Below are 45,201 nucleotides of genomic sequence, written 5' to 3'. Positions count from 1 at the left end.
CGGCGCCAAGATGCTCACTCTCGATCAGATCATCGACCGCTACGGCCAGGACGTGCGCTACTACATCGAGACCAAGTCACCCAAGGACTATCCCGAGCTTCAAGACGCCCTGGTCAGCAAGCTCGAGGCTGAAGGCCTGGTGCAATCCGGCTCCGTGGTCATCCAATCCTTCAGCCAAGCCAGCCTGCAGGAGGTCCACGGCCTTAATCCCAATATTCCGCTTATCCAACTGCTCTGGTACTCCCCCAGCGAAGACGGCGACACCCTCGAAGAGTGGACCAGCGTTACCCCCAGCCCGGCCAACATCAGCGATGCCGACTTCCAAGTCATCGCCGACTACGCTGACGGCGTCGGCCCCAACTACCTCTACGAAGGTGAACCAGTCATCGACGCCAGCTTCATCGAGCAGGCCCACGCCAACGACCTGCTGGTACACAGCTACACCATCAACGACAAAGACCAGATGCACCAACTGCTCGACTGGGGCGCCGACGGCCTCTTCACCAACTTTCCCGATCGGTTGAAGGCAGTGCTGGCAGAAGAAAAGTAATGATTCAGGCGACCGTCTCGTTCATCAGGCTCCCGTAAGGAATCTTGAGCCCATCGTGAAGCCGCCGAATCATGCGTAGACTGAGCTTACGCTTGCGATTCAACACTTCGCACACGCGACCGTCCGGGCCGATATACTATTGCTTGAGCCAAACGGGTGCATACTCACGCCCTTGTCAGTGGTAATCCTCGTAGTTCACCACCTCGAGTTTGTATAGCATATATATACGCTATACAAACCACGAACATCGCTTGCTTGATCGTAAGCTTTCTAAGCTGCCTGGGCGGCAGCGCACGGATAAATCAAAGCTGAGTATCCACTCGTATGCGGGGAACAGGCTTGATGATCTGCCGCCCGAACCGGAGAAGCCGGTTTATCCTCACGCCTGCGGGGAGCTGAACGATGAAGCCTGGCGCTTTGAAATTCGCACATTGATGAATCGGATCTGGCCAAGTCACGAGAAACGTAGTCTCGAACTGTACGGTTTATTTTGCGCTATCTTTGGCATAGGATTCTATCTTCCCAGCGCTGAAACGTCGGCAAGCTACCGTGTTCCATCTCTAGCGTTGGAAAACATCGCTCAGTAGTAAGGTCATGAAACGTCGCGTAACGAGCAGCCGTCCCCTGCGTGCAGCAGGCTCCGTGATGGATATTTGGCCAGTCGAAAACTACGCCCAGTACATGCCCAAGGGCAATGATCAAGAACGTATCGCCCAGCATTGGACAACTGTTAGCAGTCACCTCCGTTCAGGCTTGGGCCAATATGCCCTCAACCACACCACCAAACGGTGATCAGCCTTCTCAGCAAGGCCTCTCCCTTCAAGAGGGCAACAGGTCGACGAGGCGACTCAACAGGAATTCGTCGGCCCTATTGAGCAGTTGCATCATGGACAACTTTCCGAGGAAGAACAGATACGGCTGGGCGATCTGATCATCAGTGCCCCAGCTCCCGGCCCCCAAAACCAATCCGTCGCCATGATGCGGCAAGTGAGTGATCAAGGCCCTCTCCCGCCTCCCGAGCAACTGAATGCCTATGATGAGGAAACACGTCGCCTCATCGTGAATACGGCCGTCGACGAGCAGCACCATACGCATGACATGCGTCGCTAGGGTCTAGAGGGTGCCATCAAGAAAGATGAGCGTGGACAACGATACGGGTTAACCGTTGCCATCGTCGGCCTCGTGGCAGCCACCGTGATCGCACCCTTCAGTTCTGTCGCTGCGGGCGTCATCGGGACTCTGGATCTCGTTGGCATGGTCGCGATATTCGTCGTCCCGCGTATCTTGGAAAAGCAACGTACAGGCAGCGAGCCATCAGAAGACGACGCCTAGCGTACCCATCTGAATACCACCGACTACTTTCGCTTACGATTCATCCCCGCGTCTGCGGGGAGGCCCTCAACGGCAGACTCTTGACCCACGGTTTATCCCCGCGCCTGCGGGGAACGGTGCTACGGCGCTGTAGCCATTGACTTCGTTTTCGGTTTATCCCCGCGCCTGCGGGGAACGGGATGCCTCTGCGCCGGAGGGCGGTGACGGCGGCGGTTTATCCCCGCGCCTGCGGGGAACGGATCTATGTGCTCAAGGCGGACATCGCAAAGTACGGTTTATCCCCGCGCCTGCAGGGAACGGGCCAGCTTGGCGCAGTAGCCGGCATCCTCCATCGGTTTATCCCCGCGCCTGCGGGGAACGGCATCTGTTCCACTGGATCGCGCCGCCCTCGTTCGGTTTATCCCCGCGCCTGCGGGGAACGGCTGATTGGAGAGTTCCTTCTGGCGAGACGTGGCGGTTTATCCCCGCGCCTGCGGGGAACGGAGGTCGAGCCCGACGATGTGTCGCGTCAATGGCGGTTTATCCCCGCGCCTGCGGGGAACGGGGTGACACTAACGACCGTTAGTCTCTATTGCCCGGTTTATCCCCGCGCCTGCGGGGAACGGCTGGTGCTTGAGTGGATCGCTAACGGCGGCGACGGTTTATCCCCGCGCCTGCGGGGAACGGTTAAGCCGGTCCAGCCAGCCAAGCATAAAGGGCGGTTTATCCCCGCGCCTGCGGGGAACGGACGTAGATCGATGCAGAAGCGTATTCACCAACCGGTTTATCCCCGCGCCTGCGGGGAACGGATCCGGCACCCGAGTGGCGAAACCGGAACGGTCGGTTTATCCCCGCGCCTGCGGGGAACGGAGTATGTATATGCCTATGTATGTATTTTATGCCGGTTTATCCCCGCGCCTGCGGGGAACGGCCGGCCTTGCCGTTCTTGGTGGCGCGAGAGAGCGGTTTATCCCCGCGCCTGCGGGGAACGGCGGAGGAAATCCGTCAGTGTAGGAAGCGCGGCCGGTTTATCCCCGCGCCTGCGGGGAACGGGCTTAGTGTGTAGCGCGGGTATCCGATTAAGCCGGTTTATCCCCGCGCCTGCGGGGAACGGGCCCAAATCGGCAAGACCGACATCGAAACCGGCGGTTTATCCCCGCGCCTGCGGGGAACGGTGGTTGATCGAGACATCGGTATTGGCCAACACCGGTTTATCCCCGCGCCTGCGGGGAACGGCTTGCAGTCGCTCAGCCGCTTGCCGCACACGTCGGTTTATCCCCGCGCCTGCGGGGAACGGGTGGCAACGTCATGCAGGTCGGTGCGTTCGGCCGGTTTATCCCCGCGCCTGCGGGGAACGGGCGCCGAATATCGTTGAAGGTGGCGCGCTCATCGGTTTATCCCCGCGCCTGCGGGGAACGGACGCGTTCGTTATCGTCGAGAAACCAGGTGCCCGGTTTATCCCCGCGCCTGCGGGGAACGGCGCTACGGCGCTGTAGCCATTGACTTCGTTTTCGGTTTATCCCCGCGCCTGCGGGGAACGGTCCAGCGCATGCCGGTACCGGCTCTCGGTATACGGTTTATCCCCGCGCCTGCGGGGAACGGCTTGCCGATGGCGTCGTCGTAGATCTCGGGGCCGGTTTATCCCCGCGCCTGCGGGGAACGGAGCAGCTCGCTGATCGCGAACTGCTGCACACTCGGTTTATCCCCGCGCCTGCGGGGAACGGGAGATCAAGGCGCAGCTTTTGGCCACCGCTACCGGTTTATCCCCGCGCCTGCGGGGAACGGAGGTCCGCGCACTCGCGGAACATGTCCATGAACGGTTTATCCCCGCGCCTGCGGGGAACGGCCCGGCCAACCATGGAAGAATGCGCAACAGGACGGTTTATCCCCGCGCCTGCGGGGAACGGGGCGTCAGGGTCCGGCTGGATGCGTTGCGCTGGCGGTTTATCCCCGCGCCTGCGGGGAACGGCCCATGTCGATCAGGCTTGGCAGCCAGGTAACCGGTTTATCCCCGCGTGTGCGGGGAACGGGCCTGCAAGGCTCAAGGTGGGCGCAACGGTCCCGGTTTATCCCCGCGTGTGCGGGGAACGGCTGGTCGACGCTGTAACCCTGATGGATCGCGTCGGTTTATCCCCGCGTGTGCGGGGAACGGTAAAGGGAGCCTTATTTATGCCCGAAGCGATGCGGTTTATCCCCGCGTGTGCGGGGAACGGCCACGCCCACCACGGAACATCTACGGTTCCTTCGGTTTATCCCCGCGTGTGCGGGGAACGGGGAAAACGCCAGCTCAACCGTGCGTTTCTCTTCGGTTTATCCCCGCGTGTGCGGGGAACGGTGCGTCCATGTTGACTATTCCCATCGTTCACTCCGGTTTATCCCCGCGTGTGCGGGGAACGGCGCATCTGATAGCGTGCCGATAGCGGCTGTCACGGTTTATCCCCGCGTGTGCGGGGAACGGCGCGGCGCAGCGCGGCGGACAAAGCGCCAACGCGGTTTATCCCCGCGTGTGCGGGGAACGGTAAGCCCGACGAACGAACGTCGCGGCGGCATCCGGTTTATCCCCGCGTGTGCGGGGAACGGGGGCCGAGACGCTGCGCGCCAAGATGATCGGTCGGTTTATCCCCGCGTGTGCGGGGAACGGCTTGCCCTGACGGATGCTGGAGAAGTTGACCCCGGTTTATCCCCGCGTGTGCGGGGAACGGTCCTCGTCGAGCGCGTTGCGGCGCGGTTTCTTCGGTTTATCCCCGCGTGTGCGGGGAACGGCGATGGCCGACGACGTTCTCCATGGTCACGGACGGTTTATCCCCGCGTGTGCGGGGAACGGGCGCCAGGCATGCGCTTCATCGTCGCTGGCGCCGGTTTATCCCCGCGTGTGCGGGGAACGGTGTTTTCTACGCTTGGCAAGGAGTAAAGCAGGCGGTTTATCCCCGCGTGTGCGGGGAACGGCACTCCCCGTTTGCAAGGTCCGAACGGCCAGGCGGTTTATCCCCGCGTGTGCGGGGAACGGATGAGTGACGCCGTCCAATTCGAAGTCCATGGCGGTTTATCCCCGCGTGTGCGGGGAACGGCTTCCCACTTTGGCTCGCTTTAGTCGTGCCGCTGGTTTATCCCCGCGTGTGCGGGGAACGGTTCATTGCTATGATTTTAAATTACACAGTCGGCGGTTTATCCCCGCGTGTGCGGGGAACGGGACATATTGAAAGGTGTTGCGCGGAGTGAAGACGGTTTATCCCCGCGTGTGCGGGGAACGGCTCGGGATCGAGAATGACCGCGTTGCTGCCGCCGGTTTATCCCCGCGTGTGCGGGGAACGGTGCAAATGATATCTAGTGCCTCGACAACCTGGCGGTTTATCCCCGCGTGTGCGGGGAACGGGAACCCTTGCATGTCCATGAAGGCAAGCTCGCCGGTTTATCCCCGCGTGTGCGGGGAACGGGCCCCCGAGGGCTCGCACCTGTGGGGCGCATTCGGTTTATCCCCGCGTGTGCGGGGAACGGTACGACCGTTATCAAGTAGCAGGTTGAGATCGCGGTTTATCCCCGCGTGTGCGGGGAACGGAGGGCAGTGGTGATCATGTATTACCCTCTCGGCGGTTTATCCCCGCGTGTGCGGGGAACGGACTAATTATAGTCAGTTGTTTTTAAAGCACAAAATCGCCAGTGATATTTCCACCAGCAATTTCGACTAATTTTTGATCACTCCTAATTTTTAAAGAGCCTTTAAAATCAGCTAGTTGTCTTGTGGTGGAAGAAATCGCACCAGCCGTAAGCCATCATGATCGACAGGAACGCGACGATTCTCGCCATAGGTTTGGAATTCGAAACCGGACTCGTGGCTGCTCGCCCAGGCCATGGCCACGTTACCGTCTTCAGCCAGGCCTTCGACTTGCTCCCAGATCATCTCGCGGATGCGTTTGTTGACATCGCCGACATACACTCCGGCTCTGATTTCCAACAACCAAATGGCCAGCCTCCCACGCAAGCGAGGAGGGACCGCTTCAGTCACAACGACGAGCATCGCCATCATTGGCTCCTGTGGCCTTCATCACCCACCGAGGAGGGTTCGGGAATCGCGGGTGGGACGGCCTCCGGCGCGGGCGGTGGCGGTTCAATCTCGCCGGCAGCAAGTACGTCTTCGATCATGGGGATCAGCCGTTGGAGCAAGCGGGTTTGCTTGAAGGCATCCCGACAGGCGATACGAACCTCACGCTCAGGCACAGGCGGATTACGGGCGGCGACACGAAATGCGGCGGGGACGACGGTCTCGAATTTGACGATATCGGCGATGTCATACACGAAACTCAACGGCTTGCCGGTGTGCAAGAAACCAATTGCCGGCGCGTAGCCAGCAGCCAATATTGCGGCTTCCGTAATACCGTAAAGACAAGCAGTGGCAGCCGATAGACACTGGTTAGCGACATCCGAGGCCGACCATTGGGTCGGGTCATAGCGCCTACCTTGCCATTTAATACCGTATTGCTTGGCAAGGGTCTGATAGGTCTTGCGAACCCGCGCGCCCTCCATGCCACGTAATTGCTCGATACTGCGCCGCGAGGGCGGCTCCTCGCCGAAGCGCAATTCAAACATCTTGCGCACGACTTTCAGACGCAGCTTCTCGTCCAGCGCCAACTGCGCCTGATAGAGCAGCTTATCGGACCGGGCACCGCCAGGTTGGCCGGCGCTATACAATCGCACGCCGGCATCACCCACCCAAATCAGTAACGTACCGACGACCGATGCCAGTTTGACGGCGGCATGGGAAACACGGGTGCCTGGCTCAAGCAGCAGGCAGGCTACCGAGCCGACGGGGATATGCATACGCTCGCCGTTCACTTCATCAATGACGACGAAAGCGCCATCTCGCACGTCGATCTGGCCCATCCCGACGAAGATCATCGACATGCGATCTTTCTCCGGAATGGGCTTCAGGGGAATGAAACCCATGACGCTCTCCTATGGCCGACGTAACATCATCAAGCCGCAGCCGAAAGCTTTGGCCCGCCCTACTCCGTGCGCTAGCGTTTCAATCAGGCGCCCTGGATCAGTCACCTCCAGCAAGCCTTCATAGTCAACGCTGGAAAAGCGAATGGGACGTCCCTTGCCCTTGGGAAGAGCATGCTGACGATAACCCCCCACCTCCGGCGCGACTGGCAAATGGAATCCCCATGATGCCGCCCGCGATGCCAGCCACTCGCGGGCGGCATCATCCATCGCCTGGGTACAGGCTTGGCTCGTACGCGCTTCCCCCGCTTCAAAAGGATGTTTGGCCGCCATCAGCACATCGGCGCGCTGCCCACGCTTGCCCTCGCCTGCAGACTTGGCAACCGTGGGGTTGGCGCGTAGCCGAAAAGCCAGCCGGTCGCCTTTTTCCAGCTGTGGCGCGAAGGGTTTGCACTGGACGTCAAGGCCATTGACGGGCGCTGGCTGGCGTGACGAGACGACGTAGAACCGAGGTAGCCCGACACTCTGCACGTTGGGGCTATCCTCCATCTCTTGGCGGAAGAGAAATGGGCGCTCTTCGCTGGGTGTATCGGCAAATAGCTGCCATAGCAGCTGATGCGCGGTATAGGCCCCACCTTCCAGAACGTCGAACAGCTGCGCTCGGCTTAGGGCGTTGAGGTCGACTCTGACACTCGATAGGTACATTAGCCCTCCCTCTCCACGAACTCGGTACGCCGATGCTCCTGACGAGCCATGAACTGCCAGCGGCGGCGATTCACCGGTTCATCCCAGGTTTCACTGGATTCGACCGTGCCCGTATCGCCATCCAGCGCGTCGGCTTCGCCTTCCCAGACGTAGATCAGCTGTTCGGGCAAGCGCAGCAAGTGCTTGTCCTTTTTCTCGTTGCCCACCAGTGGCAGCCACGTCCGTTGCGGATCCAGCGCGCTTTCAAAAGGGTGATCCAGCGCTTGGCGCCAGTGGCTGGCCTCGACTAGGGTCGGCACCAGTGGCGCGGCCACAGGGCATGCCTTGCGGCCGAGATAAAGGAGGAAACGGGGTCTTTCCAGCGCGCTCTTGAGCTCCGTCAGTGACCAGGCGGCGTTAGCGGTAAGACGCACCGCCACACTCCAAACCCCGTCGCAGCGGTAGTCTCGCGACGAGAGAATAGTGTTGAGTAACTCCTTGGGCACCGCGAGTTCCTCGCGGCGCGTGCGGTGGGTCACTTTCGACTGCGACGGTGGCACCTGTACGGTGTGGTAATCGCGCATCAGAAGCCCAGGCGAGCGCTGCTTGACCGCTACCTGAAGACTCTTGCGCAGGCGGTGCTGGCCGTCATCGTCATCGCGGCGGATGCCAAGCGCCGCGCCGATCAGCCCAAGTATCGCGCTTCGCCCGGGGTAGGTGGCCGTGGGCCGCGTTTCGCCGACCGCAGCTTCACCCCAACTCGCCATCGGCGCGTAGAGGCGAAAGATAAGATGGTTTGGCATGTCGCCTCCGCTCAGTCGTCGCCCTGGAGAAAAGCCTGCAGCGCCTGCAAATCCCCCTTCGTGCTGGCCCCTTTCAGCGCGGGCTTCTCATACTCCGGCGTCGCCGACAGCACGAATCGACGTTCGGCCCCCGGGCCGTAAGCGTCATCGAACGCCTGTGCCTGTTTTTCCAGCTTCTCGATGGCCTTGACCGCCTGCTCTTCACCGTTGACCGGCTGCAGGAAGGCAGCCGATAGCGAGCGTGGCTGCTGATCACCTTTTTCTGCCAGAAGATAGCCGGCATGAGCACGCGAGCCAAAGCTGTTCTGCTTGCCCTTGGGTGAGATCTTGACGGCTGACTCCACTAGCGCGGCGATGGCGCGATCGGCCAGCTCCGCTTTGCCCTGCAGGTTTTCGATCAGCAGATCGCGGTCGATGCAGATATAGAGATAGAAGAGCCCGGCGGCAAATCCGGCTTCGCCGATGTGCGCCGCGCCGCGGTCTTCATTACCGGTGTTGAGATCGTCGACCGCGGTGAAGTAATCGTCTTCGACTTCGGCGGCATGCACGGTAATCGCATGGGCGACCTGGCAGGCGGCCTCGACGTTGTAGCTCGGCGCGGCGGCGAGCATGCGGCCGAATAACGCCACATCGACAGCCGTGGGCCGCCGAGCGAGTAGCCCCTTGAGTTCGTCGTCGCTCGGCTCACGATTCTCCGCGCCCAGCGTGTCGGCCAACGCTTCCAGCGCGGCCAACTCCTCCGGCCCGACGTGAACCAACTGCTCTATCTCGTACTCGTGCTTTTCGCCCTTCTCGGCCTTGCGCAGTTTGCCAAAGACACCGGCGATCTTTTCCGCACTGCTACCCGACACCTTTTCGTTGGCGCCAGCAGTTCTCATGCGCTTGTAAACCTCCCCGCCCAGGCACTTGGTGCGCGTGCCCAAGTGGCCGTCGACCGCCGATTCGAACAGGTCGGAAGTGCGCCAGTTGCGCTTGAGACTCTGCGAGGAGACACGCAGGCGTCGCGCCCCGCCCATGAACGCCGTCTTGGGGCGCCCCAGATCATCGCGATTGAGGTTGGAGGGCGGGTAGGAGGTGAGCAGATGCAACTGAATGAAGTGGCTCATGACAAGTTCCCTGAAATGGTCGGATCGAATGCGAAGGCGTAAGTAAAATTGAAGCGTGGCGATCGCCGCTCAGCCGCCCGCTCCCGGTTTCAATGCTCGCGCTTTGAAGTAGGCATCGCTCATGACGAAGGCGAAGCGCTGATTTGCCTCAGGGCGGTACTGGCCGTTCCGCTCGCGGTGCCAGAGGGCGACCACATCGGCCAAGCGAACCGTGCTGACGCCGGCGTTGTCGGCGAGTTTCAAAGCCCGGCGAAAGCGTCGAATCAGCTCCTCCGGCGTATGGCAGTCGAGCAGCTGTTGAAAACGCAGGTCGCTGATACGTGGGGTGTCGGCGGTGTTGGGTCGCTTTTCGCCCAGCCGTTTACCCAAGGGGGCATCGAAGGTTTCGCTGCGCAACTCGCACGCGATGCCGGCAATGGCGGCCCAGGTGTCGATACGCTGAGCGCGGGAAGCCCTGGGTGGTGTCTTCTGCCAAGCTCGATCCTCGAGCCCTTGCCAGAGGTGGCGGAACGCTTCGGTCAGCATGACGGATTCGACGGTGTCGCAGCGGCGCAGCGCGGCGCGCACACCACGAGGATAAGCCGGTGCTCCCGTGATCCTTTTGAGCGCCGGCGGATCAAGCGTCAGACGCTGCCACCAGTGGCGCAGCTCATGGGCTTCCTGATGGGTAAGCACATAGCGATAGCGCTCTACTGAGCTTTCTGTCTCTCCTGACTCTTCTTGCTCCGCGAGTTGTTCTGTTTCGCTCATGCTGCGCTCCCTTCCCGGTTATCCTCGGCCTGTGGTGCCTTCAACTCAAACCCGCCCTTCTCGGCGAACACCTGCATCGTCTTACCGGCCTTCTTGCCACTGCCATTCAGATACGCCAGCAGGTAGCGCCGCGCATTGCTGATGCGCTCGAGCTGCTGCATTTTCATACCCTCCAACGGCCCGCTAATCGCCTGGGCATCGAAGAGCGCCAGCGCCCGGCGCTTGAGCGTTAGATACCACTCCCTGGAGATCTCGGGAGGAAGCGTCGGCGTAGCCTTTGCGTCGCGCAGCGCCTCACCCATCTGACGTAGGGCGTCGAAGAAGGCGAGCTGGGTCGCCTCGAAGAGCTGGGCGTCGATCTGACTCATATCGCCCTTGGCATCCTCCGGGCGCTTGAACCAGGCGCGCTTGAGCTGATTGCGCACCTGCCAGGTAACGTCGCCGGCGAGGTCGACGAAGCGTTTCACCCATTCGCGCAGCGTCTCCTGATGCATTTGCGGCACGCCCACCAGCGGCATTTCCACGCTGTACCAGCCGCGGGGTTTCATGTTGTCCATGTCGTAGCCGAAGACCCAGAGCCTGGCGTGGCGATAGAGCGCATCGAAGGCCTCGCCGTCGCCTCGCGCCGCTTCGACCAAGTCATGTTTTTGCAAGTGATGCGTCACGAGCCGGGCGGGCAGCACGCCGCCGGCCTCGTTTTCGAGTACCAGCCCCGGCCAGTGGCGATAGCCAAGCCCGCCGGGCTGGCCTTTGCTCGAGAGCGGCAGCTCGTCGGGCTTTTGGGGATTGAGCCGCCGATAGGGCGTCAACGGATGCCGCCAGGGGCCGTCGTAGTTGGCTCCCTGTTTCTTCGAACGCAGACGGCGTACTGGCCGCGACGTCTCGCCGCCGCAGAGATCGCAGCAGCCTGGCTCATCGTCGAACAGCAGCCGGTAGCGCCGCGGCATCGACCAGAAGGCGTGCAGCGGATGCACGTCGTCGGGTAGGACTTCGGTGCCTTTCTTGTCGCTGACGCGGGTGTCAGTCATCCAGAAGAAGAGATCGCCGTCGTCGGCGTCGGGAGCGCGCCACCGCTGACCGGGCTGGCCCACGGCGTCGGCGGGCATGACATTGGGCCAGAGGCGCATCCACAACGGCTGGTTTTCGTCTTCCGGGAGGATCAAGGTGGTCAGCGGCCCGCCACCGCGCAGGCCGACGCGAATGCCGGCGCCACCGGCGGGGGCGTTGATCTGCATGGTATAGAGCGCCAGCGCCGCACAGCTCGGGCAGACGGACTCGACCCGGCCCCGTTTGACGAAGAAATCGGTGTTGTTCTTGATGCCGTTGGCACCAGGAGAGTCGATCAGCAAGCCGCCGACCGGAGCCTCCTTGACGTCCTTGAGCGGGTCGAGATCCTGCATGAAGCGCGGCCCATCGCCGTCGAGCTCGAATGCCGACACAAAAGGCGCCAGCGCTTCGTCCAGCGACGCGACACTCGGCGGCTGCTGGTAACGATCCAGCCAAGCGTCGGTATCTTCCGGCGTTATTGCCGTTTGGAGTAGCGCGATCAGAAACTGCCAGGCGGCACCTTGGAAGTCGGCGCGTGGGAGAGCGAGATCGAGAACATCGGGGTCAGCGAGCGCCGAGGGCGGCCGGTAGCGGAGGCTTCCGTCGGAGTGGCGGAAGGGTAGCCAGGGATCAGTCAGCAGATTCATGGGCGTTCCAAACGACGGTGGCTTGCGGCTAGCGTCACACTAGCTTTCACAACACACTAAAAATTTACAATGGCGGTTTTCTTACGTTCTAGTGAGAGAACTCTCAAACGATTCGACCGGGAAAACCTCAGAAGCGAAGCTGGATGTAAGCAGCCGCATTGGCCTGTCGGCGATTGCTCGGCTCCAAGAGCATCCTCACTTCCTCCTATTGAGAAGCGTCTTGAGTAGCTGGACGAAAGCGCCGCCAGTGAATTTCAAGGCCATTGCGACCCAGTCCCATTGCCCTATTTCCCACAACAACTCCCGAATCCACTCACGCATAATCGCTTTACCCCCTCGTTGAATATCAACGATACTTTAGAGGCTGATAACGATTACTGCAAGTCATATGGATACATAAGATTATCACCCAATCTCAATCCTGAAATGGTACGCTTTGATCGTTCCTCCAGTAATGGGGGATGAACCGTCATAGGTATTGACGGCACTCCGTTCCCCGCGCCAGCGGGGATTTTCTCCTAGTAATGTCCGTTCCGCGCAGGCGCGGGGATGAACCGCGTCCCAACGAGGCATTCGACCTATGCGTCTACCGTCACCCGCAGGCGCGGGGCTGAACCGGCGCTCATCGCAGTTACCGAGACGACCTATGGCCGTTCCCCGCAGGCGCAGGGACGAACCGTAAGCGTCAAATAGTCGATGGGGGCAGGGTAGAGTGCGTAGCGTCAGGTGTCGTCTTCTGGTGTCTGACTGCTTGAGTGTTGCTTTTCCAAGATACGCGGAGCGACGAATATCGCGACCATACCAACGAGATCCAGGGTTCCGATCACGCCCGCAGCGACAGGACTGAAGGGAGCGATCACGGTGGCTGCCACGAGGCCGACGATGGCAACGGTTAAGCCGTATCGTTGTCCACGTTCATCTTTCTTGATGGCACCCTCTAGACCTTTGCGACGCATGTCATGCGTATGGTGCTGCTCGTCGACGGCCATATTCACGATGAGGCGACGTGTTTCCTCATCATAGGCATTCAATTGCTCGGGAGGCGGGAGAGGACCTTGATAGCTCACTTGCCGCATCATGGCGACAGATCGGTTTTGGCGCTCGGGAGCGGGGGCACTGACGATAAGATCGCCCAGCCGTACCTGTTCTTCCTCGGAAAGCTGGCCATGATGTAACTGCTCAATAAGGCCAACGAACTCCTGTTGAGTTACCTCGTCGACCTGTTGCCCGTCTTGAAAGGAAAGGTCGCGCTGAGAAGGCTGATCACCGTTTGGTGGTGTGGTTGAGGGCATATTGGCTCAAGGTTGAACGAAGATGACTGCCAACGGTAGTCCAATGCTGGGCGATACGTTCTTGATCACTGCCCTTGGGCATGTACTGGGCGTAGTTGTCGACTGGCCAAATATCCATCACGGAGCCTGCTGCACGCAGGGTACGGCTGCTCGTTACGCGACGTTTCATGACCTTACTCCTGAACGATGTTTTCCAACGCTAGACGTGAAACATGGTAGCTTGCCAGCGTTTCAGTGCTGGGAAGATAGAATCCTATGCCAAAGATAGCGCAAAATAAACCTTACAGTTCAAGGCCGCGTTCCTCGTGACTGGGCCCGATACATGCCATCAATGTGCGAATTTCAAAACGCCAAGTTTCATTGTTCAGCTCCCCGCAGGTGTGAGGACCCTTCACGATTTATGGTCTTCCAGTTAAATGGGCGGCCTTGTCGGTGTTAATCCCACCAATGGGTTTCGTTGCCGAACGTCATCGAAAGGAGGTAAGCATGCCGGCAGAAAATGACTCTATGGCGTCTTATCACCACTACGCTGGAAAGGCGCTTCCAGGCCAGCCGGGAGACGCTTGTCACCTGCTGGCGTGGCACAGCCTGGACGTCGCCGCCGTGGGCTGGCATCTGCTGGCGCCGGAGCGAGAGTTGACGCAGCAACTGTCCGCGCAGCTCGGTATTGAGCCGGAGCCGCTGCGGCGGTTGCTGGTGTTTCTGCTCGGCCTGCACGATCTGGGCAAGTTCTCGCGTGCCTTCCAGGAGATTCTGAATCTCGACGTCGACGGTATGGCAGCGCCACTGGGTAAAGCGTACGGCGAACGTCACGACAAACTGGGCGTGCTGCTTTGGGACAAGTGCTGGAGACAGTGGCGCGAAGACGGCGTCCTACATTGGCCGGCCGATGATGCGAGTTCTGTCAGGAAGCTACTCGGATCGATGAATAGCCTGATGGCACCCTTCTTTGGTCATCACGGACGCCCGGTCGCCACCGGCCACCTGCAGCTCAACACCTTCTACGGCAGCGACGGCGAGCTGGACGACGTCTCGGCGGCGGGTGATTTCATCGCCGATTGGGCCGCCATCATTCAACCGCCATGGCCGGTCGAGCGACTGCTCGACAAACAGTGGCAGGCGGTTTTCAAAACGCTGAGCTGGACCATTGCCGGTTGGGCAACGCTGAGCGATTGGCTAGGCTCGCACCGTGACTATTTCCCTTACTGCCAGTCCGCCATAGCGCTCTTCGATTATTGGCCGCGGGCGCTCCGTCAGGCCGAAGCCGTGCTCGAGGCAACCAGTTTCTTGCGGCCTCCTCGGCCCGTTCCCTACGAGGGTTTGGCGCATTGGTTCGGTACCAACGTCACGCCGACGCCGTTGCAGCAGGAAGCGGAAAATCTTTCGCTGGCGTCGAGCCCTCAGCTTTTCATCCTCGAGGACGTCACCGGCGCGGGCAAGACCGAAGCGGCCTGTATTCTGACGCAGCGACTGCTAGCGGCGGGGCACGGTGAAGGGCTCTACTTTGCGCTGCCGACCATGGCGACATCGAACGCCATGTATGCCCGTCTCGGCAACTTCCATCACCGGTTCTTCAGCGCCGAATCAAAGCCCTCGTTCGTGCTTGCCCATGGCGCCCGCGAGCTGAACCAGGACTTCGAGCGCGCGATCGCCCAACCGGATGACGACGACTACACCGCGACGGATGCCAGCGCCTCCACTCAGTGCAATCGCTGGCTAGCCGACTCCAACAAGAAGGCGCTGCTTGCCGATGTCGGTGTCGGCACCATCGATCAGGCGCTGGCAGGGCTGCTACCACGGCGTCATCAATGCCTGCGCTTGCTCGGGCTGGCACGCAAAGTGCTGGTGGTCGACGAGGTTCACGCGTTCGATCATTACATGCAGACACTGCTGCATCAGTTGCTGGCGCATCACGCTCGCCAGGGGGGCAGCGCGATTCTGCTGACCGCCACGCTGCCCTTCGCGATGCGTCAGGCACTGGTCAACGCCTGGCGCGAAGGGCTGGGAGAGGCCCCAGGCCCATTGGCTTCCACCGACTACCCGCTGCTGACCCACTGCAGCCGCGAGCCGATGCGAGAGACCGCGCTGGCGACACGCCCCGAGGTCATCCGGCGCGTCGAGATCGCTTGGCTGACGCAGGAAGAAGAAGCGCTCATGCAGGTGATGGCGGCGGTCGAAAACGGCGAATGCGTCGTCTGGATTCGCAACACCGTCGACGACGCCATCCGTGCCTGGCAGCAGATTCGCGCTCTTCACCCCGACCCGCAGCGTTGCCTACTGTTCCATGCGCGCTTTGCGATGCTGGAGCGCCGACGGATCGAGTCGGACGTGATCGAGCGGTTCGGCAAGCACTCCACTTCGGCGCAACGTCGGGGCCAAGTGCTTATCACCACGCAGGTATTTCAGGAAAGTCTGGACTGCGACGCCGACCGGATGATCAGCGACATCGCGCCGATCGATCTACTCATCCAGCGGGTGGGTCGTCTACAGCGCCATCAGCGCGGCGAGCGCGCGTCACCGGTTCTGCAGGTGCTGGCGCCAGCCTGGGACGACGACCCGAAGTCGGACTGGCTGAGCCAAGCGCACCGCGGCACCCAGGCCGTCTACAAAGACACCTCGCTGATCTGGCTGACCCAGCGGGTGCTCCGCGAGCGCGGCGCTATCGCCATGCCTGACGATGCGCGAACGCTGATCGAGAGCGTCTATGCCTGCCCCATCGACGACATCCCCGAGGAGCTGGATGAGGCGCGTATCGAGCGCACCGGTTTGGACCGCATGGCGGGGTCGATGGCGACACACAACGCACTCGATCTGGAGGCGGGCTATCGCATCGACCCCGACTTCGACCAGTGGCAGGAGGATCGCGACATCGGCACCCGCCTCGCCGACGAGCCCAGTGTCGAGATCGTCTTGCTCAAGTGCACAGAGCGGGAGCTGCAACTCTGGGCCGAAGGTGAGCGGCACGCTGACAGGCTGAGTCGGTGCCAGCTCAGAGAGAGCCAGGCGCGACAACTGGCGACACTACCCGAGCGTTATACCGAGCAGTGGGAGGCACTCCAGCAGCGTTACAAAGGATTGCGCTTCGTTCGGCCCTGGTTGCCAGAGGAAGATACTGACTGCTGTTACGACGAGGAGCAGGGAGTGAGCTTTGAGCACTAGGTGTACGGTCCCGCGAAGAAGTTATGCGTGCTTCCAATGCAACGGAATACCGGTTTATCCCCGCGTCTGCGGGGAACGGCTATTGCCTGATGGTTCGCGGGGGATTATCTGCGGTTTATCCCCGCGTCTGCGGGGAACGGCTGTCATTGCCTAGATGGCTCTCAGGAAAAGGCGGTTTTTCCCCGCGTCTGCGGGGAACGGGGGCAGCAGCTCTCTGAACAGGACCGGGCAGACGGTTTATCCCCGCGTCTGCGGGGAACGGGTGCTGGTCGCGAAGCGCGCGAACCACTCGAGCGGTTTATCCCCGCGTCTGCGGGGAACGGAGCTGAGAAGTTGAAGTTGACATCGCCGCCAACGGTTTATCCCCGCGCCTGCGGGGAACGGATCACCGACACGCGCCTGCTCGTCGAGCGCTTCGGTTTATCCCCGCGCCTGCGGGGAACGGACATCTACGCGAAGCACACCAAGCCCTGAGTGCGGTTTATCCCCGCGCCTGCGGGGAACGGAGTGACGTCGTGGGATTCATCAAGCTGCGTACCGGTTTATCCCCGCGCCTGCGGGGAACGGGGATGCGCGCGAAGACTCCTCAATCGAGGGGCCGGTTTATCCCCGCGTCTGCGGGGAACGGTGTAATGGCCGCGATTGGGGACGAATCGGTCACGGTTTATCCCCGCGTCTGCGGGGAACGGGACGGTGGCCACCGTGCGAATGGGCCGGGTGCCGGTTTATCCCCGCGTCTGCGGGGAACGGGGAATGGACGGGCCGAACTGCATACGCGGCTGACGGTTTATCCCCGCGTCTGCGGGGAACGGGGGTCCGCGATAAATAACGTTCGCCATGATTACGGTTTATCCCCGCGTCTGCGAGGAACGGTCAAGGATTCCGTCGCGAAGGTCGCACCCACGCGGTTTATCCCCGCGTCTGCGAGGAACGGGCGGATGATGTTCTCGACCGGCTCTATAAGCGCGGTTTATCCCCGCGTCTGCGAGGAACGGGCCCGTTACCCATACGGTCTGAACGGTCATATCGGTTCATCCCCGCGTCTGCGGGGAACAGTCTAATTATAGACGCTTGTTTATAAAGGACAAAATCGCTCAGCATATTTCCACCAGCGATATTGCCTATTTTTTAATCAGCTCGAATTGTTAAAGATACAGTAAAATCAAGAAGTTGGTAAATTTCCGCAAGTAGCGCACCTAAGCCATGTACGCCGCACGTTTACTAGCTCATGCACTTTAGAATATAGCTTCTTATCCGCGATTGTTACGTTACCATCCTCTGAAGGTAACCGCGCGCCCAGGCGATTTGCGATGCCTGATGCTACCCCACACAAAACCCCCGGCCGCATCGCGACCGGGGGCGAGATCTTGATACCGAAGGCCAGCCGCATAACGGCCAACCGGGCACGCCTTAAGCAGGCGGCTGTTCCGGGCTGTCGGGCATGTTGATGTTGCCCGGTTCGATCCGGTTGAGGTGCAGGAACTGCATGTGCAGTTCGTACTGGTCGAGGATGTCGCCGATCACCTGATCACGGGTGTAGCCCATCAGGTCGTAACCCTGGCTACCCTCGAGCAGATAGACCTCCAGCCGGTAGTAACGCGAGTCGGCATGCGGCGCATGCATCGCGAACCCAGGCGTCGAGAAGCCCTGACTCCAGATCTGATAGGTAAAGTTCTGTTCGTCCTCGAAATCGACGTTGAGCGACATGTAATCGTCGCCGTTCTGCATACCTTCGTGAATCTCGGCGGACACGCCCTGCTCCTGCAACGAACCACGTACGGCTTCCATGGCCGGCTTGCAGGTCTCGTCCATGAAGCGCCGGGCTTGCTTCTTGCCAGGGAAGCTCATGGCACGCCGGAGACGCTGCTGCCAGTTGCGCGAATCGCGTTCGTTACCACCGCCGGTGCGCCCGGAAAGCTGGCCGGCCAAGCTCAAGCGCCGGCTGTCTTCCTTGAAGGCCTCGAGTTTCAATGCCTTGAGCAACCCCGCCATCATGAAGAACAGCACGACCGAGAACGGCAGACCGGTAATCACCACCGCGCTTTGCAGCGTGCTCAAGCCCCCGGCGAGTATCAGCGCCAGTGTCAACACGCCAATCACCGCCGACCACAGAATACGCATCCAGATCGGCGCATCGCTGTTGACGTTCTTGAGCTTCGAAGTGAAGTTCGAGAGTACCAGCGCCCCGGAGTCCCCGGAGGTGATAAAGAACACGATCGCCAGGATACTCACTGCAGCAGTGGTCAGGATCGGCATCGGATACGATTCGAGGAACAGATAGATCCCTGCCGGCGGATTATTCATCACCTGCTCGCCGAACTCGCTGGCACCGTTCATCGCCATATCAATGGCACTGTTACCCAGCAACGACATCCACAGGAACATGAAGATGATCGGCAGCGTCATGGTACCGAGCACGAAGGTGCGGATGGTACGGCCCCGCGAAATACGTGCCAGGAACAACCCGACGAACGGCCCCCACGCAATCCACCAGGCCCAGAAGAACAGCGTCCAGCCGTTGAGCCAATCGGTCGGCCGATCGAAGGCATAGGTGTTGAATGACAGACTGATGAAGTTGGTCAGGTAATCGCCGATGTTCATCACCAGCGCGTTGAGCAGGAAAATCGTCTTGCCAGCGAACAGCACGAACAGCAGCAACAATACCGCGAGCAGGATATTGAACTCGGAAAGACGGCGGATGCCGCGTTCCACCCCGGTCACGGCGGAGATGGTCGCGAACATCACGATTGCGAGCACCAATACCACCTGGGTCCAGGTACCCTTAGGGATACCGAACATATAGTCCAGGCCAAAATTGAGCTGGATGATGCCGATCCCCAGACTTGCAGCAATGCCGAAGACCGTGCCCAGCACGGCGGCAGTATCGACCACATGGCCGATCATGCCGTAAATCCTATTGCCGAAGATCGGGTAAAGCGCGCTACGGATGGTCAGCGGTAGATTATGCCGGTAGCTGAAAAAGGCCAGCGCCATGCCTATCAGGGTGTAGATACCCCAGCCGGATACCCCCCAGTGCAGGAAGGTCAGCTCCATGGCATGGCGCGCTGCGGCAACTTGATCGTCGGGCGCGTTGGGGGCGTTGTAGAACTGCGTCAGTGGCTCGGCCAACGCGAAAAAAATCACCCCGATGCCAATCCCCGCAGAAAAGAGCATCGCCGCCCACGAGAAGATATTGAAGTCGGGGCGCGAGTGCTCGGGCCCCAGGCGGATCTTGCCGTAGCGCGACAATCCCAGGTAGATCACGAAAGCCAGGTAAATCACGACGGTCAGGAAGTAGTACCAACCGAAGGTATTGGAGATCCAGCCGAGGATGGCATTGATGATCGAGTTGGCCTGGTCGGTGGCGATCATCGCCCACAGCGAGAAGGCGACGATGCCAACCACCGAGCTGTAGAACACCGGCCCATTGAGGCGGTCGCGTGACGGCGCCTCGTTATTGGATTGTGTCGTCATAGGAATTCCTGATCTGGTTCAGGCAAAGTTTACGTTCACGGCAACGGGCACACACACTCGCCCATCCGCTGTTACTAGCTTAAAAGCAATACGGAAAACCGCTTTTTGTTGAATACTCATTTAATAAAACAATTATTCATGCCTCAGTCAAGCCTGATGGCATGCCAACTTGGCGACCTAGGGAACAATCACAAACACAATGCTTGGCAAAAATATTGTTACGTTATAACCTCCCTCGGCATTAAAAGGAGTCGTCATGTCACATCGTCACCGCCCGGATGGGCCTTGCCATTTTTCATTGATGTCGATGGGCGCGGGACGCCGCGTGCTGTTGGCACTGTTGCCGCTGGGACTGCTGTGGTTGGCCGTGGCGTGGGCCATGGGAGCCTTTGCATGAGTCGCTTGACGCTTGAGGCATTGACCCTCGCACAGAGTGGGAGGACGGTGCTGGAGAACATCAGCGGCACTTTCGAGGACGGTGCGATCACGGCGCTTGTCGGTGCCAATGGCGCAGGCAAGAGTACCTTGATCCAGGCCATCATGGGCTTGCTGCCGCCACTCAGCGGGAAGGTCCATTGTGGCGTATCCAAAGAGCGCCGCGCGTGGTTGCCACAGCAACTGGCACTGGATCTGACCTTTCCGATGAGTGTCGAGGAATTGATGCTCAGCGGTTGTTGGCCCACGCACGGCACCTTCAAGCGCTACGGGCCGCAGGATTACCGGCGCATGCACACCATCATGCAGCGCCTGGGGTTGAGCGGTCTGGCGCATCGCCCCTTGGGCGAGCTTTCCGGCGGTCAGCGCCAGCGTGCCTTGCTCGGTCGCACATTGATGCAAGAAGCGGAGCTGCTGCTGCTCGACGAACCGTTCGCCAACGTCGATACGCATACCGTGGAAATCCTCTGCGACACCCTACGCGAGATGGCCAGCGCTGGCGCCACGGTGATCGTGGTGCTGCATGACATGGAACAGTTGGCGAAGTTGGCTGATTGCGTCTTTCTGCTGGCCGGCGGCCACGCCCAATGGGTCGAACCGGAAACGCTGCTCGAGCGGCATCATGCATCAGCGCGCCGCCACGCGCATACCCAGGCCCCCTTTATTTCCCTGAATTTGCCGGACGTCCCGCCATGCTCGACCTACTGACCACGCTGGATGCGTGGCTCATCGCCCCGCTGACCGATTACGCCTTCATGCGCCGCGCTCTGGTCGGCGGCTTGGCGCTGTCGTTGGCTGCGCCGCCGTTGGGCGTGTTCCTGATGCTGCGCGGCATGAGTCTGGTGGGTGACGCCATGGCCCACGCGGTATTGCCCGGCGTCGCACTGGGATTCGTGCTGGCGGGGTTTTCACTGCCGGCAATGAGCCTCGGCGGCCTGATCGCAGGCCTGTTGGTTGCGGGTCTGGCAGGCAGCGTGTCGCGCATGACCGGCCACCGAGAAGACTCGGCAATGGCCAGCTTCTATCTAATTTCGCTGGCACTGGGGGTGATGCTGGTCTCGCTGCGCGGCAGCAGCGTCGATCTCACCCACGTGCTGTTCGGCTCGATTCTCGCCATCGACGACACCGCGCTATGGCTGATCGCCTCGGTGGCCAGCGCTACGCTGCTGGTACTGGCGCTGATCTTTCGCGTGCTGGTGGTCGAATGCCTCGACCCGTTGTTCCTACGCGGCCAGGGGATTCGCGGTGGCCTGGTTCATGGCGTCTTCCTGGGGCTGATGGTGCTCAACCTGACGGCCGGGTTTCAGACGCTGGGCACGCTGATGGCGGTGGGCCTGATGATGCTGCCCGCCACCACCGCGCGCTTCTGGTCGCAACGCCTCGAGGGGTTGATCGGCCTGGCGATCCTCATCGCCATGGTCTCGAGCACCGGCGGCTTGCTGGTCTCGTACCATCTGGGCCTACCTTCCGGCCCGTGCATCATCCTGGTCGCTGGTATTGCCTATCTCGCCTCGGCACTATGCGGTCGCCACGGCAGTCTGCTGGCACGCGTGCGCCGTCGCGCTGCACCACTGGAGACAGACGAGAACACTTGCACGCCGTCATGAGTGCATCACGGCTCCAGCGGCCTTACCACCACAAGAGGGAATCTGCATGTCCAAGTCTTTGACGTTATTTCTCAGTGCCGCCGCCCTGACGCTATCCAGTGCAGCACGTGCCGAGGCACCGCTCAACGTCGTCGCCAGCTTCAGCATTCTTGGCGACATGGTCGAAGAAGTCGGCGGCGAGCATGTCGATGTCGCCACCCTGGTCGGCCCGGATGGCGACGCCCATGTTTTCTCGCCCAGTCCCACCGATGCGCGCGCCGTAGGGGAAGCGGACCTGTTCATCATCAATGGCCTGCATTTCGAGGGGTGGCTGGACCGCCTGGTGGAAGCCAGCGGCTATGAGGGGCCAATCGTCGTCGCCAGTCAGGGCATCGACGCCCTGAGTTTTGACGAGGAACGGTCGGCACACGACCATGGCCACGAGGGACATGATCACGACCACGACCACGACCACGACCACGACCACGACCACGACCACGACCACGACCACGACCACGACCACAGTGAGCATGCGGGCCACAATCATGGTCCGCAAGATCCGCACGCCTGGCAGGACCTGCAAAACGGCAAGCAGTATGTGGAAAACATCCGCGACGCGCTCGTCGAAGCAGACCCCGAGCATGCCGCTGATTATCGCGACAATGCCGAACAATATATCCAGGCCATCGACGCCCTGGATGCCGAAGTTCACCAGCGCATCAGCGAGATCCCCGACGCTAATCGTGTTCTGATCACCAACCACGATGCCTTCGGTTATTTCGCCAATGCCTATGACCTGGATGTGCTCTCGCCAGTAGGGCTCTCTACCGCCGCAGAGCCCAGCGCCGCCGACATGGCCAAGCTGATCCAGCAGATCCAGAAACGCGACGTCAAAGCACTATTCCTGGAAAACATGACCAACCCGGCGCTTCTTGAGCAACTCGCGGACGAAACCGGCGTCGCCATCGGCGGCACGCTCTATGCCGGTGCCCTGGCGCCCGAAGGCGAGGCCAGCACCTACCTCGGCATGTTCCGCCATAATGTCGATACGCTGACCGATGCCTTGAAGGACTGAGCGTCAGCAGACGAGCGCCATCGAAAAGGGCAGTGCCATGGCACTGCCCTTTTGTGTGTCATCACTCATCGAGCGGATGCGGCGGGTGCTCGCGCTGATCAGGGGGTGGCGGGAAGTACTGGTAGAGCCAGGTTTCACTCAGCGCTTCGCCGTCGCCTTCCAGGACCATTCTCATATCGATGGGATCGACCGAATCCTCCGTTGGGTACCAGTCGAAAATCACGCGAATGCCTTCGAACTCCTCGACCTGGAAGATTTGTATATCGCCCGTCTTGCCGCGCGAGACTTCCAACTGCGCCACGATCGGAGGACCGTTCTTGGCAATACGCAGAATATCGCCGCCGACGTAATCTACCGCGAAGCGCCGCGCCCACTCCTCAGGATAGTGCTCGCCGGGCGCCCAGCCTTCTTTGAAGCCCCCCATGCCGCTGCGGGTCGCACGAACACGCGCAAGGTCTGTGGTCACCGGGGCTTGCGCACTCCAGTAAAGACGGTATGCAAAGTTCAGTGAATCCCCTGGCTCGATGGCTTTGCTGGGTTTCCAGAAGGCCACGATGTTGTCCATGGTTTCGCCGGTCGTGGGAATTTCCATCAGTTGGAGATCGCCCTTACCCCAGTCATTGCGGGGCTCGACCCAGAGGCTGGGACGCTCGTGGTAATTGCCGATCACGTCTTCATAGGCATCGAAATCCCGCTCGGTCTGCAACAATCCGAAGCCCTTGGGTGCATCGTCGGCGAATGAGTTGTACTGCAGCTTCGGCGGATTGTTGAGCGGCCGGTAGACCCATTCACCGTTACCGCGCCACATCGTCAAGCGGTCGGAATCGTGAATTTGCGGATGGATGGTGTCGCACATGCGCCGCTGATGGGTACCGCAGCTGAACATGCTTGTCATCGGCGCAATCCCCAACTGTTCGATGGCCTCGCGCGGATAGAGGTGCTTGTCGATTTCCATGACCACGCGCTCTGCCTCGCAGTGGATGACGAAGCGATAGGCACCGGCGACCTTGGGCGAATCGAGCAAGGCATAAGCGGTAAAGGTAGTGCTATCCGGTTCCGGCGTCTCCAGCCAGAAGCGCGTGTAGGTGGGAAATTCTTCCTTCGTCGACTCGGCGAAGGTGTTGACCGCAAGCCCACGTGCCGATATGCCGTATTGATAGGTGTCGTCCACCGCGCGGAAGTAACTCGCGCCCAAAAAGGAGACGATGTCGCGCTCGGTGAGCGAGGGCGCTTTGAAAACGCGGAAACCGGCAAAGCCCAGCGCTTCATCGTCCTCGAACTGAGAGACGTCGACGTCCGCCTTGTCATAGCGGAACAGCGACGGATCGAAGTGAATCTCGCGGGCGCGGCGAGAATCCGGGTCGAGGGCAAACATGCGTACCGGCTGGTTGAAGCCCATGCCGACGTGGAAGAACTGCACGTCGAGCTCGCCATCGAGACCGTGCCACAGCGAATGCCCCGGATCGTAACCGATGGCGTTGTAATCCTGCGGCGTCATCTCCGCCAGCGTCGAGGGCAACTCGCGTACGTTGTCTTGATAGCTGGCGTTCGCCATTTCCTTGGCCACACGTTGTAGCCACTCGAAGCTGAAGTCACTGGGCTCGCCATCGGCGATCTCGGGCATGCCACGTGTCGCCGCCAAAAGCGGCGCGGCAGGCAAGCCATAAAAGGCCGCCAAGGCCAGCGAGCGCTTGAGTAAGGTCCGTCGATCCATCATAGAGCGTCTCTACCAGAAGGTGGGAGTTTCCTTGCCAACCACATTTATCAGACGTTACCCGAGACAAACGGTTCCTGCATCAAGCGCCTCTTGCGCACTTTCAACGTGATATCTCCGCCATGCGTATGCCTTCGCGCATCAAAAAACCCGATGCTTCGGCACCGGGTTTTCAAGGTTCATGCGATCGCGTGGCTTACTGCCCCAGGCCTTTGGAAAGCTCGGCCGTCTCCTCCGGCACGACCTCGCCATCACCGAGGTTGGCGAGGAAGTAGAAGTTGGCACGACGGCGGGCCCGAGAACTCAACGCCGCACGGAGCACGAGGGTCTGGCGATGGATGTCTACGCTTTCATCTGATCTGCAAGCCAACGCTCACCACGAAAGCCGTACTGCCGCCTTAGTGGCGTGCACGAAAGTGCTGTTCCCCAGGATCAATGTCGTTACGGAGCCTATCGTACAACTCTGAATCGAGCTCAGGGGCATCCAGGGACAACAACCCACATTTCTCGAGCGCTCGCCGTACGCTCATCTTTTCATCCAGGCGTTCGTAGACGACGCGCACGCAGTTGGGCATGCGCTCGCTGTTATCGGCCACGCCGAGCTTCAGTCCGGTTAGGCGATGCACTTGGCTCTGAAAACTGGGAAACAGGATGGTCTGGGTGATTTCATTGCCATTGAGCGTCTCATAGTCGACCAGAAAGATACGGTCGGCGAGGCGAAAAGCCAAGCCATGGTAGCGATTGTGACAGGGGCGCGTGCCGGGTCTCACCTGCATGCGTTCAGTGCGCTGATAGACCGTGCCCTGCTCACGCGTTTCAAGGCATACCAGTGTACGAATCACCTGGCCGGGCCGGGACATTGAGCGGTAGTACTCAAAGTAGCACCCAAGATAGCGCGCCATGCCCTCCTGCCCTCGTGCCAGCAGCGCGCTCGGCCACTCCGCCGGCGGCTCGAACGCTGCCGCACGGGCATCACGACCGACCTGCACCAGCGTGCGGAACTCCGCCTGAGGTAGGTAGAGCTCATGCTCTTCGACACCGAATAGAGCACAGATACGCTGCAAAGCAGCGTGGCGCGGTCGATAGCGACCACTGAGGTAGCGATTGAATTGGGAGCGGTTGATATGCAAGCGCCGGCAGACCTCGGCAATGGAGGGATAGTACCCGCACAGCAGGCGCAGGTTGGCCAAGAAGTCGTCTTGCATGCCATTGGCTCCGGGTCACTACACCCAACGAGGTGGTGCAGTCTGATGCACTTTGTAGCGTCAAGTATGCACCGCAATGCACCGATGCGCCAAGTTTCCCCAGCACGATCAATTGTTTCAATCGAGGAGCGCTACCACTAATACAATAGCGGAGATCCATATGCTTGAATTGCTCAACGAGCTCCTCTGGGGCAAAATCCTTCTCGTTCTGCTGGTCACCGTGGGCATCGGCTTCACCGTTGCCTCTCGCTTCGTCCAGTTTCGCTACTTCGGCCGCATGTTCCAGATCCTGGGATCCCGTCAGGCTTTCCGTCATGATAAGCATGGCCACCTCAGCAGTTTCCAGGCACTGATGTTGTCCGTGGCCGGTCGTGTGGGCGGTGGTAACATCGCCGGCGTCGCCGTGGCCATCACCCTGGGCGGCCCGGGGGCGGTGTTCTGGATGTGGCTGGTCGGCCTGATGGGCATGGCCACGAGCTTCCTGGAATGCACCCTGGCCCAGACCTTCAAGCAGCCCCAAGGTGACGGCACCTATCGCGGCGGCCCGGCCTACTACATCGTCAAGGGCCTCGGCAGCAACTGGCGTTGGCTGGCCGGCGTCTATTCCGCACTGCTACTGCTAACCTTCGGCTTCGCCTTCACCGCCCTGCAATCCTACGCCGTGTCGACCTCTTTCAACGACGCCTTCGGCGTGCCGGTGCTCTACAGTGGCATCGCTCTCGCCATGCTGGTCGGCCTGATCATCTTCGGGGGCATCAAGCGAATCGCCCGCATTTCCGAAGTACTGGTGCCCTTCATGGCCGTGGGCTACCTGGTAATCGCGCTGTTCATCGTTGGCATGAACCTCGAACGCATCCCCGAGATCGTGACGCTGATCGTAAAGAGCGCCTTCGGCCTCGAACCGGCCATCGGCGGCGGTATCGGTGCCGCACTCATGATGGGGCTCAAGCGCGGGCTGTTCTCCAACGAAGCCGGCTTAGGCAGTGCCCCGAATGTGGCCGCCGTCGCCTATGTGCCACACCCGGCCAACCAGGGTATCGTGCAGGCCTTCTCGGTGTTCATCGACACCCTGATCATCTGCTCCTCCACCGCCTTTTTGATTCTGCTCAGCGGCGCTTATGAGCCAGGTGCCAGCGGCAATGTCGAGGGCATTGCCTTGACCCAGGCGGCACTGGCCGACCATGTCGGCGAGTGGGGGCGCTCCTTCGTCAGCGTGGCACTGCTACTGTTTGCCTTCAGCACCATCCTCTACAACTACTACCTAGGCGAAAACAGTCTGAATTTCTTCAGCCGCAACAACCAGAAACTGTTCAACGCCTTCCGCGTGGCGATCGTGCTCCTGGTGTGCTGGGGTGCTACTACCAATCTGGACTCAGTGTTTGGTTTCGCCGATGTAACCATGGGTCTGCTGGCGGTGGCTAACCTGGCTGCGCTCATCCTGCTGTTCAAGAAGGGCCTGCGCATCCTCAGGGACTACGATGACCAGTGCCGCCAGGGTATGAACCAGCCGGTCTTCGACGCCAGCCAGCACCCGGACCTGAACCTCTACCCGCAGGCTTGGGATCTCAAGACTGAAGATAGAGAGCGCCTCAAGACCGTCGATACCAAGGCTTCTGGTACCCACGCAGCGGAGTGATCCGCCGTCCGTTCTACTACCGCGCCGGTCCCACCCTCGACAGGGCCGGCGTGCCTCTTTGACGCAAGAGCGTTTTTGCCATGACCACACGTATCGAACACGACCTGCTGGGCGAACGAGCCCTACCGGCGGACGCCTGGTACGGCATCCAGACCCAGCGCGCGCTGGAGAACTTCCGCATCACCGGTATTCCGATCAGCCACTTCCCCGAGCTGGTACAGGCACTGGCCATGGTCAAGTCGGCCGCGGCCCACGCCAATCAGGAACTCGGCGTGCTCGAGCCCCACAAGGCCGAGGCGATCCAAGCCGCCTGCGCTGACATCCAGGCTGGTACGCTGCACGACCAGTTCGTGGTCGACCTGATCCAGGGCGGCGCAGGCACTTCGACCAACATGAACGCCAACGAGGTGATCGCCAACCTGGCGCTGGTCAAGTTAGGTCACCCCAAGGGGGCCTATCAACACCTGCACCCCAACGACGATGTCAATCGCTCCCAGTCGACCAACGACGCCTACCCCACCGCCGCCTGTCTGAGCCTGCAGTTCGCCGCACAGCCGTTGATAGCGGCCATCGGCGCGCTGCGCGATGCCCTTCAGGAGAAGGCCGTGGCCTTCGCTGACGTGGTCAAGATGGGACGCACCCAGCTACAGGATGCGGTACCCATGACCCTGGGCCAGGAATTCGAGGCCTTCGCGGTGAATCTCGGCGAGGACATCGACCGCTTCCAGGAAGCCCAGCAACTGCTTTGCGAGGTCAACCTCGGTGGCACCGCCATTGGCACCGGGCTCAACGCGCCGGTGCGCTACCAGGCGCTGGCTGTCGAACACTTGGCACGCTTGTCCGGCCGGCCACTGGTACCAGCGTCGCACCTGGTCGAGGCTACTTCGGACATGGGAGCATTCGTCTTCCTGTCGGGGATGCTCAAGCGCTTCGCCATTAAACTGGGCAAGCTGTGCAATGACCTGCGCCTGCTCTCCAGTGGACCGCGTACCGGGCTCGGCGAGATCAACCTGCCGCCCGTGCAGCCCGGTTCCTCGATCATGCCAGGCAAGATCAACCCGGTGATCCCCGAAGCAGTGAACCAGACGGCCAACCAGGTAATCGCCAGCGACCTGGCGGTCACCCTGGCCGCCGAGGCGGGGCAGTTACAGCTCAACGTCATGGAGCCGATGATCGTCTATAACCTGCTGAACGCCATGCGCATGCTGGGGGAGGCCTGCCATATGCTGCGCACCCGCTGCATCGTCGGCATCGAGGCCAACCGCGAGACCTGCGCCCAGCACGTCGAGCACAGCATCGGCGTAGTCACTGCGCTGGTCCCGCACATCGGCTACGCCAACGCGACACGTATCGCTCAGCAGGCCCTGCACAGTGGAGCCACGGTCCGCGAGCTGGTGATCGCCGAAGGGCTGCTTGACCCCACCCGGGTCGAGGCACTGTTGAGCCCCCAGGCCATGCTGGCCCCCGCCGCGGAGAAGTGAGCATGGCACGCCTGTTGATCCTCTACACCGGTGGCACCCTAGGTATGCAACCTTCGCCGAAGGGCTATGTGCCCTCGCCGCAGTTTGCCGAGCAGTTGGAGGCAGCGCTGGCGCTCGAACCAGCCGGTCGCCTGCCCGACCACGACCTCAAAACTCTACACCCATTGATCGACAGCGCCGAGCTGACACCTGCAGCGTGGAATCGGCTGGTCGCCGCGCTCGCCGAGGAGTGGGCAAGCTACGATGGTTTCGTCATCCTGCACGGCACCGACACCCTGGCCTACACCGCCTCGGCGCTCTCCTTCCTGCTCGGTGCGCTGGACAAGCCGGTGGTGCTCACCGGCGCCCAGATCCCGCTGGGCGAGCCGCGCAGCGACGCCCTGAACAACGTGATCCTGGCCATGCAAGCAGCCAAGCATCCGCACGCCCCCCGCGAGGTATGTATCGCCTTCCACGACCGTCTACTGCGCGGCAACCGCGCGCGCAAGTGCCGAACTCAAGGCCTGGACGCCTTCGACTCTCCCAACGCGCCCTGGCTCGGTGAGGCAGGCATCGAGTTGCGTCTCAGCGGCTTCCCGGCACTGCCGGTCGGCACCCCTGACCTGACTCAGGCCGACTTCGCGGCAGGACACGTCGCCGTACTGCACTGCCACCCCGGGTTGTCGCCACAGCAAGTCACCCGGCAGCTCGACGACCCTCAGCTCCAGGGCCTGGTGCTGATGACCTACGGTGTCGGCAACCCCCCCGGACTCGACGGCCAACTGCTCGACTGCCTGCGCCGTGCCACCGAACGCGGTCTGGCCATCGTCAACGTGACCCAGTGCGGCCAGGGCACGGTGCAGCAGGGGGCCTACGCGACCGGCCGGCGACTCGAGAAGGCCGGCGTTATCTCCGGACATGACCTCACTCCTGAAGCGGCGATCACCAAGCTGGAAGTGCTGCTGGCCCGCGGGCAGCTCGGCCAGGCGCTGCGCGACGCCCTGTCCCGCCCATTACGCGGCGAGATGGGCGCGCACTAGCCGTCGATGCCGTTGCGTCAACTCCCCATGTGGCCCAGCTGCTCGGGCTGAACGACCTCGATCCAGTAGCCATCGGGATCCTTGACGAAGGCGACGTCCTTCATCTTGCCGTCTTGCGGGCGCTTCTTGAATTCTACCTGGTTGGCGTCGAACCAAGCCACGGCGGCATGTAGGTCCGGCACCGAGAAGCAGATATGCCCGAAGCCCTGTGGCTCGGCGTTGCCGTCATGATAGGCAAAGCCTTCCTGATCTTCGGTGCCCCAGTTGTGGGTCAGTTCGAGAATGCCCTTCTGCGCGAAGGTGTAGGCGTTGCGCTCGGCTGGATCCTCCGGCACGGCGTCGTCATCACCGAGGTTGGCGAGGAAGTAGAGTGTGAATTGCATCTCCGGAAAATCGAGCTTGCGCAGCACACGCATCCCGAAGACCCGCGAATAGAAGGCCAGAGAACGCTCGGGGTCCTTCACTCGCAGCATGGTGTGGTTGAAACGAAAGCCCTGCGTTTCGGTCGGTGGCGTTTCGACACCGGGATGTTGCTCGCCCTGAAAACTCATCGTGCGCTCTCCTTTTCTGTCACTGCACATATCACTGCAAGGTATCCCTCCAACGTGAGGGCGACACCGCCAAATTCCAGGGCCCTCGCCGCTCAGCATGAGAGAGTGGCGGTGAAGTTAGACATACGTCGCACGAACTGAGATAATTCGCAGACTAATATTTATCTCGCTTTTCCCTGATGCGCCGGCCATTCGGTCGGGGCCGGATGACGTTATGCTGCGCATTTCCACCGATCATTGGCTATTGGCGTTACGCACCGTGCTGGCCGTCTGGCTGGCTCTTTTCCTGGCGTTGCGCCTCGACTTGTACCAGCCCGCTTGGGCCATCCTCGCAGTGATGATCGTTACCCTTCAGCCAGTCATGTTCACCGGCGGCACGCCGCCCATTGGCATTATCCTCGGGCGCGGCGTGGCACGCTTCTTCGGCACGTTATTCGGCGCCATCGCCGGGCTGGTACTGATTGCGCTATTTGGCCAGCAGCCCATGCTGTATCTGCTGTTCGCGGGCGCGTGGCTGGCGTTCTGCATGTATTGGGTGATGCTCGAGCAGGACGAATACCTGGGCTACGTGATGATGCTCAGCGGCTATACCGCCACGCTGGTCTCGCTGACCGCTATCGGCACAGGGGTCGATGGTATCTGGACGGTCGCGCTGGGGCGCTTCTCGGAAACCGCACTGGGCATCGGCTGCGGTGTCTTGATGCACCTGCTCATCGCCCCGCGCTTCGGGAGCCGGGCATTACCCGAGGCGCTTTCCCAATTTCTGCAAAGCGCTGCCGAAGAAACCCACGCGGCTCTGGACACACCGCGTCCCCGCGATACCCAGGACGCACGCCTCAAGACGTTGCTTGGCTATTATCAGCAGTTCGAAAAACTGCGCGGCCTCACGCGGTTGGAAACGCGGCGCCTGAGCCATTTCATCCCCGCGCTGGACCGCTTCGCCAGTGATAGCCTGGCGCTGATTACCGCCATCCGCGAGCTGGAAACCGCCATCGATTATCTGCGCGAATGCGAGGACGGGGATCGCTGGCTGGCGCAATTGAACGCGCATGCCGCACCGCTGCTCACCGCGATCGCCGAACAACCGGCCGGCGAGCCGCTGGAAAAGCTGACGCTGCCGAACTTCGAGTGGGACGTCGACCAGGTGAGCCCCCGCAGCCGCGTGCGCGCCGAACTGGTACGTCAACGCCTTGGAGAAGTACTCGGCCTGCTGCAGCATGGTCGACGCCTGCGTCATGCACTGAACGACCCGGCGGCGGCCAAGATGCAGACCTTGCCGCGCGAAAAGCGTACCCGCACCACGCACAACGAGCACTTCGTGGCCCGCTTCAACGCCCTGCGCGTGTTCATCGCCTTCGAGTTGCTGGGTCTATTCTGGGTGCACAGCGGCTGGCATTCCGGCTACCTGGCGATGATGCTGCTGGGCGTTTTCACCATGCTGTTCGCCAAGGCGCCAAATCCCGCCGCGGTGGTCTACCAGTTCATGTGGGGGAGTATCGCCGCCGTGCTTCTCGGCGGTGTCCTGCTCTTCCTGGTGCTGCCAGTCATCAACGGCTTTCCACTGCTGGCCATTGCCATCGGTATTCCGGTCATGGTCGGCACGCTGATGACACCGCATCCTCGGTGGTCTCTGATCGGTCTGGCCGGCGCCATCACCCTGATGACGCTTCTTAACCTGCAATCAACCTACAACTTCTCACCGACCCGTTACATCAACGGCGGCCTGGCATCGGTTCTCGGCACGATCGTCGCCATGACTACCTATTCGCTGATGCAGCAACGCTCTCCCGCCGAGCGCATCCGTACGCTGCTCAGTGCCTATTGGCAAGGCGTGGCGCGCCTAATGCGCGAGCCGACCTTGCCCAACCGGGCGCGTCTGGAGAGTCGCCTTTACGACCGTTTAGGGCGCATCGTCGCCTTGGGCGGCACGGATGACACGCTGCGCGAGGCGCTCGATCTGCACGCCCTGGCGTTGTGCGTATGGCGTATTCGGCGGCTACGCGAGGAGCTGGCCCCGCATCGCCAGGAACTCGAGGCCTGGTTGGATGATATCGGCCAACGCTTGATCGCGCATCGCCATCATTCGCCCGAGGTCTGGCGCCAGCTTTCCGATCAGGCCCGCGAATGGGTCGATCGCTTTTATCACGAGCCCCGGCTCTCCGTCGCCACGGCGGGGGAAATTGCCATGCTGGGGCACCTCATGCGCGAGGCGCCCGGCGTCACGCTGGAGAACCGCGCCGATAACGATGCCCAGGCCGCATCGCTTGATCGGCAAGCAACACCGCCTCGACAGGAGACGCCGCATGTTCGCTGAATGGGCCTTTCTCGGTTTTCTAGTGCCGCCGCTGGCCGTTCCCGTGCTCGTCTCGCTAAGCCTTTATCTTTTGTTGAGGCGAGTGTTCATGCGCCTCGGCGTCTATCACTGGTTCTGGCAACCGGTGCTCGTGGACATCGCCCTCTACGCCCTATTGCTGTGGTCGGTACTCGCCCTGACCGGTGCCTTGCCGATCGCCCACTCACAAGAAGGATGACGCCATGACACTCTCCCCGCGTGCGCGCAAGTTCCTGCGCCCGCTGCTGACGCTGGTGATACTGGCCATCGCCGTGGTTGCCATCGCGCAGATCTGGAACCACTACATGCACGACCCCTGGACCCGCGACGGCCGTGTCCGGGCCGATGTCATCAACCTCGGCACCGACGTCTCAGGCCTGGTCGAGAACCTCCGGGTCGAGGACAACGATACCGTGCAGGCTGGCGACGTGCTGTTCACTATCGACAAGAAGCGCTACGCACTGGCGCTGGCCGAGGCAAAGGCCAACCTCAACAATCTCAAGCAGCAGCGCGCGGAAGCCAAGGCCGCCAATGCCCGTCGTCAAAAACTCGGCGACTACGCCTCGCAGGAGGACCGCGACGATGCGCGCTTCGCCTATTCAAGCGCCCAGGCCCAGGTCGAGCAGGCCGAAGTCGCGGTCAAACAGGCCAAGCTTGATCTCGAACGCGCCACAGTGCGCGCCCCGGTCGACGGCTATGTCACCAACCTGCTGCTGCGCCCCGGCGAATACGTCTCGGCCGGCGAGGACGCCATCACCCTGGTCGACGCCGACAGTTTCCACGTGCTCGGCTACTTCGAGGAAACCAAGCTCGACGCCATCGACATCGGCGCGCCAGTGCGCATCCAGCTCCTGGCCAGCGACACCCCGCTGTGGGGGCACGTCGATAGCATCGCACGCGGCATCTCCGACAAGAGCCTCGACAGCCAGGGCAGCGGACTGGCGAACGTCAGCACCTCCTTCGACTGGGTCCGGCTCTCGCAGCGCATCCCCGTGCGCATCGCCCTCGACGACGTCCCCGACGACGTCCAGCTTTCGGCCGGCCTCACCGCCACGGTCTATCTCAACGACACGCGTGACGAACACCGGGAAGCGTCGGATTGGCAACACAGCCTCGCGCGCTGGTGGGAATCGCTGGTCAGTATTTGACTCCGCCCCCCAGTCGTGGGCTTATCTCGTCAGCGGGGCAACGCACTCATCGCCCCGCCAACATTTCATCCTCGGTCTCGGCTTCCGGTTCCGCCTCCATTTCCAGCGCCAGTTCCAGTTGCCCTTCTTCCTGCGCGGCTTCTTCCGTCCAGGCCGTGCCCAGCGGCGTGGTGTCCGAGGCGACCATCACGTAGTGGCCCTGTTCGGGCGATTCGCTGGTCGGGTAATGACGAATGCAATAGAGCCCGAACAACACCATGACGACATGCATGATGGCCAGATCCCACAGGAAGCCATCCGGCCCCAGCCATTCCATCAGCACCCCGGCGCTGGCCGGCCCCAGAATCGCGCCGATCCCCAACGCCAGGACGAGACTCGCACTGGCCGCCACGGTCTGCTGATCGGTCAAGAAGTCGTTGGCGCAGGCCAGAAAGATCGAGTAGAGCGTGAGTGTCGTCGCACCCAGCAACGCCCCGAGCAGCGTCAATGACATCGCTGACCAGCCGCTGACGAGCGCGCCGACCAGCGACAGCAGCACCGCTACCAGGGCGACGCCGACGATCACCCATTGCCGGTCGGCCTTGTCGGATAGCTTGCCCAGCGGCCACTGCAGGATCGCACCGCCGAAGATGAAGGCGCTCATGAAGACCGAGACCTGGGCGACGCTCAAGCCGCTATTGGTGGCGAACACCGCGCCCATGCCGAAGACGGCACCATTGGTGATGCCGGTCATGAAGCAGCCCACCGTACCCAGTGGCGAGAGCCGATACAGCGCGCGCAGGCTCATCGCCTCGGGCTGACTGAGTTCGGGCTGCGGCGTGTAGCTGATCAAGATCGGTACCAAGGCCAGCGAGACCAGAATCGACACCAGCAGAAACAACGCCATGCCCGAAGGATCGGCACTGCCCAGCAGCAATTGCCCACCGCCCATGCCGAGATAGCTGATCACCATGTAGATCGCCAGCAGGCGTCCCCGAAGCCGGTTGGAGGCATAACCGTTCAGCCAGCTTTCAGCGACGACGTAGAGCCCCGCGTACGTAAAACCGGTGACGAAGCGCATGGCCGCCCACACCAATGGCTCGACGAACAAGGCGTGAATCAGGATCGCCACCGAGGTGATCGACGCCAGCGCCGCGAAGACACGCACATGGCCGACTTCGCGCAGCTTGCGTGGCGTCAGCACCGAGCCCACTAGAAAGCCCACGAAGTAGGACGACATCACCAGTCCCGTGACCGTGTTGCCGAAATCCGCTGCCGACGCCCGTACCCCGAGCAGCGAGCCCTGCAGGCCATTGCCCATCATCAAAAGCCCTACGCCGAGCAAGAGCGTCCACAGGCTCCAGGCGGCAGACAACGTGGTCGGACGAGCGGTCGCAGCCTTCATCGCGTCGATCCCTGGTCGGTGAGAGAACATACTACCTTCAGGATAATACCCCGCCCTGGCGAGAGATATGGCGCACTGACGCGCCACCTAGTGAGAGACAGCCGGTATATGCGGTATACTTATTAGTAAGCTAATAAAATCATCCACGCGAGGTTGCATGAATCCCGTCATCGAATTGCTCAATCAACACCGCTCGATCCGCCGCTTCACCGACCGCCAGATTCCCGATGACCTTCTGCGGGATCTCCTTCAGGCCGGCCAGAGCGCCGCGACCTCGAGCCATGTGCAGGCCTACAGCGTCATTCACGTGAAGGATCCGGCCAATCGCGAGACCATCGCCGGCTTGGCTGGCGGACAGGACTACATCGCCACCTGTTCCGACTTCCTGGTCTTCTGCGCCGATATGAAGCGCCCCGCCGACGCCGCCGAACGCGCCGGTGCCGACGCTACCCGCGGTATGACCGAGCAAATGCTAGTCGCCAGCGTAGACGCCGCGCTCATGGCGCAGAACGTCGTGGTCGCCGCCGAATCCGAAGGCCTGGGTATTTGCTACATCGGCGGTCTTCGCAACAATCCGCAAGCCGTGAGCGACCTGCTGCACCTGCCCGAGCACGTCTACCCGGTTTTCGGCCTGTGCCTGGGTTATCCGGATCAGTCCCCGGAGGTCAAACCCCGCCTGCCGGTCGACGCCATCCTCAAGGAAGACTACTACCGCGACGATCAGCCCCACGTCGCCACCTTCGACGCCACCATGCGCGACTACTACCAGGCGCGTGGCAGTGCTCAGAAAGACACTACCTGGTCGCAGAACCTCACGCCGCTGTTCGAGCACAAGGTGCGCCCGCACATGCGTGACTTCCTCGTCTCGCGCGGTTTCGAGATGAAATGAATGACGATCGCGCCCGCCCTCGCGTGACACGGGCGGGCGCAACGGTCATCGGCGACTGCCTGGCTAAGCGGTCGTCGCGGCGCGCCTGGCGCCGCGGCGGCGCACCAGCGCATCCACCACCGCCATGACGATCATCGAGGCGCCTACCAGCGGGAAGATAACGCCACCGATGGCGAGCAACGCCAGCACGCCGCGCAAGCGGCGGGGGTCCTTGGGTTCGGGGGGAATCCCCAGCTTGCCGCTCGGTCGACGCTTCCACCACATCACGCCCGAGGAAACACACAGCAGTACGATCCCAGCGCAGGCCAGCGCTAAAATCAGCTGATTGGCGAGCCCGTACTGCTGCCCCATATGGACATTGATGCCCCACTCCAGCGACTTGCCCAGCGGACCGTAGTCGGCGTAGTTCATGTCCAGAAGCGGCTCGCCGCTGTACTGATCCAGGTGCACAACGCGCTGCCGCGAGAGATCGTCAGGGTAGATCGAGCCGGTATAGACCCCGCTGGAGCTACTTGGCAGGCTGACGGCATAGCCGGGAGCCAGTCCCAGATCGTCGAATGCCGCCACTGCGCCATTCATTCCGATGTTCGGCGCGCTCTCGCCTTGGGGTGTCGACTCCGGCAAGCGCGCCTGTTCCAGCGACCAGGGCGTCGTTTCCCGCTCCGCCAGCCGTTCGTCAGAGACCGGCACGTTGACGCGCACCCCGTCCGGATAACCGACATTGTGGCCATTGGCGAGTTCGTTGACCTTGCTACCCCACACCGTGGTCCAGGGCATGCCGGTCACGGCGAGAAAGAGAATGAAGCCCCCCACGAAGACGCCAGTGACAGCGTGCAGATCACGCCAAAAGACCCGCTTCGCCGGAGTTGCGCGTACCGACATCACGCCCCCGCGCCGGCCGCGCGGCCACCACAGATAGAGACCGGTCAACACCAGTAGAATCGACCAGCCACCGACGATCTCGATGACCATGCTCGCCGTCTCGCCGAAGTAAGAGAGGCTGTGGATAGACCGCACGATCCACATCACGCTGCCCTGATAGGGAATCGTGCCGGTGATCTGGCCAGTATAGGGATCGACATAGACCGCTTGTCTGCTATCGCCCGTGGCGATGTCCACCTCCGCGGCGAGATTCGGTGCCGCCGGCGGCACATAACGGAACGCCTCGCCGGGATACGCCGCCACGGCGGCATCGAGCTGTTGCTGCGGCGCTACCGTCGGCGACGACTGCGCCTCGACGCGCACGATATCCGCATTGAGCCACTGGTCGATCTCATCCTTGAAGAGGTAGAGCCCACCGGTCACCGCCAGCGAAATTAGAAAGGGAATCGCGATGAGACCCGCGTAGAAATGCCAACGCCAGACCGCCCGATAAAGGTCGCCGGCGGCACGTGAAGAACGAGAAGAAGGACGAGACATAAAGCCCCCATATAGCGTGCCGTTGACTACCAGCAGGTAGCCGCATTCATCATTGGTCGACGCCCCTGAGCAAGCATCGGCTTGCAGGCGCTAGGCTCGGGGTCGAGACCGCTTATGCGTGATGGTGTGCGGACGGCGGCGCGCGGGTCAGCGCGTTGGGGAAGGTGGTCGTCACAGCCTGGGAAGCAAGCACGCTCGGCACATGTGGCGCAATGACGGCAGCGTTGGCCGCTATCGAGATGGTGGACACACCCTCGATAACCGGAAAATGGCCGAATAGCGAGCAATACGGGCACTGATCATGGAGCCCGGCCGACTCGACGTGGCCACTCGATGGCGGACCCTGTTCAGCCTCGACATGCATCGTCATGTGCGCGGGCATCGCGTCATGCCGCAGAGACGCGCTGGCCTGCCCGACCACCGGACCGCATACCACCAGCAGCATGGCGAATAGGCTCAGCCAGGCGGTGAAACGACGCGTGGATGTACGCAAGAAAAAGAACATGGTCGCGACCGGTGGGTTGTTCAGAGGCGTGCCATACTATCGCGGCTCTCGCCCCAACACAGCCGGACGAGCGCGCGGGTCCAAAGGGCGCGCGATGCCATGCGCCTGTACCTCGGGCCAGAGGCGGCCTGCGGCGCTATGACGCGAGGCAGGGTGCGACAATCCGCCTCGTGGGTCGACCGCGCGTCGCGGCGCTTTATTCCGATTTTTCACCCAAGGAGAGTTCATCATGCGCACCATCGGTTTACTCGGCGGTATGAGCTGGGAATCCACCGAAAGCTACTATCGCGCGCTGAATGAGGGCGTGAAGCAAGCTCTAGGGGGCTTGCACTCAGCGAAGGTGGCGATGGTGAGCGTGGACTTCGCCGAGATCGAGACCCTGCAAAGCGAAGGACGATGGGACGCCGCCGGAGAGGCGCAGGCAGTGATTCTCGGCTGCACCGAGATCGCCATGCTGATCAAGGCGACCGACACCCATGTGCCGCTCTACGACACCACGGCACTGCATGCCGAGGCCGCCGTGACACGCGCACTCGCTGGTTCTCCCTTGTCGGCAGACACTCAATAGCCTGGGAGGCCTCATGTCCGCAGACACTACGCAAGACCGCATCAGCCTGCACCCGCACGCTCGACGTGTGCGGGTGTGGGACGGCGACACATTGATCGCCGACAGTACCCGCGCCGTCGAACTACGCGAACGCGGTTATCCCCCGCGCCAGTACCTGCCCGAAAGCGACGTGCACATGGCGCATCTCGTCCACTCCGCCAACGTGACGCACTGCCCCTTCAAGGGCGACGCCATCTACTTCAGTGTGACGGCACACCCCGACATCGCCTGGCAATACGCCGATCCAGTGGCCGATATGGCGGCGATTGCCGACCGGCTGGCATTCGATGACAGGGCATTGGATGTACGCGTCGAGAAAGCGTAATCTGAGCGGCTTATTTTAGATATTCGTGTACCTGATGGCGTCGCGACGACGCTACTCGAGTTGCTGCTGGCTGCATGGTATTTATCGCGACTCTCTCGCCTGCCAGCGCTCGGTCATGTTGTCACTGACAACGTCGGGAAGGAACCATGCCGCACACACAAGGGAGGTGTCATGTCAGCCGTCGCGCGTGAATTGCTCGCCAAGATCTGGCCGGTGGCCATACTGATCGTGGCGATGTGCTCGATCCAGACCGGCGCCTCCATCGCCAAGACCCTGTTTCCGGTCATCGGCGCCACCGGCACGACCTCGATTCGCCTGATTCTCGCCGCGCTGATACTGCTGATCGTCATGCGCCCCTGGCGCCAGCGATTCAGCCGCCGCGCCTGGAAGTCGACCGTGATCTACGGCGTCGCGCTAGGCGTCATGAACCTGCTTTTTTACCAGGCGCTGCAGACCGTGCCGCTGGGGATCGCAGTGGCACTGGAGTTCACTGGGCCGCTCGCCGTGGCGATACTCTCCTCGCGACGCTGGCTGGACCTGCTGTGGGTGGCATTCGCCGTGCTCGGCCTGGCGTTCCTTCTACTGCTGGGCGATGACAGCAACGGCCCGGTCGATCCCTACGGCGCGGCTTGCGCGCTGGGCGCAGGCGTCTGCTGGGCACTGTATATCCTGTTCGGGCAAAAGGCGGGCTCGGTCAACGGCGCCCAGAGCGCCACGCTGGGTATCACCATCGCCGCGGTGGTGATCGCCCCTGTCGGGCTGATCGACGTCGGCCCGGCGATTTTCGCGCCGGACGTCCTCCCGCTGGCACTCGCCGTCGCCGTGCTTTCCACCGCCCTGCCCTACACGCTCGAAATGGTGGCGTTGCCGCGCCTGCCGACCCAGACCTTCGGTACTCTGATGAGCCTGGAACCGGCGATCGGTGCGCTCTCCGGCCTGCTGTTCCTGAGCCAGCTCCTGAGTGGCCTGCAATGGCTGGCTATCGGCCTGATCATCGTCGCCTCGATCGGTACCACGCTGACGGTACGCCGGCGCGACACCTTCGAAACGCCGGCGCCGGACTGACGCACCCAGGCTGCACAAACGTTCCAGACAATCGTCGCTCACACTGGCATGCTAGAACCAGCTCAGCATGATGATTTAGCGGGAGGCTGGGATGAAATCGACGAACTGGATCGACCTGCAAAAGGATGGCGATACGGGTATCGAGACAATCCGCGCGCATTTCGAGGGCCATGCCTACGACCCGCACTGGCACGACAGTTATCTGGTTGGTTTCACCGAGCAAGGTGTGCAGCAGTTTCACTGTCGGCGCTGGCGACACGATAGTACGCCGGGACGTCTCTTCTTCGTCGAACCAGGCGAGATTCACGACGGCCACGCGCCGGCGCGTGGCGGCTTCACATACTCCATGCTCTACCTTGACGCAGACTGGTTGCAACGCGAGCTTCGCCATTTCGGGACGCCGGGCGTCGTCTCGGGGGAGCCAGGGTTCGCTTCGACACTGGTCGACGACTCGCCCTTGATCGCTGCCGTCGCCAACGCCTTCACTACACTGCGCGCACCGAGCACACGGCTCCAGCGCGATGCCGCACTCGATACGCTACTGCAAGGCATGGTCCCGCATCTGGGCTGGCGTCAGCGACGCTGGGACAACGATCCGCGTCTGCCCCGCGTCGCACGACATGCCCAGGCATATCTACACGCCCACAGTGGAGACGATATCGGCCTGCAGACGCTCGCCGAGCATTGCGGTGTCGACCGCTTTCGCTTGACCCGCGCCTTCAAAGCCGCCTTCGGCCTGGCGCCCCATGCCTATCTGGTGCAACTACGCTTGAGCCTCGCTCGCCAGCGCCTTGCCACCGGTGAATCGCCTGCCATAGTGGCCAGCCAACTGGGCTTCGCCGATCAGAGTCATCTGGGCCGCTGGTTTCGACGCGCCTACGGTTTGACGCCGGCCGACTACCGGCGCCGTTGCCAGCCACCGAGCTGAGCCCACCGTCGCGCTTCTCAGCGAGCCTGAATCACGTCGCTGCTCAAACCTTCCAGACGCGAATGCTCACCGACGGCATAGTGGCGCAATCCCTACTATTTACGGAGTTACCCATGTCGTCCTGGTTGCCCTTCACACTTTTCGCCTTCGTGGCCTCGATCACGCCGGGGCCGACCAATCTACTGATCCTGACGCAAGGCTCACGCCGGGGCTGGAAGCGCGCACTACCAGCGGTATTCGGTGCCAGCTTGGCGGCGGCCATGATCGTGCTGGTCGTCGGCGGTGGCCTGGCGAATACGCTGCTTGCATATCCCCTCGTTCGCCAAATCATGGCGTTAGTCGGTGTGGCCTGGTTGAGCTGGCTGGCCTGGAAACTCTATTGCAGCCAGCCGCCGACGCTGGAAAACGACACCTCCGACCGGGTACCGCACTTTGGCGCCTTGCAGGCCGCCGGCTTGCAACTGGTCAACCCCAAGACCTGGATGATGGCGCTCTCGGTGGTCAGTGTGTTCACCGATGGCGCTTCCAGCATGGCGCACGTTGCCGTGCTAGCGCTCATCTTCGGCGGCGTTGCCGTACCCTGCCTGGCGAGTTGGGCGCTGATGGGCAGCGGCGTTGGCCGGCTGTTCCGTACGACACGGCAGTGGCGATGGTTCAACCGGGGGCTAGCCCTTCTGCTGCTGGGCGTGGCGTGGTGGAGCCTGTTGATGCCGAGCTAAGGTGCGCACCGAGCCACTATGGCGAATCCACCCACTGCGGTGCGTCGATCACACCAAGGCCGGAGAGAATGCGATAAGCCGCCTCAACGCGAGCGCCATTGGGGTAATTCTTGTTGGCCAGCATCACCAACCCCGTCTGTTCGCCGGGCAGCATCACGACATAGCCGCCGAAGCCGTTGGTGGAGCCGGTCTTGTTGATCCAGACATCGTCGCGTGGCGCTTGTGGCGGCGCGATGGCCTCGGCTGCGTTGGGCTCGAGGATCATGTCATAGCCGTTGCCGGCAAGCAGCGTGTCGAGCGCGACGGGGAGTGGGTACTGCTCCCAGATCAGATCCTGCGTCATGTCGCCGACTCGGTAATAACCCTGGCGGGTGGCGTCGATGGCCTGCTGAAGCTCAGCGTCGATATCCGCGAGATGCAGGTTGGCTCGTACCAGCTTGGCTAGATCGCCGACCGTGGTCTTGATGCCATAGGCTTCATCGTCGAGCACGCCGGGGGCCACGCGACTCGGCTGGCCGTCCTTGTTCTCGCCCATGGCGTAATCAGCCATATGATCGTCGGGAACGTCGTACCAAGTGTGCTGCAATCCCAGCGGCTCTAGCACATGCGAACGCATCGCCGACACGAACTCACTATCCAGACTCGCCGCCGTTTCCACGCCGAGTAGCCCGATGCTGAGATTGGAGTAGGTGCGGCTCTCGCCGATGGGCTCGTTTGGCTGCCAGTCTCGATACCAGGCCATCAGCGATGCGTTATCGGTGACTTCATCCGGCACGAACAGCGGCAGTCCGCCGCCGGTGTGAGTACCGAGATCAAGGCCGCTGATGTCATCGAAGGCACTGCCCTCGAGTTTGGGCAGATAGCGACTCACCGGGGCGTCGAGATCGAGCTTGCCCTCGACGGCGGCCAACGAGACCAGCGTGGCGGTGAACGTCTTGCTGAGCGAGCCGATCTCGAACAAGGTGTCGTTGTCGAGCGCTGAGCTTGTCTCGCGGTCGGCGACGCCGTAATGGGCAATCATCGTGCCCTGTGGGCCAACGAGGGCGACCGCCATACCGGGGATGTGTTGCGCCTCCATCAAGGAGTCGACGATAGGATCGAGCACCTCGCGGACTTGCTTGTCCGGCGCTTCGCCCTGCGCCAGGGCCGCGTTCGCCCCATTCAACAGCACCAGTGTCCCGCCCAGCACCCATCCTTTCATTGCGCTCCCTGCCTCACGTCGATAAGCCAAATCCCTAGGCGAGTATCATGCGGCAAAAAACTCAACGCTGGAATATCTGGGTTGCATATATGTTATGATATAACATAATTAAACATGCCGCCACGAAGACCGAGGCATCGCGGGAAACGCATCATCAACAGACAAGAGGAGAAACAGAGTGCCGTCATCGCAGACAACACTCCCGGTTACCGTCTTATCCGGCTTTCTAGGTACCGGCAAGACCACGCTGCTCAACCATATTCTCGCCAACCGTGAAGGACGCCGCGTGGCGGTGATCGTCAACGACATGAGCGAGGTCAACATTGATGCCGCGCTGGTCCGGGGGGCGCCCACCGAGCCACATGAGGATCAAGGCGCGGTGACGCTCAACCGGGCCGATGAACGCCTGGTTGAGATGAGCAATGGCTGCATATGCTGCACCCTGCGCGAAGATCTACTGGTCGAGGTGCGGCGTCTGGCCGCTGAGGAGCGCTTCGATCATCTGGTGATCGAGTCCACGGGCATCTCCGAACCACTGCCGGTGGCTGAAACCTTCACCTTCACGGACGAAGGCGGGCAAAGCCTCTCGCAGGTCGCCCGCCTGGATACGCTGGTCACCGTGGTGGACGGCGTCAATTTCCTTTCCCAGTATCACGAGGCCCAGTCGTTGGCCGAAGCCGGGGAAAGCCTCGGCGAGGACGACGAACGCAATGTCGCCGACCTGCTGGTCGATCAGGTCGAGTTCTGCGATGTCTTGCTGATCAGCAAGACGGATCTGCTCGAAACCCAGCAGTTAAATGAGCTGACGGCGGTGCTGCGCTCACTCAACCCCGAGGCTGAGCTGATTCCCATGACGCATGGCCAGGTAACGCTGGACAAGGTCCTGGATACCGGGCGTTTCAGTTTCGAGCGCGCCCAGCAGGCCCCGGGGTGGTTGAAGGAAATGCGCGGCGAGCACGTGCCGGAAACCGAAGAATACGGTATCTCGAGCTTCACCTATCATGCCCGGCGCCCTTTTCATCCGCAGAAATTCTACGCGCTAATTCATGGCGATGGCTTCGACGCCACGCTACTGCGTTCCAAGGGCTTCTTCTGGCTGGCCACACGACCGCAACACGTCGGGCAATGGAGTCAAGCCGGTGGCATCGCCCATTACGGCTTCGCGGGCCTGTTTTGGAAAGCCGTACCCGAATCGCATTGGCCCGACGACCCCGAGTATCGGGAGGCGATCATGGAGAAATGGCAGGAACCGTTCGGCGACATGCGCCAGGAATTGGTCTTCATCGGCCAACGCCTGAATCAGGCACAAATGCGCCAGGCGCTCGACGCCTGCTTGTTGAGCGAAGAGGAAATGCTCGCCGGCAATACGCACTGGCAGACACTGCCCGACCCCTTTCCAGCCTGGGACTGATAAACGCATGCAAGAGCCCATGAACCCACATACATTGCACGACGTGGCAAACGGTGCGTCCGACCTGGAAGGCCTCCTTGCCTGGGTCGGGATGGAGGACATCGCGCTACCGTTTCGCCTGGCGAACAGTGCCGTCAACGGTCGAGCCTCGGCCGGTGTTTCCCTGGACGCCACCTCGGCGCGAGGCATTCATATGTCGCGTCTCTATATGGCGCTAGAGGCCCTGGAACACGAGGAAGTGACGCTGTCACGCCTGGGCGCGGTATTGCAGCGTTTTCTGGATAGCCATGACGACTTGTCCAATACCGCCTTTCTCGATCTGAGCGGTGACGTCCTGATCAAGCGCCCTGCATTGATCAGCCCACGCGCGGGCTGGAAGGCATACCCCTGTGCGTTGCGCTGCCGCCAAGATGCACGGGGCATGCAGGCGACGCTCGAGATCACGATCGGCTATTCCTCGACCTGCCCCTGCTCGGCGGCCCTCGCACGCCAATCGATCCAGCAAGCATTCGACGAGGACTTCACCGACATGCCGATCAGCCACGACGCCGTCAGGGCGTGGCTGGGCAGCGAGCAGGGTATCCTGGCGACGCCACACAGCCAACGCAGCCAGGCGCATCTCTCACTGCGCCTGGCCGGCGATCTCGAGGCGCTGCCCGTGGCGGCGCTGATCGACACGGTCGAGAACGCGCTTGGCACGGCCTTGCAGACGGCCGTCAAGCGTGTCGATGAGCAAGCATTCGCCCTGGCCAATGGCCAGAACTTGATGTTCTGCGAGGATGCCGCGCGCCGTGTACGGCATGCC

40 protein-coding genes and 2 CRISPR repeat arrays are annotated in these 45,201 nt (G+C 61.6%); of the genes, 21 read left to right on the top strand and 19 right to left on the bottom strand.

What is annotated here, in order from left to right; all coding sequences use genetic code 11:
* Both OP496_RS14085 and OP496_RS14080 read left to right on the top strand, forming a co-directional pair.
* A partial coding sequence (locus tag OP496_RS14085) for a glycerophosphodiester phosphodiesterase family protein (protein ID WP_280564342.1) occupies window positions 1-550 on the top strand: 550 nt, incomplete at its 5' end.
* A gap of 251 nt (window positions 551-801) precedes the next feature.
* The gene (locus tag OP496_RS14080) at window positions 802-1,137 is read left to right on the top strand and encodes a hypothetical protein (protein WP_280564341.1); all 336 of its coding nucleotides are present in this window, start codon (window positions 802-804) and stop codon (window positions 1,135-1,137) included.
* Window positions 1,138-1,369: 232 nt separating this feature from the next.
* On the opposite strand, the gene OP496_RS14075 is transcribed toward OP496_RS14080, so the two are convergent.
* From OP496_RS14075 to OP496_RS14030, 10 genes are all read right to left on the bottom strand, one after another.
* Window positions 1,370-1,645 carry a hypothetical protein gene (locus OP496_RS14075; RefSeq protein ID WP_280564340.1) on the bottom strand — a complete coding sequence of 92 codons (276 nt, stop codon included), beginning with the start codon at window positions 1,643-1,645 and terminating at the stop codon, window positions 1,370-1,372.
* 273 nt (window positions 1,646-1,918) lie between these two features.
* Window positions 1,919-5,478: direct repeats of the CRISPR family, unit length 29 nt; unit sequence CGGTTTATCCCCGCGCCTGCGGGGAACGG.
* A gap of 110 nt (window positions 5,479-5,588) precedes the next feature.
* Window positions 5,589-5,882, bottom strand: coding sequence for a type I-E CRISPR-associated endoribonuclease Cas2e (cas2e, locus tag OP496_RS14070; RefSeq protein WP_280564339.1), 294 nt, complete (start codon window positions 5,880-5,882; stop codon window positions 5,589-5,591).
* Window positions 5,882-6,802 (bottom strand): type I-E CRISPR-associated endonuclease Cas1e, encoded by a 921-nt coding sequence (gene cas1e, locus OP496_RS14065; protein ID WP_280564336.1) that lies wholly within the window; start codon window positions 6,800-6,802, stop codon window positions 5,882-5,884. Before cas1e ends, cas2e begins: the two co-directional genes overlap by 1 nt.
* 9 nt (window positions 6,803-6,811) lie before the next feature.
* The gene (gene cas6e / locus OP496_RS14060) at window positions 6,812-7,504 is read right to left on the bottom strand and encodes a type I-E CRISPR-associated protein Cas6/Cse3/CasE (protein ID WP_280564333.1); all 693 of its coding nucleotides are present in this window, start codon (window positions 7,502-7,504) and stop codon (window positions 6,812-6,814) included.
* Window positions 7,504-8,286 carry a type I-E CRISPR-associated protein Cas5/CasD gene (gene cas5e, locus OP496_RS14055; protein ID WP_280564332.1) on the bottom strand — a complete coding sequence of 261 codons (783 nt, stop codon included), beginning with the start codon at window positions 8,284-8,286 and terminating at the stop codon, window positions 7,504-7,506. The genes cas6e and cas5e overlap by 1 nt, the downstream gene beginning before the upstream one ends.
* Before the next feature lie 11 nt (window positions 8,287-8,297).
* Window positions 8,298-9,392: a type I-E CRISPR-associated protein Cas7/Cse4/CasC gene (gene cas7e / locus OP496_RS14050; protein ID WP_280564331.1), complete on the bottom strand. Its 1,095-nt coding sequence runs from the start codon at window positions 9,390-9,392 to the stop codon at window positions 8,298-8,300.
* A 69-nt stretch (window positions 9,393-9,461) separates the two neighbouring features.
* On the bottom strand, window positions 9,462-10,142 hold the full coding sequence (casB, locus tag OP496_RS14045; RefSeq protein WP_280564329.1) for a type I-E CRISPR-associated protein Cse2/CasB: 681 nt from the start codon (window positions 10,140-10,142) through the stop codon (window positions 9,462-9,464).
* The gene (casA, locus tag OP496_RS14040; protein ID WP_280564328.1) at window positions 10,139-11,836 is read right to left on the bottom strand and encodes a type I-E CRISPR-associated protein Cse1/CasA; all 1,698 of its coding nucleotides are present in this window, start codon (window positions 11,834-11,836) and stop codon (window positions 10,139-10,141) included. The genes casB and casA overlap by 4 nt, the downstream gene beginning before the upstream one ends.
* Before the next feature lie 722 nt (window positions 11,837-12,558).
* The gene (locus OP496_RS14035; RefSeq protein WP_280564327.1) at window positions 12,559-13,128 is read right to left on the bottom strand and encodes a DUF2335 domain-containing protein; all 570 of its coding nucleotides are present in this window, start codon (window positions 13,126-13,128) and stop codon (window positions 12,559-12,561) included.
* On the bottom strand, window positions 13,100-13,297 hold the full coding sequence (locus OP496_RS14030) for a hypothetical protein (protein ID WP_280564326.1): 198 nt from the start codon (window positions 13,295-13,297) through the stop codon (window positions 13,100-13,102). The genes OP496_RS14035 and OP496_RS14030 overlap by 29 nt, the downstream gene beginning before the upstream one ends.
* A 317-nt stretch (window positions 13,298-13,614) precedes the next feature.
* Here OP496_RS14030 and cas3 point away from each other — a divergent pair, with 317 nt between their 5' ends.
* The gene (gene cas3, locus OP496_RS14025; RefSeq protein WP_280564325.1) at window positions 13,615-16,287 is read left to right on the top strand and encodes a CRISPR-associated helicase Cas3'; all 2,673 of its coding nucleotides are present in this window, start codon (window positions 13,615-13,617) and stop codon (window positions 16,285-16,287) included.
* Window positions 16,288-16,337: 50 nt separating this feature from the next.
* Window positions 16,338-17,341: a CRISPR direct-repeat array (repeat unit 21 nt; unit sequence CGGTTTATCCCCGCGTCTGCG).
* 356 nt (window positions 17,342-17,697) lie between these two features.
* Here the strand turns inward: cas3 and OP496_RS14020 are convergent.
* On the bottom strand, window positions 17,698-19,761 hold the full coding sequence (locus OP496_RS14020; protein ID WP_280564323.1) for a choline transporter: 2,064 nt from the start codon (window positions 19,759-19,761) through the stop codon (window positions 17,698-17,700).
* A 256-nt stretch (window positions 19,762-20,017) separates the two neighbouring features.
* Between OP496_RS14020 and OP496_RS14015 the strand changes: the two genes are divergently transcribed.
* The 4 genes from OP496_RS14015 to OP496_RS14000 are packed head-to-tail and all read left to right on the top strand — an operon-like array spanning window position 20,018 to window position 22,857.
* The gene (locus tag OP496_RS14015; protein WP_164915593.1) at window positions 20,018-20,158 is read left to right on the top strand and encodes a hypothetical protein; all 141 of its coding nucleotides are present in this window, start codon (window positions 20,018-20,020) and stop codon (window positions 20,156-20,158) included.
* A complete protein-coding gene (locus OP496_RS14010; protein WP_280564321.1) occupies window positions 20,155-20,904 on the top strand; it encodes an ABC transporter ATP-binding protein in 750 nt (249 codons plus the stop codon). Before OP496_RS14015 ends, OP496_RS14010 begins: the two co-directional genes overlap by 4 nt.
* Window positions 20,889-21,803 carry a metal ABC transporter permease gene (locus OP496_RS14005; protein WP_280564319.1) on the top strand — a complete coding sequence of 305 codons (915 nt, stop codon included), beginning with the start codon at window positions 20,889-20,891 and terminating at the stop codon, window positions 21,801-21,803. Before OP496_RS14010 ends, OP496_RS14005 begins: the two co-directional genes overlap by 16 nt.
* 46 nt (window positions 21,804-21,849) lie before the next feature.
* A complete protein-coding gene (locus tag OP496_RS14000) occupies window positions 21,850-22,857 on the top strand; it encodes a metal ABC transporter substrate-binding protein (protein WP_280564318.1) in 1,008 nt (335 codons plus the stop codon).
* A 61-nt stretch (window positions 22,858-22,918) separates the two neighbouring features.
* On the opposite strand, the gene OP496_RS13995 is transcribed toward OP496_RS14000, so the two are convergent.
* From OP496_RS13995 to OP496_RS13985, 3 genes are all read right to left on the bottom strand, one after another.
* Window positions 22,919-24,574, bottom strand: coding sequence for a glucan biosynthesis protein D (locus OP496_RS13995; RefSeq protein ID WP_280564317.1), 1,656 nt, complete (start codon window positions 24,572-24,574; stop codon window positions 22,919-22,921).
* 193 nt (window positions 24,575-24,767) lie between these two features.
* The gene (locus OP496_RS13990; RefSeq protein WP_280564316.1) at window positions 24,768-24,941 is read right to left on the bottom strand and encodes a hypothetical protein; all 174 of its coding nucleotides are present in this window, start codon (window positions 24,939-24,941) and stop codon (window positions 24,768-24,770) included.
* A 28-nt stretch (window positions 24,942-24,969) separates the two neighbouring features.
* Entirely contained in the window at window positions 24,970-25,776 is an 807-nt protein-coding gene (locus OP496_RS13985; RefSeq protein ID WP_280564314.1) for a helix-turn-helix transcriptional regulator, read from the bottom strand.
* Window positions 25,777-25,936: 160 nt separating this feature from the next.
* Here OP496_RS13985 and OP496_RS13980 point away from each other — a divergent pair, with 160 nt between their 5' ends.
* From OP496_RS13980 to OP496_RS13970, 3 genes are all read left to right on the top strand, one after another.
* On the top strand, window positions 25,937-27,412 hold the full coding sequence (locus tag OP496_RS13980) for an alanine/glycine:cation symporter family protein (RefSeq protein ID WP_280564312.1): 1,476 nt from the start codon (window positions 25,937-25,939) through the stop codon (window positions 27,410-27,412).
* An 80-nt stretch (window positions 27,413-27,492) separates the two neighbouring features.
* Entirely contained in the window at window positions 27,493-28,893 is a 1,401-nt protein-coding gene (locus OP496_RS13975) for an aspartate ammonia-lyase (RefSeq protein WP_280564311.1), read from the top strand.
* Window positions 28,894-28,895: 2 nt separating this feature from the next.
* Window positions 28,896-29,912 carry an asparaginase domain-containing protein gene (locus tag OP496_RS13970; RefSeq protein WP_280564310.1) on the top strand — a complete coding sequence of 339 codons (1,017 nt, stop codon included), beginning with the start codon at window positions 28,896-28,898 and terminating at the stop codon, window positions 29,910-29,912.
* A 17-nt stretch (window positions 29,913-29,929) separates the two neighbouring features.
* On the opposite strand, the gene gloA is transcribed toward OP496_RS13970, so the two are convergent.
* Entirely contained in the window at window positions 29,930-30,463 is a 534-nt protein-coding gene (gloA, locus tag OP496_RS13965) for a lactoylglutathione lyase (RefSeq protein WP_280564309.1), read from the bottom strand.
* A 214-nt stretch (window positions 30,464-30,677) separates the two neighbouring features.
* Between gloA and OP496_RS13960 the strand changes: the two genes are divergently transcribed.
* From OP496_RS13960 to OP496_RS13950, 3 genes are read left to right on the top strand one after another with little or no spacing between them, the layout of a single operon-like run.
* The gene (locus OP496_RS13960) at window positions 30,678-32,777 is read left to right on the top strand and encodes an FUSC family protein (RefSeq protein WP_280564307.1); all 2,100 of its coding nucleotides are present in this window, start codon (window positions 30,678-30,680) and stop codon (window positions 32,775-32,777) included.
* Window positions 32,767-32,994: a DUF1656 domain-containing protein gene (locus OP496_RS13955; protein ID WP_280564305.1), complete on the top strand. Its 228-nt coding sequence runs from the start codon at window positions 32,767-32,769 to the stop codon at window positions 32,992-32,994. Before OP496_RS13960 ends, OP496_RS13955 begins: the two co-directional genes overlap by 11 nt.
* A 4-nt stretch (window positions 32,995-32,998) precedes the next feature.
* Window positions 32,999-33,943: an efflux RND transporter periplasmic adaptor subunit gene (locus OP496_RS13950; protein ID WP_280564304.1), complete on the top strand. Its 945-nt coding sequence runs from the start codon at window positions 32,999-33,001 to the stop codon at window positions 33,941-33,943.
* 46 nt (window positions 33,944-33,989) lie between these two features.
* Here OP496_RS13950 and OP496_RS13945 read toward each other — a convergent pair whose 3' ends face one another.
* Window positions 33,990-35,327 (bottom strand): MFS transporter, encoded by a 1,338-nt coding sequence (locus OP496_RS13945; RefSeq protein ID WP_280564303.1) that lies wholly within the window; start codon window positions 35,325-35,327, stop codon window positions 33,990-33,992.
* A gap of 157 nt (window positions 35,328-35,484) precedes the next feature.
* On the opposite strand from OP496_RS13945, the gene nfsA reads away from it, so the two are divergent.
* The gene (gene nfsA / locus OP496_RS13940; RefSeq protein ID WP_280564301.1) at window positions 35,485-36,216 is read left to right on the top strand and encodes an oxygen-insensitive NADPH nitroreductase; all 732 of its coding nucleotides are present in this window, start codon (window positions 35,485-35,487) and stop codon (window positions 36,214-36,216) included.
* 63 nt (window positions 36,217-36,279) lie between these two features.
* On the opposite strand, the gene OP496_RS13935 is transcribed toward nfsA, so the two are convergent.
* Both OP496_RS13935 and OP496_RS13930 read right to left on the bottom strand, forming a co-directional pair.
* A complete protein-coding gene (locus OP496_RS13935) occupies window positions 36,280-37,635 on the bottom strand; it encodes a PepSY domain-containing protein (protein ID WP_280564300.1) in 1,356 nt (451 codons plus the stop codon).
* A gap of 112 nt (window positions 37,636-37,747) precedes the next feature.
* Window positions 37,748-38,140 (bottom strand): DUF2946 domain-containing protein, encoded by a 393-nt coding sequence (locus OP496_RS13930; protein ID WP_280564298.1) that lies wholly within the window; start codon window positions 38,138-38,140, stop codon window positions 37,748-37,750.
* Window positions 38,141-38,369: 229 nt separating this feature from the next.
* On the opposite strand from OP496_RS13930, the gene OP496_RS13925 reads away from it, so the two are divergent.
* The 5 genes from OP496_RS13925 to OP496_RS13905 all read left to right on the top strand — a co-directional run bounded on the left by OP496_RS13925 (window position 38,370) and on the right by OP496_RS13905 (window position 41,784).
* Complete coding sequence (locus OP496_RS13925) at window positions 38,370-38,708, top strand: hypothetical protein (protein WP_280564296.1); 339 nt, start codon at window positions 38,370-38,372, stop codon at window positions 38,706-38,708.
* A 13-nt stretch (window positions 38,709-38,721) separates the two neighbouring features.
* Window positions 38,722-39,072 (top strand): DUF427 domain-containing protein, encoded by a 351-nt coding sequence (locus tag OP496_RS13920; RefSeq protein ID WP_280564294.1) that lies wholly within the window; start codon window positions 38,722-38,724, stop codon window positions 39,070-39,072.
* 171 nt (window positions 39,073-39,243) lie between these two features.
* On the top strand, window positions 39,244-40,137 hold the full coding sequence (gene rhtA / locus OP496_RS13915; RefSeq protein ID WP_280564292.1) for a threonine/homoserine exporter RhtA: 894 nt from the start codon (window positions 39,244-39,246) through the stop codon (window positions 40,135-40,137).
* A 91-nt stretch (window positions 40,138-40,228) separates the two neighbouring features.
* Window positions 40,229-41,065, top strand: a complete 837-nt coding sequence (locus OP496_RS13910) for an AraC family transcriptional regulator (RefSeq protein ID WP_280564291.1) — start codon at window positions 40,229-40,231, stop codon at window positions 41,063-41,065.
* A gap of 113 nt (window positions 41,066-41,178) precedes the next feature.
* Complete coding sequence (locus OP496_RS13905; RefSeq protein ID WP_280564290.1) at window positions 41,179-41,784, top strand: LysE family translocator; 606 nt, start codon at window positions 41,179-41,181, stop codon at window positions 41,782-41,784.
* Between the two features lie 16 nt (window positions 41,785-41,800).
* On the opposite strand, the gene ampC is transcribed toward OP496_RS13905, so the two are convergent.
* Window positions 41,801-42,985, bottom strand: a complete 1,185-nt coding sequence (gene ampC, locus OP496_RS13900; RefSeq protein WP_280564289.1) for a class C beta-lactamase — start codon at window positions 42,983-42,985, stop codon at window positions 41,801-41,803.
* 178 nt (window positions 42,986-43,163) lie between these two features.
* Between ampC and zigA the strand changes: the two genes are divergently transcribed.
* Window positions 43,164-44,396 (top strand): zinc metallochaperone GTPase ZigA, encoded by a 1,233-nt coding sequence (gene zigA, locus OP496_RS13895; RefSeq protein WP_280564288.1) that lies wholly within the window; start codon window positions 43,164-43,166, stop codon window positions 44,394-44,396.
* Window positions 44,397-44,415: 19 nt separating this feature from the next.
* On the top strand, window positions 44,416-45,201 hold a 786-nt coding region (folE2, locus tag OP496_RS13890), incomplete at its 3' end, for a GTP cyclohydrolase FolE2 (RefSeq protein ID WP_280564287.1).

The organism is Chromohalobacter sp. 48-RD10, assembly GCF_029889785.1.
Classification (GTDB): Bacteria; Pseudomonadota; Gammaproteobacteria; order Pseudomonadales; family Halomonadaceae; genus Chromohalobacter.
Note: the sequence above shows the minus strand (reverse complement) of the source record. Positions and strands in the feature narration are given on the sequence as shown.

What these genes read in the sequence shown, in the direction of transcription:
- OP496_RS14075 (WP_280564340.1), bottom strand. Translation starts at nt 1,645, where the DNA reads ATGCGTATGGTGCTGCTCGTCGACGGCCGTATTCACGATGAGGCGACG.
- cas2e (WP_280564339.1), bottom strand. Translation starts at nt 5,882, where the DNA reads ATGGCGATGCTCGTCGTTGTGACTGAAGCGGTCCCTCCTCGCTTGCGT.
- cas1e (WP_280564336.1), bottom strand. Translation starts at nt 6,802, where the DNA reads ATGGGTTTCATTCCCCTGAAGCCCATTCCGGAGAAAGATCGCATGTCG.
- cas6e (WP_280564333.1), bottom strand. Translation starts at nt 7,504, where the DNA reads ATGTACCTATCGAGTGTCAGAGTCGACCTCAACGCCCTAAGCCGAGCG.
- cas5e (WP_280564332.1), bottom strand. Translation starts at nt 8,286, where the DNA reads ATGCCAAACCATCTTATCTTTCGCCTCTACGCGCCGATGGCGAGTTGG.
- cas7e (WP_280564331.1), bottom strand. Translation starts at nt 9,392, where the DNA reads ATGAGCCACTTCATTCAGTTGCATCTGCTCACCTCCTACCCGCCCTCC.
- casB (WP_280564329.1), bottom strand. Translation starts at nt 10,142, where the DNA reads ATGAGCGAAACAGAACAACTCGCGGAGCAAGAAGAGTCAGGAGAGACA.
- casA (WP_280564328.1), bottom strand. Translation starts at nt 11,836, where the DNA reads ATGAATCTGCTGACTGATCCCTGGCTACCCTTCCGCCACTCCGACGGA.
- OP496_RS14035 (WP_280564327.1), bottom strand. Translation starts at nt 13,128, where the DNA reads ATGCCCTCAACCACACCACCAAACGGTGATCAGCCTTCTCAGCGCGAC.
- OP496_RS14030 (WP_280564326.1), bottom strand. Translation starts at nt 13,297, where the DNA reads ATGAAACGTCGCGTAACGAGCAGCCGTACCCTGCGTGCAGCAGGCTCC.
- cas3 (WP_280564325.1), top strand. Translation starts at nt 13,615, where the DNA reads ATGCCGGCAGAAAATGACTCTATGGCGTCTTATCACCACTACGCTGGA.
- OP496_RS14020 (WP_280564323.1), bottom strand. Translation starts at nt 19,761, where the DNA reads ATGACGACACAATCCAATAACGAGGCGCCGTCACGCGACCGCCTCAAT.
- OP496_RS14015 (WP_164915593.1), top strand. Translation starts at nt 20,018, where the DNA reads ATGTCACATCGTCACCGCCCGGATGGGCCTTGCCATTTTTCATTGATG.
- OP496_RS14010 (WP_280564321.1), top strand. Translation starts at nt 20,155, where the DNA reads ATGAGTCGCTTGACGCTTGAGGCATTGACCCTCGCACAGAGTGGGAGG.
- OP496_RS14005 (WP_280564319.1), top strand. Translation starts at nt 20,889, where the DNA reads ATGCTCGACCTACTGACCACGCTGGATGCGTGGCTCATCGCCCCGCTG.
- OP496_RS14000 (WP_280564318.1), top strand. Translation starts at nt 21,850, where the DNA reads ATGTCCAAGTCTTTGACGTTATTTCTCAGTGCCGCCGCCCTGACGCTA.
- OP496_RS13995 (WP_280564317.1), bottom strand. Translation starts at nt 24,574, where the DNA reads ATGATGGATCGACGGACCTTACTCAAGCGCTCGCTGGCCTTGGCGGCC.
- OP496_RS13985 (WP_280564314.1), bottom strand. Translation starts at nt 25,776, where the DNA reads ATGCAAGACGACTTCTTGGCCAACCTGCGCCTGCTGTGCGGGTACTAT.
- OP496_RS13980 (WP_280564312.1), top strand. Translation starts at nt 25,937, where the DNA reads ATGCTTGAATTGCTCAACGAGCTCCTCTGGGGCAAAATCCTTCTCGTT.
- OP496_RS13975 (WP_280564311.1), top strand. Translation starts at nt 27,493, where the DNA reads ATGACCACACGTATCGAACACGACCTGCTGGGCGAACGAGCCCTACCG.
- OP496_RS13970 (WP_280564310.1), top strand. Translation starts at nt 28,896, where the DNA reads ATGGCACGCCTGTTGATCCTCTACACCGGTGGCACCCTAGGTATGCAA.
- gloA (WP_280564309.1), bottom strand. Translation starts at nt 30,463, where the DNA reads ATGAGTTTTCAGGGCGAGCAACATCCCGGTGTCGAAACGCCACCGACC.
- OP496_RS13960 (WP_280564307.1), top strand. Translation starts at nt 30,678, where the DNA reads ATGCTGCGCATTTCCACCGATCATTGGCTATTGGCGTTACGCACCGTG.
- OP496_RS13955 (WP_280564305.1), top strand. Translation starts at nt 32,767, where the DNA reads ATGTTCGCTGAATGGGCCTTTCTCGGTTTTCTAGTGCCGCCGCTGGCC.
- OP496_RS13950 (WP_280564304.1), top strand. Translation starts at nt 32,999, where the DNA reads ATGACACTCTCCCCGCGTGCGCGCAAGTTCCTGCGCCCGCTGCTGACG.
- OP496_RS13945 (WP_280564303.1), bottom strand. Translation starts at nt 35,327, where the DNA reads ATGAAGGCTGCGACCGCTCGTCCGACCACGTTGTCTGCCGCCTGGAGC.
- nfsA (WP_280564301.1), top strand. Translation starts at nt 35,485, where the DNA reads ATGAATCCCGTCATCGAATTGCTCAATCAACACCGCTCGATCCGCCGC.
- OP496_RS13935 (WP_280564300.1), bottom strand. Translation starts at nt 37,635, where the DNA reads ATGTCTCGTCCTTCTTCTCGTTCTTCACGTGCCGCCGGCGACCTTTAT.
- OP496_RS13930 (WP_280564298.1), bottom strand. Translation starts at nt 38,140, where the DNA reads ATGTTCTTTTTCTTGCGTACATCCACGCGTCGTTTCACCGCCTGGCTG.
- OP496_RS13925 (WP_280564296.1), top strand. Translation starts at nt 38,370, where the DNA reads ATGCGCACCATCGGTTTACTCGGCGGTATGAGCTGGGAATCCACCGAA.
- OP496_RS13920 (WP_280564294.1), top strand. Translation starts at nt 38,722, where the DNA reads ATGTCCGCAGACACTACGCAAGACCGCATCAGCCTGCACCCGCACGCT.
- rhtA (WP_280564292.1), top strand. Translation starts at nt 39,244, where the DNA reads ATGTCAGCCGTCGCGCGTGAATTGCTCGCCAAGATCTGGCCGGTGGCC.
- OP496_RS13910 (WP_280564291.1), top strand. Translation starts at nt 40,229, where the DNA reads ATGAAATCGACGAACTGGATCGACCTGCAAAAGGATGGCGATACGGGT.
- OP496_RS13905 (WP_280564290.1), top strand. Translation starts at nt 41,179, where the DNA reads ATGTCGTCCTGGTTGCCCTTCACACTTTTCGCCTTCGTGGCCTCGATC.
- ampC (WP_280564289.1), bottom strand. Translation starts at nt 42,985, where the DNA reads ATGAAAGGATGGGTGCTGGGCGGGACACTGGTGCTGTTGAATGGGGCG.